Origin of the sequence: Rhodococcus sp. KRD197 (assembly GCF_017168235.1) — a bacterium.
Classification (GTDB): domain Bacteria; phylum Actinomycetota; class Actinomycetes; order Mycobacteriales; family Mycobacteriaceae; genus Rhodococcoides.
In genome coordinates this window covers 1,090,818-1,137,777 of the sequence record NZ_JABFAO010000004.1, presented here as the reverse complement: position 1 = coordinate 1,137,777, position 46,960 = coordinate 1,090,818, and the positions used below count along the sequence as shown (strand labels likewise).

The window sequence follows — 46,960 nt, the reverse complement described above, 5'->3', positions numbered from 1 at the left end:
CGGGCACGGTTGCGCCGGGCTTTGCGGGTGGCTTTCTGCGAGCGGTCGGTGACCTCGCGCATCTGCTCGATCATCGAAAACAGTGCGCTCTCATCGACGTTCGACCGACCTTGTTCGCGGAGACGGGCGATAGCAGCTCTGTGCTCCCACAGTGTCACCGCGGGATGTGACATCGTCCGGTACGGCACCTCGACATAGCCGGCACCGTCTGGTTCGAGGACCCAGATTCTGCTCAGATCGCGTGGGTCACGTCTTATCACGAACCGCCCCAGATCCTCTCGCCGCGCAACCCACGGTTTGAGCGCGTTCGAGAAGTAGTGCACGTGATCGAGAACGAAGCCCGTGCGCGTCAGACGTCGCCGGATGACGGGAAGAAAGTCCACCAGGAACGCGGTTTCGCCGAGCACCACACGAGGGGCATGACCAGCTGCGGCGACCCCGCCGGCCCACACTGCGGCCGGAGTGTTCCCGATCCCTGTGTGAACGCTCGCGTGGTACGAGGCTATGGCCAGGACCAGCCAGCGCTCCAACTCACGCAATGTCAATGCCGCATGCTTGTCCGAGTCGTAACTTCCTCGGTCCGCTGGGTTCGAGAAGGTGGTCCCAGGCAGCTCGTGCACCGCCGTCATCGCCGTTCCGATGATGCGTTCGACGATCCCGCCGTAGTGCGGTCGGCCCGGAGGACGGTATTCGAGTGTGATGGCGTGCTGGGCGCATCCACGGCGCAGCGCTTCGCTTTTGAACTCGGAGGCGTTGTCGAGATACAACTGTTTCGGTTTACCTGCCATCGGCCACTGCACCTGCTCCGCGAGCTCGCATGCCTCCAGCCATGTCTGCTTCTCGCAGCACACGCGGCCCAGGCACAACCCGACCGATATCGACGACGGCGGCTCCAGAGTGACGACGAACCCGAGTACGGAACGGCTGAGGACATCGATGGCGATCGTCAGGTAGGGGCGACCGATCGGTTGCCGCTCGTACTCGTCGACGACCATCACATCGACGACGGTGTGGTCGATCTGGACCTGATCCAGAACCCCCGCAACTGTCGGTGGATCGTCGCCGGCGGACTGACGCGGGCGGGCGGCATCGGGTCCTCCGCGTGACCTGGCCACCGATGCCGGATGGAGCGCGGCGATACGCGCGGTGACGGTATTTCTGGCCGGCACAGGCAGACCCGCGCGATGACACGCCAACGCGATACGTCGATGCAGCACAGCGACACTGAGCTTCTGGCGGTGAAGAAAATAGCGGGTGAGATGATCGCCGATCACGTCTTCGACGTCAGCGGATATACGGCTGCGGCCACGCCCACCCGGCGAGACCTTCGTCAGAAGGTCGGTGACCGTACCCGTTTCGTCCCTGAGTTTGCCAAGCAACGCATAGACCCGCCGCCGCGACAATCCCAGTCGTTCGGCCGCATCATCGACCGCTTCTGAACGCACCGGATGCATCTCCAGCAAGGGAGCCAGGACAGCGAAACGGGTCTCGGCCTGGGACCACCGCTCCCCCGACGCTGTCAGCACACCGGTCTCCACGACGTGGAGATTGTCGGGGTCCATCACAGGCCTCCCTGTCACCGAGAGCCGAACATGCGACCGTGCACCGCACTTCTGACATCAGAATGTCAGAAGACACGTGCACTCACCCTCGAAACGCCTGCAAAGAGTGCAGCCGTCTTCTGAAACTGACAACGTGACTCGGCCCTGGAAGGCCGTTCTCGATCGTCCGTTATGACGATGGTCAAAACGCACACCCAAACCCGCAGGAAGCTGCTGAGCCGGGTTTCGGTCACAGCGAGCCCGACGCCTTTTCAGATCGGTCACTCGGGGGTGATTGGTGAGCGCAACCGAAACTCTGCCTCTACGAAGGACGGGTCCTGCGGAAGTGGTTTTGCTCGCTCGATGAATGAGTTGGCGATGATGTTATTGATCGATGCGCCGGCGTATCCGCGGTCGGCAAACTCATCGGCGTCCGCGCGGTGATCACAGCGGCGCGGGGGCTCGTTGCTGTGTCACCGTGTCGCCTCCGCATACTCGGGAGTCGCAGTATCGGAACTTGGGCTGGAAACTAAAGGATCAACCGCCGCGTCGCGTTTGAGGCGATCCTGGTTGCGGTCCGTCGAGTTTCGAGCTTCGGCTTCCGCTGCTTTCGCTGCGGTCACCGCATTCATCAGCGTCGCCCACTTGTCGTAGCGCTTTGACACGGCCGTAGCCGTTACGCCTAAGTGCCTACTGACGGCGGCGAAGTTGCCTTGAGTGTCTGGATGGTTCTGATACATGTGGGCGGTTAGCCAGACAGCGTCATCAAGGCCACCACGCTCGTCGAAGAGAGTGATGAGCTGGGCTGTCGCTTCGTTGGTCTGCGCGCTCTCGGCCTTAGGCGGCACCTCGACATCGGGGGCGGTGGTGTTGGGTGGGCCCGAGGCGCGGAGCCGAGGCGCGCTGATGACGATGGAGATCATCTCGCTCATCGTCATCACCATGAGGGGAGCAAGCGCTCCGATCGCCCCTGCAACCGAGGCATCGAGATCTGTCACCGTTAACACTGCGTGGTACGCGTTTCCCGCCATGCTGGCCAGGCCGGTAAGGGCAAAGACCGCGATAATGAATCTTCGACCAAGGATGGTTCGCCGGTCGGAGTGCTGAGACAGCGCGATTCGGAAGATGCCGGCCGCGAGGATCGGGCCGTCCAGCACTACGGGGATCACCCACGCCAAGTCGCGCGCGCCTGCCATAGCTGCCAGGTCATAAAGCGTCACGAAGCTGAGAGCGAAGCTTGATGCTGTGACCGCGAAAGCGACTATAAGCCCGATTACGAGCGCCCACACGATGACAGCGGGGTGTATTTCGACCGAAGGTGCCTCAGAGGGGCTCCCAGGGTCTTCGATGGCGGCTTGCGAGTTACGGTGGTTCATAGGTCACAGCTCCTTGGTTGTCTGTGGCCGATGGCCCCGGTGGTGTGTCAGCACTGCCGGGGCCCTGCAGGTGGTAGACAGGCCTGGGCGTTTCAGCTCGCCGTCTTACCGCTGCTTCGACGACTTTTGCTTGAAGTGGCCTGGGTAGGTCTCTAGGAGAGCGTGCTCGATGATTTCGCGGATGGTGTCGCCGGTTTCATCCATGACCGAGTCGATGGCTTCTCGGTAGCTCATACCCAAACGCGTCGAGAATTGAATGACTGGTTCGGCCCTCTGACGGCGGGGTCGCCCCACCGGTCGGGGCGGGATCTTCGTTGCCCGTGCGACCTCAGCGGAGTCAACGGCTTCATCGGCGGCGGGACGGGGCCCTCTGCGTGGGATGCTCAGGTCGGGTTCGCTACTCACTGTCGCTACCTTTCACGAATGCGTGAACGCATGCATTAATTAATGATTTTTGAAAATACCTGCTGGTAAGCGGCAAGTACAGGGGAACCCTTGTCGAACTTGCCGTACCACTCCCCTGTCATTCGCGACTGGTCAACTATCGTCCGGTTCGGGATGATGGGGCTGAGCTGAAGTCCTGTTTCATGTAGAAGCTCAAGCGCCTTGGTAGACACCTTCGTCATCACCGTGTCCTTCACAGCTCCGACGACAATCCCTGCTTCATGGAGATTGACCGCCGCCCCGATCTTCTCGCGGCTTGCTCGGAACTTTTGGACACTCTCTCGCGCCCCCTCGACCCCGTCGAGTCCGTCTTGATTGGCCGTGGCCGCGTAGACAACAAGCGTGGAAGCAGCCAGCGCGTTCTGGGTCAGAAGACCGCCCTGCCGGTTTGGGCAGTCGATGACTACGACATTCGAGGAGTGTCCCTCTAATGCCACGGCGAGGCGTAGCTCTGCATGGTCTTCGTAGTCCTTTTCGCGATTCGAGAGGGACCGCGCTGAAGGAAGAATTCGCAGACGTTCGGACCACTCGGTGGGAATTGCCAGGTCATCAGCCCACCCCTCCGGATTCGAGTCCGCGAGGATCGCTCCCACATGCTTCCAGGATTCGTCTGGATAACTGCCGACCCACTTGGTGGCAGCACCTCTGGGGTCCAGATCTATCAAGGTGGTGGAATTTCCAGCCGCCGCCGAAACCATCGCCAGCGATACAGCTGTGGTGGTCTTCGTGACGCCCCCGGCCTCGCTATACACCATGATTACCTTCATGAACTCATACTAGCACTAACTAACTCACTCACTCACTCACTCACTCACTCACTCACTCACGCGTTCGTTCACTCACTAGTTACGTAACTCACGCGTTCAGTCACTCACTCGATAACTAACTATCTAACGCATGCCTGCGTGAGTGAGTGCGTGAGTGCAAGATCTAAAGACAGAACGCATTAGTTCATGCAAGCATTATTTAATTAATGCTTGCATGAACTAATGCAGCCACATCGCAACCATGAAGTTGCTGGTCATTGGGTCCGGGACGCCCGAACCAACTAGAACAACAACCGGGGGCATGACACGCGACCCCACCTTCGCACTTCGGCATAACCGGATCCTCGTGCCCCCGCTCTTCCGCCACTACGGCCAACCGCATTGAGCTCCGCGACGCGTTTGAATGGGTCATTCACACGCCAACCTCACCGTCAGAGTTCTCGTTGCTTGCTGCGAGGCCGGCGATCATGTCCGCGGCCTCTGCTTCTGATGGCCAGTCTTCGGGGCCGGCGACAACCGGGAACAGATCTTCGAGGCGGGAATTGAACAAACTCGTTTTGAGCAACTCGACAGCCCGATTGATCACGGTTTCTTCGATGTGGTCGACGTGCACTGCCAGCCAGCCTCGTATCCCATCCGGGCCATTAGTCGCGGGGCCGAAGAGGCGTGTGAGCGCTTCGGGTCTGTACCCGTTCTCACTGACCAGTTGCACGGCTGTTAGCCAATCGTCGCTCGGCTCAGACACCCACACTTTGTGGTCGTATCGCATGTCCGCCTCGCTTGTTCGGCGGAAGCGCTCGTCTATGGGCAGATCCTTGGCGTCGTCAGGAGTGCGCAAGCTCCAGCTCGTAGCTTCTCCGCGTGCGATTTCTTCTTCCGTAGCGTCTCGGTAATAGCCCATAGGCAGATGGTATCGGGAGGCTCGCTATCTCGAATCTCGTTGTATGCGCCCTGGTGAGACGCCTCAAATGCGTCGGATCTACCTCCGACGTACGGCGTTCACCCTGGCACGATCACGGCACCTAGTTGGTCGCTAACAAGCTCGATCGCTTCCAGTTCCGGGTCTCTTCTGGGTGGGCCCGCTGACATCCTGGCTGCCCAGAGCTCCTCGGCGTCGTCGCCGAGTGGGGGAGCGGGATACATCGCTGGCAACCAGCTGCTTTTTGCGCCCACGTTGGCAGTGAGCCCCGTTTGCGGCTCGAAACGTCGCTCAAGCCAGACCTGCCACAGAAGCCTTTCAGCTCGGTGACGAACGATACGGTCGGCCGCGATGGTTCCGAGTCCGTGAGCGGCCGCTACGTCGTCCAGCGTGCGGCGTCCTAGGGTCAGCTTTGCGCTATCCCGTTCGATGAGCCCAGCGGTCATCAGATCCGCGAGGATTGCGTATCCGTTGGAAGGCCTGAGCTTGGCGGCAGCGAATGCGTCGTCGACGTCGGTGGCGAGCCCGGCCTCGACCAGCTCGTACAGTGCTCGGCCGCGAAGGCCCAACACACTCCAGGCCGGGTGTATCGGTTCAACCCGTGCTCGGTCGATATGCGACCGTCTAGGCCCGTTCGTCGTCGCTGCTGTGGTCAAGGCGTAGCGATCCGCCTCTCGACCTGCACCGCGTGCAACCAGCAGCAGGGGAGAGCCTGGGGTCTCTCGGAGCAATCTCAGCGCACTCCACACGGTCGATTCCGACATCAGTCCCGCTGCGTGCGAGAGGCTTCGACCGCCAACTGCGACTACCGGGACTCCCTCGACCAATTCGCCGGCCAAAGCGGACGTGTATGCGAGGGCCTGGACTACTGCGAGTAAGACCGGTCGTTGGCGGGTACCGAGAAATTCTGCGTCGATCCACAGCTTCGCCTGCGCAAGCCACTGTCTACGAACTCGATCTTTCAGGAAAGAACCATCCCCCCCTGTGTATCTGTTCTTGTGCGTGAGTTCGTGGAATGGCCGCACGATCGTCGCCGCCCAGCTCAGGGCCTTGTCCACGTCTCGTTGCAGCGCTGCGGCCGAATGGGTTCCGTACTTGTCGATGTAGGCGCGACGTAGACCGGACCACTTCGTGGTGGCGATCGCTTTCTCGATGTCCGCAGCGCTGGCACCACGAAGGACTGCGTGGCTGATGACGGACTGGCGTGCTTCCGACGGGGATTCCCAGAGGGCTTTGTGGGCTCTGGTGAACTTGCCGGTGGCCGCGTACGTCTCGACGGCCTCTGGCACGGGGGTGTTGCGGTGGTAACGCGGGTCCAGGCGTCGATCGCGTCCGATACCGACGACGCGCTCGTCCTGGGTCAGGGAGGCGGCGACAGCCGCAGTGGGAGTTCGATGCCGAGGAGTGGTTGCACCGCCCAGCAGAGCGATCAGGCGCGCGACGACGCCGCGATCGGACCGGACGGTGAAGGCGTCGATCGCGTCGTCGAGAGTGCCGTCGAGGAGTCGGTAGCCACCCTCTCGGCAGGGTGAGCCAGGGGGAGTGATGCATCCCCACTCCGCGTTGAGCATCGGAGTGGCGTCCAGGGTGACCAGGCGGGCAGTGAGCAGCTGCATCACAATTTTAATGTCGTCGACGCGCAGAGGGATGTCGGTGGCCATGGGCACCAGGACGTGGCGGCCACCGCTCGTAGAGCGGTCGGTGACGGTGCGCGCGCCGCATTCGTGGAGCCATCCCAAGGCACGTTCGACATCAACGTCGACTTGCTCTGGCGTGTGGTGTTTTGCGTCGAAGTCCAGCGCTAGCAGGCTCGTGCGGCCGCGCGCATAGATCGGCAGCGCGGCCGGCACGGACGGTAGGTGCTTCGTCAGACTCCGCGAGGTATCGAACTTGCCGCTAGCGGCACTCCACACCCGCATGGACCGACGCGCGGTCATTAATGGAGACAGTCGTCTCCAAATGTGGTCGGGCGTCGACATCGTCGACCCGACACGAGCATCAGTTCTTGAACCTTCATCAGGGCGCGAGGTACCCTGAGACAAGACCAGCAATAGTCTGTCCCTTCCAGGGGAATGCAGTACCGGAACGAAGATTGGCTCTCCGTTTCACCTCGGGCCCTCGACCTGCCAGTCGGGGGCTCGATTTTTTCGGTCTGCACTTGATGTGCAAATGGGGGCAGAGGCTAACCGTCCTCAAACCCGCCTCATTTTGTCCTTGCTATGCGGTTAGTGGCATCACCTCTTGATTCAGTTCGCGTACCAGGTCGGGGCGTCCGTGAACCACTGCGAGCAGATCCGCAAGGTACTGCGACGTAGACGTGCAGCCCGCCTCAAGTGCTCGCCGTTCGATCAGGTCACCAACCTCCACAGGGATGCGAGTTGCGTACATACGCCTCGACCCCTTGCTCTGCATGGCCATCGCTGACACCTTTCCCGGACGCCAATCCATCCCCGGATTCTGTAACAGATTGCGCCCAGCGGCGGTTTGACACGCCGTGAAGCTGTAACAAGATTCGGGCATCGGCTTGCAAGAGCAATTCACGTGCGCCCCAGTGGCCCGATGGAAGAGCGCTAGCCGTAGCACTCCGGCTCAACTCCTGGGCCGATCCGCCTAAGCGAACAAGCAAACAGATGAGGCAGACTCTTAGACCGCGTGGTAGCCACGCGGGGGAATGGCTCACACACTCCGAAAGGAACATCGGCTCGATGACATCTGACTCGACCCAAGCAGGGGCGGCTCCATACAGCAGCAATCTGTTCTTGAATGTGTACGACCTCTGGGTCATGCGACTATCGAACAGCTACGCCTGGCGCTGCAACCGACAGAATTTCCTTGACCTGTATAACGGACGCATCGGGCAGCGACACCTTGAGGTCGGCCCCGGCTCAGGCTGGCTACTCGCCAACGCGCAGCTACCCCAGGACGTTGATCTCACACTCACTGATCTCAGTCCGAATTCACTCCAGCACACATCATCTCGACTTCATATCCCCACAACGTCGATCGAGCACGATGTGCTCGAACCGTTCGACGACACCATCGGAAAGTTCGACTCAATTTCGATCAACTATGTGTTGCACTGCCTACCAGGCGATTGGTCGACCAAAGATGCGGCGTTCGATAACCTCGCTGCCCTGCTGAAGCCTCAGGGAGTGCTGTTCGGATCGACCGTGATCGGAGTTGACCAGCGGTACACCCTATTCGGCAAGGCACTGATGACGGCGTACAACAAGATCGGTGCGTTCGGAAATTGGCACGACGATCTGCCGGGCTTGGAAAAAGCGCTCGACATCCGATTCAAGCAGGTAGAGGTCAACATGGTGGGGAACGTAGCGCTCTTTGTCGCCAGGGATCCACGCGGCCTGGAGCGCTAAAACCGAGGCGAATGAGGCGAGCTGGTTCAAGCACTAGAGACGCCCGTTAGGGCCGTACTGTCTGCTGTTGGCGTAGTTTGCGCCAAGCCCTTGCCACGTGGACCAGTTCATCGCTCGTCGCGGTGAGGTCGTAGGCCCCCGATCGCTGCGCCAGCAACATCAAAAGGTCGTAGCGTTCGGGGGGTGTTTGCCCCGACGCCTTGGCGACATAAGCCTTTTCGAGCTCGGCGGCGATCCTCTCGGCCTTGAGTTCCGTCGAAGGTGTGTCGTTAGATGGGCTTGCGTTCCATTTGCTGAGTCGGCGTGCAGCATCGTGAATCTCAATAATTCTGCGGTGTAGTTTCCTCGCGGCGTCGGGGAGCTCCTCGTCACGGTCCGCTTCATCGAAACTGTCTGTTTCTGGTCTCGCCTCAGGCCGTCTGACCTCCGGAAACAGATCTGTCATGTCGCGCCAAAGAAGCTCAATCTCTTTCAGATTCTTACTGATTCGATCCTGCCCTAGCTTCGCCCGCAGTACTGCCGCAACCGGAACCGCACCCATGATTAACGATCCAGCAACCGCGAGGAAGTAAGTCAGGGCCTTCACATGCATCTCAGGGTCAGCCGACCCAGAACCTGTCAGGACCTCTTGGAGCGTGAGAATCGGGGTGCTTACACCAACGACCGCGAGCCCGAGCGCAATCACTATCGCCAAGCTGTAGAGGGCCTTCTCCCGCACTGCGGTATCGGGGTGCCGGGCTTCTCGGAGAAAGATCCGCATGACAGCGACAGCGACATACAGGATGGGGGCGTAGAAGGCGGTCCACAAGACAACCGCTGGCCACCCCAAGTACTGATCGACCAGCTCACCGGCCTTCCGTGATGGTGTGCCGGCTACCAAGATGACAGCGCTGAGCGCCAGACCGATCGCGTCGTAGACCCGTTGCCGCTTCCATACAGTGAAAGGGTCAGCCCCGATCCACAATCGGGACATGCCGTAGATAGCCATCACGATCATGACAATGCAACAGAAGGTCAGCTGCTGGAATAGTGCGACGTCGCCGAGCGGTTTGGGCAGGTGCCTGATCGCATCCTGAACCGCTCGTTCTCGAAGAACCAAGCCGAACCATCCGATGATCAGCGAGCGCGTAGTGAGCCGATCGATGAACGACGAGTTCAGCCAAGCGACGCGCACTACCAAAGTCAGTGCCATTAGTACGATGATTGGCCACGAGATCCAGGCCGGGACGGGGGACGTCATTTCGCTCTGAAGAATGTTGATCGCAGGGGCGACTGGCGGCGATTCCGGTTGACCATTGCCTCAACCATGATGCGGTCTGCGAAGGACTCGGCAGCGACCTCCTGGTCGTCCTCGAAGCTGTCGCGGCCCAGCGCAATTTCGATCGTCCGCTCCGGTATGTGCGGCAACAACACCCTGAGCATCGCCTTGCTGTGCTGCGATTCAGGCAGTCCAGTATGAGATAGCACCATATGCCCGACCTCATGACTGATCACCTGATCCGCTTGATACTCAGCCACGTCCGACCCGTACACGATGAAGTCGTCTTGCTTGCGTGCAACCCATAAGCCGCAAAGCGTCCCGGTCAGGCCTACACGGCTCAGGAGTGCCGACTCAACTGGCCATAGAACAATCGGCCGGTTGCGCTCTTCCGCGACAAGGTCGATAAATCTACGACGCGACCACGGCTCGTCTGACGGCATGTTCTCTGCAATACGCCGTACAGCCGAACGAATTTGACTCTCCTGGCTCACGGGTCCCGACTCCCTCCGACCTTTGTTACTTGAAAACAACGAACGCCGCTACACGTTACTCCTGGTACCGCCTGCATCAGTTTCTCTGCGTTCTTGCTGCTCAGGGAGCTGTTGAAGGATGTTCATGAGGTCGTCGGCGCTCATTTCGCCTCCGTCACGCATCGCGAGCAGCTGGACCCCAGATTCACGGAGATGGATCAGTACCGACAGCTCGCGGTCGTAGCTCTCCGCAACCGCGTCCCACTTGTTCGCGAGAAAGGATGTCGGAGCCTCGAAGTAGGCGGCGAGAGCTTGGACGAGGTCGCTGTCGACGAATCGCAGACCGGACTCGGCACGTAACGCCGCAATTTCCGTGTCGCGAACCAGCCGTTCCAGGGAGCTAGAAACCGCTTCGGCGACCGCGGCATTGCTGAGTTCCGGGTCGTCTGCCGTGTGAGTTGCCTCGAACAGTTTGTTGATTCTCAGGTGGAGAGGTGGGGTCGTCTTCGACATATCCATTTCCGTTCTTTGTCAGCGGGTTCGACTGTCTTTCAGCCGGCGTGAAAATCGCTTGGCTGTTGGTTGGTCTATGTCTATGGCATTGCCGTAAAGCCAACGCCGATACAGTTTTTCCTCGCGCTCCGGATCGTCCTCACTGACAGGAAGCTCCAGTAGCGCCGCAATGGCGGAATCGATTGCCTTGTTGTGCTGCCCGTGGTTGCGTTCCAGCGTCTCGGTGACGAAGGACCCGGCGATGGCCGAAACTGCAACATCGAGCTGGCCAAGGGCCGTCCTCAAGTCATCCAGACTTGATGTGCGGTTTTCCAGGCCGGCGACTTTCCCGTGAATGTCCCTCTGAGCAGCGAGCAGTTTAGTTAGAGGGTCGAGCCCGACGGCAATATTGCCCGTGCCGGATTTGTACGGTGCTCGGCCTAGAACAACTGGCTGGGCGCGTTCCCAATAGACATTCGCCGCGCTTCCCGGTTTCCAACTCAGTCCTGTATCGAACTTTCGCAAGGTACTCGGCCGCGGGTTACTAAGCTCTCCGCGCTCTGCCATCAACACGACGGGTTTTGTTGGGCCGCCGGCATCGCGCAACCCAACGATCGTGAGGTTCCGCTGCCTTCTGCGAGAGCTGACGCAGGTGGCAAACCAGAGAGGGTGTCCCGTTTGCGTCACTGAACCATCCTAGGGTCGAGGTCAATATGTGGTCAATAATCGACTGGGGGTAAAGAAACGCAGTTGGCCTAAATTGGCAGGTCAGCGCGGTGTGACTTATTCGAAATTGACTTCTACTTGCCCATCGCTCAGGGGGGCCATAGTGTTCCACGCGTGATGACGAAAGGTGACGCGCTCCGATCGGGCGTCGTGTTTCGTGGATCGACAAGACTCCAGCTGCGGAACGTCTCGCAGCCGGAAGGTGGCCGGCTCGTTACAGACGAGGTCGATCCCGTTCAGCTGCCACTGGACTGCACTGCATGCGACATGAAGGCCAGCTATCGAAGGCGATCGTCAGGGCAAGACGTCCGGCGGTCGATTCCTAACTCGATCAAAGGAGGCCACCACGCGCGACACCTCGAAACCAAGAGCACTCGCGATTTTCTGAGCCATCGCATCGGACAGCTTTACATGTCCGCGTTCGAGTGCGCCGATGTGCTGGGGGCTTACCTTGACTCGTCCAGCGAGGTCGCCCTGGGTGAGGCCTCGAGCTACTCGCAAGTCTCCGAGGTGTTCCTCGCTCGGATCGACGATCACCACGTCAGTCACAGCAGTATTCAGCACTGCGAGGCAGCGCGACAGCGCAGCAATGCCCGGATCGGCTTTCCCTTGCTCCCACTGGGAGTAGGTCGATGCACCGATGCCGCTTCGCCTGGCAACCTCCGCGCCACTGAGTCGCGCCCTGGCTCGGGCGTCCCGCAGGCGGCTCGGATCGAAGCCGCGGAGGCGGCGCTTCATCGCTGGTACTCCACGGTGACTCACAATGTCACCCGCCTATTCCTGGTAGCACATGATGCAGTGATTAAACAGATTGGTTACCACGGGTTGTTTAAACCGGACGCTCCAAGTAAGGTTTAGCACACGACCCGACCAAAGAAGAACCCCCGTGGTGCGCGTAGCTGATTGGCGTCCGCAAAGCGCATCCACGAGGGCCGACCCAGCAGACAGGGGTGCGACTTAGTCGCGTCCACATGGGCATTTACAGCCTATCGGACGTCGCCTAGGAGAGCGCCCCGGAAACGGAGCGCAACTGTGCTGTCGAGCAACTCAACCATCCTCGAAACACCCGTGGTGTCCGTGCGTAAGCAGCAGAGCCGGTGCGGCGCAGTGAACGACCGGGTTCTCGGTCTCGCCGTGTGCTCTCTTGGCTCCGCACCGCATTCCACTCACGCTCTTCTGTGCGAAGAGACTGGCGATCTCATGGGCGAGTGGACCGACGGTGATCCGACGTTCCGTGTACCCGTGGACGGTTCGACGACCATGTTCCGCGCCTGCCCTCTCAACTTCGGCGATGCGGCCTGATCTGGCCCTCAATCTCGACTGGGGTCATCTCTGACACCCAGTCGTGAGCTACAGGAGCTCCCCGACGCCCTGTAGCTCGACCGATGGACCGGCGCGAGGGTCGCGCAGTAAGCGCATTTCATCATGTTCGGTGCTGCGCGGCCCCGCCGGGACATCACCAGAATCCCGTAACCCCCTCTCAGAGAAAGGATTAGACAGGTGCCGTTCTTCCTTCAGTGGATTCTCTTCCTGAACTCCCTCTCATCGCAGTTCGCCTCCTGATGCCGAAAGCGAGTGGTGGTGTGGGTGATCGGACCCGCAAACCTTCGGCATCACCTGCACCCCACCCGTCTTTCGATGGAGCATCATCCACTGATAGCTGAATGACATTGCTATTCAACATGATTGGTTGACAACCAATCGACACCACGCCCGGATGGTCCGGACTACCACCCAGGATCGACCCGCTGTAAACCCAACGCTCGTGTTCGTCAATGAAAGGTGAAGAAATGTTCAGATCGACTGGCAGTGGAGGTCGGCATCGGCGTACCTCGACGCGGATCGCCGCTGCATGCGCCATCCCCATTGCATTGTGCATCGCGTGCGCCGGTGTCGCTCAGGCTGCACCGGGTCAGCCGGGTGTGTCCGTTGCGCCGGGCCAGCAGCCTGGTGTGACCCAGCCGGCTCCGGCACCCGCCCCGCCCGCTCCCGAGGACTCGTACATCGCCGGCTACAGCCCGATCTACGACTACTCCGAGACGCGCACCGTCGACGACTACAACGCAGGTCGACAGCGGCCCTCCTACGACACCACCTACTACTCCGAACCGGTCGTCTACGAGAGCAGCCCGGCACCGATCCAGGGCCCCGGCATCAGCGATAGCCCCGAGACCGTCGCTCCCGCACCGGTACCGGCACCAGCGCCGGTGCCGGTGCCGACGGTCAAGCGGCCGACGATCGTGCCGATCGAGGTCGATGACGACTCCGTCCTGATCGGCGCGACCCCGTATCGAATCCCCGACGGCGTCGACCGTGTCTTCGCCCGCCAGGTCTCGAACACCTTCCAGGCCATCCAGGCAGACGGCGGAAACCTCCTCGTAGACAACGGCCTTGCGACCGCCCCGCGAGCTGACCGTATCGCCGCCGGTACCGCTGCCGGTGCCGTGACGGGTGGCCTGGTCGGACTCGGTGTCGGACTTGTCCCCGGCGCAGCGATCACCGCCGGCGGCGCGGCCGTCGGTGCCGGACTCGGCGTGGCCGCAACCCCCGTCCTGACTCCGGCGATCGTCTGGGCCGGCCCGGTCGGCTACGTCTTCGTCCCCGGCGCAGCGGCACTCGCTGGAGCCGGTGTCGGAGCGGCGGTGTCGGCACCGATCGTCGCGGCGACCACCGCGGTCGGCGCTGCAGCCGGTGCTCTGATCGGCGGCGCGGCCGCCGGCGGCGAAGCAGCGACGATCGAGGAGCCTGCACCCGCTCCTGCCCCCGCAGTCGATGCGGCACCCGCAGCGCCGGCTACCAGCCCGGTTCCGGTGACCCCGGCACCACTGGCGACGGAGGCGGGACCGGAGCTGGTCGCTCAGGCGAGCACCGCCCTTCAGAATGCTGCCCCGGTCGTCGAAAAGGCCGTCAGCGACGCAGGCACGTGGGTTGCACCAGCCGCTACCGCGGTAGAGGGCTTCGCCTCGACCGTGGTCGAACAGCCCGCCGTCGCGGAGGCAGTCGCCGCTGCAGGACCGGCCCTCGAGCAGGCCAATGCGGCGTGGCAGGCCCTGACCACAAGCCAGCCCGTCTAGAGGAGCAGGCGTGCTCGGTGTACCAGCATTTCGTCGACCAGAAGGAGTGAGCAGCAGCCATGGCATCGCTGTCTGATCGCAGTCCCGGCACCTCCCGTCCAGGAAGCAAACCGTGGGAGCGAGCCACACTGACCGACACACCGAGCACGCCTCACCCGCGTACCCCTGCCGCCGCTGCTCGGCCGGCGACCGCGGCCCCACCGGCACACACCAGCCGAGAGGCTGCGGTCGCAGGTCTCTCACCGAAGCCGGTGCCGAAACCGGTACCGCGGCCGATCCCACAGAACAAGCGCGGACGGCGTTCTCGACTGGCGATCTGGGGCTCCCTCGCAGCGGCCAGCCTGGTGGCAGGGGCGGCCATCGGTGCCGTGACATTGGCTCTGTCCGATGACTCCGCGAACGATGCGTCGTTCGCGGCCGGGATGTCGTCGATGCTCACAACACCGGCAGCACCAGCGCCAACCACCGCAGCTCCCTCGTCCACCACCACCCCGGCACTGGCCTCGCCGCCACCCTGTGTCGAGTCCAGGACCGGTGGCGTCGTCACCGGTGCCGGACCGGGCGGATTCGGTTCGGGCCCGGACGCGATCCTCGGCTTCGACTACGCCTACTACGTCAAGCGCAGCGGAGCCGCAGCGCGTGCGTTCACCACCCCCGACGCCGCAGTCGGCAGCCCAGAACTGTTGCAGAGCGCCGGAATCGACACCTTCCCGTCCGAGACCACGCACTGCCTGCGCATCACCCCGAGAGGCCCCGACGAATACACCGTCTACCTCACCCATGCCGTCCCGGGCGCTGAACCGGTGACGTGGACCCAGATCGTACGAACACGAACCGACGGTGATCGGACCCTCATCACCTCGATCGTCGACATCACCGAAACGGAGAACTGATGAAGGCCAACCGATTCACCTACGCCGCCATGGCCGTACTGGGGTCCGCCGCGATCACGGTCAGCGCCGGCACCCAAGCTGCAGCGCAACCGACCACTACACCTCCCGACACCACCTCCGCCGCAGCTGATTCCAGCACTGCCCCGTGCGCGCTGCTGCACGTCGTCGTCTTTCAGGGCACCACCGAGTCCACCGAAGGGTCCATGCCGAAGCAGGACTCGGGCACGCTGTCGGCGGCGATCCTTCCGGTCCTGGCCGAGTTCGGGGGAACCACCTCGGACAAGTTCGACCGCACCTACGTGCCGTACCCGGCCGACTACGGCTTCACCGGAACCCCCTACAAGGACTCGGCCGCGCGAGGAGTCGAGAACGCCTCGAAGATCATCGCCGACGAAGCCGCCCGCTGCCCGAACACCAAATTCGGGCTGCTGGGGTACTCGCAGGGAGCGGGAGCTGCCTCGGAGGTACTGCGGCTGATCGGCGCAGGCCAAGGCCCGATCCCGCCCGCACGGGTCGCGATGGGAATGCTCTACTCCGATCCCACCCGCAAGCAGGGCGACGGCATCTTCCCCGGCGCGCCCTCCCAGGAACACCCCGCACCCGCTCCCGGCACTCGCGGCGCAGAAGTGATCAAGCTCGAAACGCTGCCCACACCGCCATCCGACGGCGGCGGAATCGCACCTCTCGCCGCACAGACCCCTGCCTCCTTCGGGTCCCTGACCGGCCGAGTCGCATCGGCATGCGCGAGCGGCGACATCGCCTGCGACACACCCGCCGACGCCCCGCTGGCCCGTCTGGTGACCAACGTCAGCGGCCAGATGAACCTCAACACCCAAGACCCCATCGGGGTCCTGTGGTCGGCCGCGCAGGTCATGGGCACCACCGCGCTCAAGATGGGCGTCGACGTCGTCAACAACGACATCACCAGCAGCGACGGCACCACCCGCGGCCTGGACTACCGGCCGGGAGATTCCCTGAGCAACCGCGCCGCCGATGCCTCCAACCCGACACACCAGGTCGATGCTTTCGCCGCGATCGACAAAGTCCTCGGAATCGGAATCAACACCGCGGTCACGTTCGCCAAGAAGGTCCTCACCATGGACAACATCGCGCAGCTGGCCACTGTCGGCCTGACCAATCCGCCGGCAGCACTGGCTCTGCTCGGGGCCAAGGCGACGGAGGCTGCCCTGCAGCTGGTTCCGGCGAACATCACCGACAAGACCACCACGGCCGTGTCGAAGATCGTGCAGAACGAACTGACCGACAACAAGGGCCTGATCAAGATGGCCACCGACGTCAAGTACTGGGCGGTGCGCGCCAATCACGAGTCCTACCAACGTGATGCGGTCACACCGTCGGGCGGAACCTGGCTGAGCTTCGCATCGGACTGGATCACCGCGCTGGTCAAGGACCTCGAGACCGGATCGACCGCCCCCGCAGCGGACACGGACGCCTTCGCCCGCACCGTTCCCGTCGACGGGCAGGGCTCCTACCAAGGCCTTCCCGGTCTGCAGTTCCAGGTCGGCGCACAGCCGTCGACGACCGCCACCGCCTTCGACCCCTGGGCCGAGTCCTCGTCGACGCTGGCGACTCCGACCTATACCCCGCAGCCGGCTACCGACGCCGGGGGCACGGGCACTGCGACCACCTCGGCGGCCCCGGCAGGCGATGCGTTCCCGATGCAGGCCCCCGCTGCCGCTCCCGACGACTCCTCGTGGCTGACCCCGTCCAACTGATGTCCAACCCGGTAAGGACCACCCGATGAGCACCGACTGGAAAGACGGCCTGATGGCCGATCGGACGAGTCCCGACATCGACGACGTCGACACGACGTCCACACCGGTCGGCCCACGACCGGCGTTCGGGCAAATCGATCTGGACCGCAACACCACCGCGGTGGTGATGTTGGGGCGCGGCGACAGAACGCAGCCGCCGCGCCCCCCGACGGCGTCCGCGTTGGAGATCGACGGTGTCCGAGCCGCTCCTGCATCGGGATGGCGACGCGCCCTCTACGCGTTGTCTCTGCGCACGATCAACGCCGGTGAATCACCCGCGGACAAGCGCGCACGCGCGCTCGACGCGCAGATCGCCGCCCCGGTACGCACCGACCACAAGATCACCGTGGCAGGACTCAAGGGCGGGGTCGGAAAGTCGACCGTCTCGGTCGTGCTCGGCCACGCCTTCGCGGACGTGCGCACCGATCGGGTGTTGGCCATAGACGCCAACCCCGATGCCGGTGTCCTCGCCGAACGCATCGCAGCGATCGCGCCCCGCACCGAGCATCCACCGACGATCTACGACCTGCTCGCCGCCCCACGTACCGATCGCTACGCGGACGTACGCGAACACACCCTCGAAGCCGAGACCGGTCTGCAAGTTCTCGCCTCACACGACGATCCGGAGCGTTCGGAAGCGCTGAGCGAGAACGACTACCGGCGCGTGATCGAGATCCTCCAGGACCACTTCCAGGTGCTGCTATCCGATTGCGGCACCGGCATCACCCACCCCGCGATGGCGGGAGTACTCGATCTGACCGACTCGCTGATCGCGCCCACCAAGCTCGACGTCTCGGCGGTCACCAGAACCAACGCGCTGCTCGATTGGTTGGACGCCCATCACTACTCGCACCTGGTGCAGCGGTGCGTGATCGTCGTCTCCCGGATGTCGAGCAGCTCGAAGACACCGTTGACCGACCACCAGCTACAGGAATACTTCGGCGACCGCGTCCGCGCAGTGGTGACCATCCCGTTCGATCCGCATCTGGACGAGGGCGCGGAAATTCACTGGGATCGACTGCTCCCGGCGACACGCTCGGCGTATCGCGATCTCGCGCAACTGGTGGCCACCGACTTCGCCGCCGGATGGCAGAACCGAAACCAAGCACAGGGGCCGACACTGTGAACGCCACAGCGTGGGCATCCGCAGACGACCCCCGCGAGCCGGGACGACCACACGGATTGATCACCCCGCCGCCGCCACACCGCCGCATCGACATCTGGCCCGAGCCGGTCTACGCACCCACCGACCGGGCTGTGCCCTCGTGGTGGCTCGTCGGCGGCCACGGAGGAGCCGGGGTCTCGATGCTGACCGCATCATGGTCGATCGCCGGCGACGCGATGGGCGCGTTCCCGGCCGGCTTCGAGCAGGAATCACCCTTCGTCGTGGTGGTCGCCCGTGAATCCGCATGGGGAATCACCCGAGCTCACGACCTGCTCACCCAACATCTGTCCGGTTACGGCGGCGCAACCACTCTGGTCGGGCTCGTCACCGTCGCAGCATCACCGAGCCGACTCAAAAGCGAGCTGCGCCAACGCCTCGAAGTGGTTGCCGGGCTCGTCGACGACCACCACTGGCGCATCCCCTGGATCGACACCTGGAACGAACTGACACCCGACGAGCTGCCGTTCTGGACACCCGGAGATCCCGTCGCCACCGGCCGCAGACGAGAACCGCCCGACCAAGCCGTACCGCGCGAGGTCGCCGATGTCGCCGACGCCATCCGCACCACCATCATCTCGATCCTCCACACCAACCCATAAGAGAGCGAAACACCATGCTGATCAACACAATCGACGCACTCCACACCACCATCCTCGCCGTCCCGCAACCGGATGCCGTCGTGCCACCGGGCGGGGACCGAATCTGGCGCATGGTCGGCGTCGTCCTCTGGATCCTCACCGGCGGCGCTGTCCTGGGAGTCATCGTCGGCGGCGGCGTGATGTGGTTCGACCACGCGGCCGGCAACGGGGCGATGGCCGGTAAAGGCATCAAAATCGTCATCGGCGCTCTGATCGGCGCGTTGATCATGTCGCTCGCAGCGTCGTGGATCACCTGGGTGATGACATGAGAGCAACGGTGCTCTCTCAACCGGCACCGCCCTCGCAACCACTACCACCCGAAGTCACCGAACCGCTCGACCAGCTCCTCGGCTACGGGATGTGGATCGTCGGAGCCGTGCTGGTGACATCACTGATCGTCGCGGGCGGCGTGTTGTGGTGGCACTTCGCCACCTCGACACCCCTCACCCGGACCGTGCGCAAAATCCTGTGGATCTGTGCCGCCGCGATCGCCGCCAGCTCGGCGGGCGCACTCGCGGGCTTCGCTCTCTCATAACGCAATCCGAATCGGAGACCCTTCATATGAAACGCCACCTCATCGCCGTCGCAACTGCATCCGTGGTCCTGGCCTTGTCCGGATGCGGATCCGCCGAACCCACATCCGACACCACGACAACCTCGACGAGCGCAGCCGCCGTCGATACCTCGGCCGCGCCTGCCGACGTGCAGTGGCAGAGCTGGCGGGGTGCCTCCCTGCCGACCTCGAGCACGGACGGTCCGCGTGAGGTGGCCGGCGACATCGCAACCGGCTACACCCCGACGCCTCAGGGCGCGGTATTGGCTGCAGCACAAGGAATCACCAGACTGCGACTGGCACCGGACAACTCCTGGCCCGACGTGGTCAATGCGGTCGCAGCACCCGGCGTCGGCCGCGACACCTACGCCGTCAACCGCGCACAGGTCTCCATCACCGATCCGGCACCGGAGGGAACCGAAGCACACCTCGAGGGCTTCGAGATCACCGACTTCACCGACACCCGGGCTGTGGTTCGACTGGCGGTCGAGCGCCCCGACGGTGCGCTCATGGCCACCACCCACACCCTGGTCTGGTCGGGAGAGGACTGGAAGCTATTGCTGCCTGCACCCGACGACATCCCCGAGCCCGAAACACTCACCGACACCGCCGGTTTCACCGAGCTCGCGGCGGCATCATGAGTACCGGAACCCCCGGAGCCGACAAGCCCACCAAAGAGCGCAACCCCGTACTGACCGGCGCAGCGATGCTCGTCGTGGCGATCATCGTGATCTGCGCCGTCGTCGCGGTCGTCCTTCGATTCAGCGGCGACTCCGACGACGAGTCGCCAGCTGCCCAGACGCCTCTACCGACGGTCACCGCGCCTCCCACCACCGGACCCACGGCCGTCCCGAACACCGACGGCGCGATGCAGGGGCTGGCAACCCCGACCGTCGACCGTCTCGGCCGCCGGGTCGACGTCCCGAAATGGCCCGGCGGGTGGGCACTGCCGCAGTCACCGGTCGACTACGGCCCCTACAACCCGGCCGTACCGGTGCCCGCTCCCGCGGGAGTGAGCTGGCAGAAGGTCAACGACGGAGCGATCGTCCCGTTCTCCACCTCGGACGGCCCGTCCACCGTGAAAGGCCTAACCGCCACCGGATTCGCCCACACTCCACAAGGGGCCGCCCTGGCGGCCGTGCAGATCGCACTGCGCCTGGGGTCGGCGAACAACGAGACCGCACGCGGGATCTACAACAACCAGACCATCATGACCGCGGCACAACGCAGCGAGCTGTACGCGCAGCTCGACGCCGAAGGCCCGTTCCATCGCGGTGCCACCGACGCTGCCCTGAGCTACCAGACCAAGTCCGACGCGTTCCGGATCCTCGACTACGCCCCCGATCTCGCCGTCATCGAAACCGCCAGTCCCGCACAGAAAGCGGACAACGGCACCGCCCAGTGGTTGACCACCAGATTGACGGCCACCTGGGTCGACGGCGACTGGAAGCTGACCTTCCCCGAGCAACTCGGTGACCTCTCCGGCACCGCGACCTCTCTGAGCGGGTGGACCCCATGGTGACGATGCGGCTACGCGCCGGACGAATCGTCCACGCTGTCCTCGCCGCGCTGGTCGTACTCATCGCCGCCGCGTCCCTGATAGGCGCGTTGGCTCAACCGGCATCCGCGCAGGAGACCACCAGCCCTGCGATTCCGGCCGCACCGCAGGGCTACGAACTCGTCGGCGCGGACGATCTGAAGGCGAACAACCTTCCCGCAGGATCGATCACCCTCGGCGGTCTCGGAGGTACGACACCCAAGCCGTTGCCCGCCGGGTACACGATGGTCCAACGCGAGCTGACCTGCATCACGGTTCCACTGGGCGGCGGACAATCGACGCAGACGTGCCCCACGGTGACCTACGCCGTCCCCGAAGGTGGCCCCACCGAAGCACCCCAGGCACCCGCATTGCCCGAAATCGGCAACGGCGCACCAGGAGAAGGAACGTTCGGGTTCGACCAACAATGCGAATCGATGACGCAGGACACCGGATCGTGGGCCAGCGTCTCGGGCGCACTGCGCAAGATCTTCGCCAACCCGTCGGAACAGGTCTGCAAGCTCGCCAACGTCGTCTCTCATCCCGGCGATGCGCTGCAGAAGATGTGGGACTCCGCGTTCGGTAAGAACGTCAAATCTCTCATCGCCGGCGTCGCCGACGGCTGGGGCACGATGATCAACTGGTGGTTCACCACACCCTCACCGGCATTGTCGGACGCGAACTACCTCACGGTCCTCCAGACGTACATGCTCCCCATTCAGGGTGCGGTACTGGTCATTTCGATCTTCGTCGCCTGCATCCGCGTCGCCCTGGCACAGTCCGGAAACGAGAACGCCGCGGCAATGGATCTCGTGCGTACCTTCGTCCGGACGATCACCTCGATGTCGCTGTTCGGTGTGGCCATCGGCCTGGCCATCCAGGTCTCGGACGGCATCAGCTTGTGGTTGCTCAGCGAATCGGGCGGCAACGACCTCGGCACCAAAGTCCAAGCGATGATGATCGACGACACCTCGACCTGGGGACCGGGCTGGGTTCTGCTGATCGCCCTGTTCGGAATGCTCGGCGCACTGGTCCAGGTCGTGCTGCTGGTGGTCCGCATGGCGTTCCTGATGGTCATCGTCGGTGTCCTGCCCGTCGCCGCCGCAGCATCGGGAACAGAGATGGGTTCGCAGTCCTACGAAAAGATGCGCAACTGGGCAATCGCGTTCATCCTCTTCAAGCCCGCGTCGGCCGCGATCATGGCCACCGCGTTCTGGGCCGCAGACCCCAGCTCCGACGTCACCAAGCTTCAAGGCCTGATTCTGCTCACCGTTGCGGCAGTGGCACTTCCGGCCCTGCTGCGGGTGCTGAACGTCTCGAGCGCCTCCTCCGGTAGCCCGATGGCATTGGCCGGCATGGCCGCAGGTGGAGCAGCCCTGGGCATGGCCGCCATGAGCGGCGGAACCAGCGCCGCCGTCATGGGCGCGGCCCGCGCAGCCAAATCGGCCGGGGGCGTGGTCACCCGCAGCCAGGGCGGCTACGGCGGCAAAGGGTCGGGGCGGTGCCCGGGTCGGGGTGTTGTTGCTTTGGAACGCGAGCGCAGGTAGTTGACGGCGATCGGGAGTATCGACAGGACGACGACCCCGATGAGAATGATCTCGATGTGGTTGCGCACGAACGGGATTCCGCCGAGTAGGTAGCCGAGCGTCGGTACGCCGGCACCCCAGACGATCCCTCCGATGATGTTGTAGACGAGGAACGTTCGGTATCTCATGCCCGACGCGCCGGCCATGACGGGTGCGAGTGTCCGGACGACGGGCACGAACCTTGCGAGTACGACAGTGCGGGCACCGTAGGTGTCGAAGAACGACTGCGCGCGGGCGAGCTGTGTGGGGCCGAGCCGTTTGGCACCGGGTCGATCGAAGACAGCAGGGCCGGCGGCGCGGCCGATCATGTAGCCACATTGATCGCCGAGTACGGCTGCAATCGGCGCGGACACCAGGATCACCCACAATGGAACGAACGGATCGACCTGCGCCACGAGCACTCCTGCGGTGAAGAGCAGAGAGTCGCCGGGGAGAAAGAACCCGATCAGCAGACCCGTCTCGACGAACAACGCGACGAGCAGCCCGATCAACCCGAATGTCGCGACGAGGGTGCTCGGGTCCAGGACGCCGCCGGTCAATCCCGACGTCACAGCGAGATCCTGTTCATCAGCAGGCGAGGTGGCGTCGCATCGGTGGCGCCGCCGCCGGTGTCGAGCCGGTGCAGTGCGTAGCCGCCGAGGGTGACTGCGCAGGCTGCGAGGAGCGCTCCGGCGAGAACGTCGGTGAGCCAGTGGACGCCGAGATACATCCGTGTGCACGCAACGGCAACGACGATCGCGACGGCGATTCCGAGGAACAGTGTCCGTACCGCCCTCGATCGCCGCGTGCCTGCGAGGAGGGCGAGCATCAGTGACAGGGCAGCGGTCCCGGTGACGTGACCCGACGGGAAGGAGAAATCGGTTTCGAGCATCAGCTGGATCGACTGCGGCGGCCGCTCGCGTCCGACGATCAGTTTCACGATGGTGCACAGCATCGATGCCGAGCCGACGGTCGCCAGCATCACCAGTGCCGGGCCGTAGCGTGTGGTTCTCCACACCAGAAGCACCGCGACCACGAGGCCCAACGCGGCGGTCTCGGCGGGGCCACCCGCTGTCGTGACGGCAAGGGCAAGATCATCGAGCGCGGGCGTTCGGTGATCGACGAACCAGGCCGCGACAGGCGCGTCGGCCTTGGTCAGCCATCCGTTGCTGTGCACTGCGACGGCGAGCACCACCACTGCGAACGCGAAACCGAGCGCGCCGAATATCGTCGCTCCGGCCCGGTCGGAGCGGATGCGGAGCATCGCCCCGGCAGCGAGGAGGCCAACTGCGATCACCAACCCGGCGATCTCGACGTCGGCGGTGGCGGCTTCGGTGAGCACTTCGGTGGCCGTTGCGTGAACGGCGGACATCGATGAGGAGAGGAGCACGAGCGTCAGTGTGCCGAGCAGCTCCTGAAGAACCGCTGAGAGCGGCTCGTCCGTGTCGGCGTGGGTCTGTTGTACTTGCCCGACATACACGGACGGAGCTGTCGATGCGGGTTCTGGTGGTCGAGGACGAAGTGCGCCTGGCGGAGATGGTCCGGCGTGGTCTGGTGGCCGACGGGTTCACCGTCGAGGTCGAGCACGACGGGGACAACGGGTTCCACAGTGCCGCGACGGGGGAGTTCGACGTTCTCGTTCTCGACATCATGCTGCCGGGCAGACATGGGTACGACATCGTGCGCGATCTCCGCGCGCAGGGTGTGTGGACGCCGATCCTGATGCTCTCGGCCAAGGACGGTGAATACGATCTGGCCGACGCGTTCGATCTCGGCGCGGACGACTATCTGGTCAAACCGTTTTCCTTCGTGGTCTTGGTTGCTCGCTTGCGCGCGCTGGTGAGACGGGGCGCTCCCGAACGCCCTTCCGTGCTCGCAGTCGACGATCTCGAGTTGGATCCCGCGCGTCACCGTGTCACCCGGGGCGGTACGGAACTGGCGCTGACCCCGCGTGAGTACAGCGTGCTCGAGTTCCTGATGCGGCGCAGCGGCGTCGTGGTCACCAAGTCCGAGATCGTCCGGTCGGTGTGGGACGTGAACTACGACGGGGACGAGAACATCGTCGAGGTCTACATCGGGTATCTCCGGAAGAAGGTCGATCAGCCCTTCGGGCGCAAGAGCATCGAGACGATCCGCGGGGTCGGGTATCGCCTGGCCGCCGGAGCGACCGACTGAGCACCTCGCCCTGCGGCACGTGAGTGGAACCTATCGTCACGTGCGACACCTACCGTCCCTCAACAGCTTTCGACGTAGGGCAGCCGATGGTGGGCGTCACTTCGCGTCCGAGATGCTCGCGGCGGTGAATGTGCTCGGCCCCGATGTCGTGGTGTCTGCTGCGGCCCACTGCTGAGTGGGCGTCGGTGTCGACAGCGTGAGATAGAAGAAATCGCGTTGATCCGGTGCCAGGTATCGGTCGGGACGGTTCTGGATGGTCGGCAAAATGGTTGTGGGCGTCAAGGTTCCAGTGCGGTCCGCTGCCCAGGAATTGAACTCGGTCAGGCCGCCGTGAATGTCGAGTTCCATCCCGGTCACCGCGCCGGCGGCCACGAGAGCCTGCGCCAGCGTAGCCAGATCGACCTTCGACGCAGCGACGTAGACGAGGTCGCCGTTCGCGGTGGTCCCCAGTGCGGAGCGTTCGGTGTACTGCAGCTGATTCTTCGCGCTACCCCACCTGCTGTCGTCGTTCGACTGCACCCCTGCCGCGATCGAACCGTGGTCGACGATCAACGGCAAATTCTGCCGCACGGACACGATGTGTGGGTCCACTACTGCGCCGCCCGTCCAGTCGAGGACGCTCAGATGGCCCGTATCGTCCACCACTGCCGAGGCTTCACCGTTCTTCAAGGCCTTGTCCGCCACGCCGTTCGAGAAATACCCGCCGGCAAGATCGTTCATCTTCCATCCGGAATTGAATGCAGCCACCAGATTCGGCACCTCGGCGGCGGGGACCGATGCGGCGGCGTTGTCGTCGCCGCGGGGTTGGCTCGTACCGTCGACGAGGTGCGCGATCGTGGCGGTACCGGAGACGATCGCCACCCCGGCCACGGCGCTGCGGTGGGCAGGGTCGGGCTGAAAGTGCGAAATGTAGGCAACAGGAGCTCCATCTGCTCCCACGCGCCCAGGTGTCCATGTCGGAGTCGGCGATCCGGCAACTGTCGGCAGGACGGGAAGGGCCGCCGAGGATGTCACTGTACCGCCGGGAATGGCTGTAGCCGAGGCGAATTGAGATGGATCGGGTGAGGTTTCCGGCGGCGGGCTCGCATAGCGCCAGTTCTCGTACGCGTTCAATGCAGGGCCGCCGCCGTGGTCGCGGATCCACGACGAGGTCTTGTCGTTCCAGCTCGCATATCCCGGGGTGAAATCAGTCGATCGGAGCTGTGCTCGGGCGGCGTCGGAAGGGTCGGTGCGAGCATGGGGTAGCTCCTGCCAGAAGTGATCCGAAGACCACTCGATCATGCGCGGACGACACTGAAGAAACGCTGAAACCTACTTGTGTGCAGCAGGGTTGAGATTCAGAGAGGGCAGCGCCCGTCGCTTGGAGCAGACGGGCGCTGCGGTGACGCGGCGGATCTACTGCCCCGGGGCGTCGGCGATATCACCGGGCTCGGGTAGGTCCACCGAACCGGGGGCATCGGGGGTATCTCCCGCTTCCGGCTTGTCGACGGAGCCCGGTGCGTCCGGGGTGTCTCCTGCTTCAGGAACGTCCACTGCGCCCGGTGCGTTTGGGGTGTCACCTGCCTCGGGTACATCGCCCGCACCGGGTGCATCCGGTGTGTCGCCCGCTTCGGGAGTGTCGACGACGCTGTCGTGCGAGGCCGCGGAGTGTCCGAGGGTGTGGGCTGCGGCGATGCCGCCGCCGATGGATGCTCCGGCCAGCACGACGGCGGAGACCGCAACGATCTTGTTCTTGACGTTCACGAGGTTCCTTCGGTTGTCGGATGCACGTGCCACTTGCGTGCGCTACAGCCCCGAATATGCTCGCCTGCTCCTGAAGAATCCCTGTGGAGAGCTGAGAGAGTTCGGCGCAGCGGCCCGAACGTCGGCTCCTACACCCCCGGGAATCGGTTCCGCAGGGAATCGAGCTGGCGATGGAGATCGTAGAGAATCCGGCGCTGTGTGCGCGCATCGTCGGCATACCAACGGCGCGACGAGGTTCGGCCGACCTCCCAAGCCGTCCGAGACATGTGCTCGGCGCGTTCGATCCGCGCCGAAATAAGATCGATCTCGGCCTGCAACATGGTGACGAACGCGCGCGCCTGCTCGTCGTCGGCGTTGCCGGTCACCGTCCACCGCAGCTGCGGTGGCCGCCAGGGTCAGGTTCGGTCATCTGCGGCGGCACACGTGGATCCTCGTCGCGGGTGTGGTCATGGTCGTGGATTCTGACAGAGCGTTCCTGAAGCGATGCTGAAGACGGCAACGACCTTCAGGCCGCCGGGTAGCAGACTCAGAGGCATGAGTGCCTTCGTCGATTTTCTGCGGCCACGATCGTGGACGGTGCGCGTGCGATCCGCCGTGGCCTCCACACTGGTGCTGGCCGTGTGCCTGATCGCGGCCGGTGGTGCATTGTTGGGTGTCCTGTACAGCTCCCTCGAGTCCTCTGCTCGCACCGCCGCCACCGCTCGAGCGGTGCAGGTCAGCGAACAACTGGAAACCGATCTACCGGGACAGATCGACGAGTCGCTGCTGGCCACGGACGGACAGATCGGAATCCTCCAGGTCATCGACGCGGCCGGGGCGGTGCAGGCATCCTCGATTGCAGACGGCGGCCCGCCGTTGTCCACTGTCGCGGTTGCGCCCACGGCCACACAGGACCTCGGGCGCATCGAACGGGACGAGACCGGCGACTTCTGGGTCACGGGTGTCGGTGCTGCGACGGCCGACGGGCCGGTGACAGTGCTGGTCGGTGCCGACCGCGAGCCGGTGGAAAAGGTGGTCACCACCGTCGCGGTCCTGCTCGCGATCGTCGGGCCGGTGGTGGTCGCGCTGGTCGCCTTGGCAACCTATCGACTCGTGGGGGCAGCGCTGAGCCCCGTCGAGCGGATCCGCACCCGCGTGGCCTCGATCTCGAACAGTGATCTGGGAGAACGCATCCCGGTCCCGGAGACCCGGGACGAGATCGCCCGCTTGGCGGTGACCATGAACGCGATGTTGGCTCGATTGAACGCCGGGCAACGAGCGCAGCAACGATTCGTCAGCGACGCCTCACACGAACTTCGAAGTCCGCTGTCGACGATCACTGCCGCTCTCGAACTCGCAGCGGCCAGGCCCGAGCTCATTGATGCGTCCCTGATCGATGAGTCGTTGCTGCCCGAAGCGCGTCGAATGCGACGGCTGATCGAAGATCTTCTCCTGCTCGCACGCTCGGACGAGATGCAGAGTCCGCACGGCGCGGTCGATGTCGATCTCGACGACGTGTTGTACGAGGAAGGAAAACGGATCGAAGCCGTGACAGACCTCGATGTCGGGACGTCGATCGTCCCCGTTCGAGTGACCGGTGACCAACCGGCGTTGGCGCGAATGGTGCGCAATGTCGTCGACAACGCCACTCGGCACGCACGAACCCGGGTGGAACTGTCCTGCAGCGAGTCGGCAGGGTCTGCGGTGATCGTCATCGACGACGACGGGCCGGGGATTTCCGAGGCCGAACGTGAGCGGGTGTTCGACCGGTTCGTCCGACTCGACGCCTCCCGCACCCGCGACGAGGGCGGTGCCGGATTGGGATTGGCGATCGTTGCCGGTACCGTCGCCGCACACGGTGGTTCGGTGACCGTCGATCGGTCCCCGCTCGGGGGAGCGCGCTTCCAGATCACCATCCCGATGACCTCACTCGACGCTTCCGACGATCTACATCCCTGATCGAGAACATAGGCCGCGTGCGGTCTCGAACCACGTGACGGCGCACACGGACACTGCCGACGACCGTGTTCTCGGTATGAACTGGGCGGGGCCAGATCACGCCCTGTGGTTGACGGTCACGTGAACGCCGCCATGACCGCCCTCCGCTGAGACACGATCGACGAGACACGATCGCCGCGACATACGTGCTGGGTCACGCCACATACTTGACCGGTGAGTTCTTCCTTGGCCGAGCCTGGTCTGCCGCTCGTGGTTCTCTGCTGCGTGATGGTGGCGCTCGCTGCGATCGTCTATCGGGTCTCGTCGATCGGGCGAATGATCACCGCTCCCGCTGCTGCTCTGCGCGGGTTCGTTCAATTGGCGGCGATTTCACTGATTCTCGCTGCGGCGCTGGCGCATCTGTGGTCGTCACTGCTGGTACTGGTGGTGATGTTCGGGGCTGCGGCGTTCACGTCGATTCGGCGGTCGGAGTCCGGTAGGTCCGGTATCTGGCTCGTGGTTCCCCTGGCGGCGGGCATCGGGATCGTGGTGCCGTTGTGCTTGCTCACCGGTGTCGTTCCAGCGCAGGGCATCTCGATTGTGCCGGTCGGCGGAATCATCCTGGGCGGGACGATGACCGCAACATCGCTGTCCGCGCGGCGTGCACTGGCGGCGTTGACCGACAGGCACGGCGAAGTGGAGGCGGCACTGAGTCTGGGAATGACCGAACGGGACGCGCGCGTGGAGGTGGTGCGGCCCACCGCGAACGACGCGCTGCTGCCGGGCCTGGATCAGACACGGACGGTGGGGCTGGTGACACTGCCGGGTGCGTTCGTGGGCGTCCTGTTGGCCAGTGGTTCGGCCCTGCAGGCGGGGGCCGTACAGATTCTGGTGCTCGCCGGGCTGCTGCTCGCGCAGACCGTCGCCGTCGCGCTGACCGTGGAACTCGTCGCGCGGGGATCGGTTCACCGGAGGCCGTGAACGGGTGGTTCGGCGAGGTCGGCGTACGCGGTGGGTGATCCTCAGCGGACCTTCAGCATCACGTGGGTACGGTCCCGGTTCATGAGCGATGTCACCGATTCCGAGCACCTGACGGTCCACCGCCGGGCGCTGAGCAAGGTCCCCGAAATCACGGTCTGGTTCTGGGTCGTGAAGATCCTGTGCACCACAGTGGGGGAGAGTGTCGCGGACTGGGTGAACATGACCCTCGGTGTCGGATTGACCGCGACGGCGGGATTGTTCACCGCGATTCTCGTTGTGGTGCTTGCGGTTCAGATCTGGCTGTCGAGGTACATACCGGCCGTGTACTGGCTGACGGTGGTGGTGCTCAGTGTCACGGGAACGCTGTACACCGACATCCTCACCGACAGTCGTGGTGTTCCGTTGGCGGTGAGTATGTCGGTGTTCGCCGCGTTGTTGGCGGTGGTGTTCGGGGTGTGGTTCGTACGGGAGCGGACTCTGTCGATCCACAGCATCGTCACCGTGCCCCGAGAGCTGTTCTACTGGCTGGCGATTCTCGTGACGTTCGCACTCGGTACCGCGGCGGGTGACTGGACGCTGAGCATCACCGGGTGGGGCCCGGGCACGTCGGTACTTCTGCCCGCCGGTCTGATCGTGGCGGTCGTCGCCGGTTGGCGGCTCGGCGCGAACGCGGTGTTGGCGTTCTGGTTGGCCTACATCCTCACCCGTCCGTTGGGCGCGAACTTAGGAGACTGGTTCGCCCAACCGAGAACCGAACACGGCCTCGGTCTCGGCACATTCGTCACCAGCGTCGTGTTCCTGGTCGCGATCCTGGCCACGGTGCTGTACCTGACGAAAACGAAACGAGACGTGATCGGGAATCACCGTGTCGAGCCCGAACCGGTCGCCACAGACTCACGCCGTGAGCGCACGATGCTGGTCTACTTCGCGGCAGTCGCGGTAGCGACTGCGGGACTCCTGTCGTGGGCGGCCGCGCAGCCACACACAGCGCCGGCCAGCGAGGCGGAGGGTTCCGGGGCTGCAATCGCCGATCTCGCACCTGGAGAGGCGATCGCACAGTTCCCGCCGCAGCAGGTCACCGAGCTCCGCTCGATCGTCGACGACACTGCCGGGGCCGTTCGGTCCGGTCATCAGGACGAGGCGAACACTGCTGCGAAGAATCTCGAAACCACCTGGGACGACGATCAACCCGTGTTGCAGCCGCTCGACGCTGCGGGGTGGACCGCTCTCGACTCGCGTATCGACATCGTGCTCACCGCGATCCGCTCCAACACCCCCGACTCCGCCGCGGAGACCGCTGCGCTGACGGACCTCGCAGCCGCCCTGCAGTGACGCAGCCACGCGTTGCGGTGCACCCGAGTGCTGTGCCGGCCGGCGATCGTGAGCTGGACCGACCACAGCGCTGGGCAGCCGCGGCCAGCTCAGCCGTACGGGCCACGCCGCGGCGCATGAACGAGGCGGTGGCGTTCGTACGTGAGACCGTGCTGTGTGCGCCGGCGACTGCAGTGTTCGTGGCCGGGATGTGGGTGGCAGGGGTTTCCACCGGGAGTGTGGGGCACGGTCCTGGGCGGTCGGTGCTGACTCAGGTCGGTGTCGGGAGCGAGTCCTTGCAGCAGGGCCGGGTGTGGACCCTGCTCTCGGCTGGTCTCTGGGCACCGAGCCTGACCGGGTATCTACTCGCGACGGTCTTGGCGCTGTGTGTGGCTGTGCCCCTCGAGAGACGGCTGGGCACACGCAGCTGGGTCGCGGCCGCAGTGCTGACACAGCTGGGCGGCACCGCATCTGGAGTGCTGTTCACCTCGGTGACCGAACATATCGGTCTGCGGTGGGCATCTGCTCTGCACAGCGGTGCCGCGGTGGGCCCGACCACCTGGATCGTGGGGGTCGTCATGGCGTCCACGGTCTCGATGAGCACCTTGTGGCGATGGCGGGTGCGGGTGGTGATGGTGACCTTGTTGATCACCCTGGTTCTGTTCGGTGGACACCTGCAGGACGTCATCCGGCTCATGGCCGCGTCGACCGGGTTGCTTCTGGGACCTCTTCTGCTCGGCCGGGCTCCGCGGCGGCAACCGGTGGCAGGTACCCAACGCGAGGGCCGGTTGCTGGTTGCACTCGTGGTGGCGGCCAGTGCGATCGGTCCCATCCTCGCGGCACTGTCTCCCAATGCAATCGGCCCGTTCGCCGGCTTGAAAGATGTGTTCGGTGGATCCGAGGCCACGGTCGGTGACGTCCGGGCACTGTGCTCGGCGGGAGGGGATCCGCGGGAATGCCGGGAAGGTCTCGCTGCGATCCGGCTTTCCGGGTTCGGTCCCACAATGCTGGCGATCATGCCGACCGTATTCGTGTTGGCGGTGGCGGACGGTCTGCGGCGTGGTCGGCGCGGAGCCTGGTGGACGGCAGTGACCGCCCAAGGCATCCTGATCGGTTTCGCCGTTCTGAACATGGTGTTGCGCTACATCGACAGTGTCACACCGGGTTCGGTGTTCTACGGCCTGGACGAGACTTCGCAGATCGCTAGGTCTGCCATACCGGTAGCGACCCCGATCCTGATCTTGGCACTGCTGCTGTGGTCTCGAGAGTTGTTCGACGCGGCGGCGCCGCCTGGAACGTATCGGCGGTTCGGCTACGCGGCCGCGACAACTGTGGGGACACTGTTCGCGGTCTTCGTCGTCGGTGGTCTGCTCGCAGGAGCGGGGTTCGATCCGGTGGCTACACCGACCGCGCTCATCGCCGAATTTCCCAACCGGCTGATCCCGCCGGTGGACCTGACCTGGCTCGACCCGCGTCTGCTGCCCACGAACGCGTCGGCAACGCTGCTGTTCGAGTGGACAGGTGTGGTGTTCTGGACGGTTCTGACCGTGGCCATGTTCAGAACGTTCCTCAAACCTGCCTCCACGGTCGGAACCGGTGATGTCGTGCGCGCCCGCGACGTTCTGCGGTCCTGCGGCGGCGAATCGTTGTCGTGGATGACCACATGGCAGGGAAATCAGTACTGGTTCGACGAGGCAGGAACAGCCTTCATCGCCTACCGAGTGATCGGCCGCGTCGCGATCACCACCGGAAGCCCGGTGTGCCCGCCCGGCACCGTGCACGAGACGGTCGTGCGATTCGCAGATTTCTGTGTCGACAACGGATGGACACCCTGCCTGTATTCGGTCTCGGCCGAGGTTCGGTCGGTCACCGACTCGCTGGGGTGGTCGAGTGTGCAGGTCGCCCAGGAAGCGGTGCTGACCCTGTCGAACCTGGCGTTCACCGGGAAGAAGTTCCAGGATGTGCGTACTGCGATCAATCGGGCGGGCAAGGCCGGTGTGCACGCAGAATGGCTCTCTTACCCTGACGCGCCCTTCGTGATCACCGATCAGATCGCTGCCATCTCCGAAGAATGGGTATCCGACAAGGGCATGCCCGAGATGGGGTTCACCCTCGGTGGACTCGACGAGCTCGACGACCGAGACGTTCGATGCCTCATCGCTGTGGACGAGCACCGGACCGTGCACGCGATCACCTCGTGGATGCCTGTGTACCGGGACGGATCGGTGGTGGGGTGGACGATGGACTTCATGCGCCGACGACCAGACGGGTTTCGGCCGGCCATCGAATTCTTGATCGCCTCCGCAGCGGTGATGGCCAAAGAGGAGGGTGCGCAGTTCCTCAGCCTGTCCGGTGCCCCGTTGGCCAAAGCTTCGACGCCCACTGCAGTTTCAACACCGACTGCGGCCGAACGATCGACCGATGGAGTCATGGACCGAGGGCTCGACCTGCTCGGTCGAACTCTCGAACCGGTGTACGGATTTCGATCGCTGCTCGCGTTCAAATCGAAGTTCCAACCCGAATACAGGCCCATGTACATGGCGTACCCCGATCCCGCGGCCTTGCCCAGCATCGGCACCGCGATCACCAAAGCGTATCTACCGGACCTGTCCCCAAGGCAAAGCCTGCGACTGATCACCACGTTGGTACAACGCTCCTGAACCGAATCGGCAAACGCACCTGCACGACTCGGACTGCGCAAACGGGGGCGCGCCTGTTCTGCCGGCCCAGAGTGGTGCGCCCAGAAGGTCACACACCCAATCGCGCCCACAGGCTGCGGGATACCCATTTTGGCTGAACAGCGAAACCGCTTCGTGATCGCACAGCGTCCGGAGACAACGGTCGTCGACACGCCGAACTTGCAACGATGCTGCAGCGGTTCGTTCACGACCGAGGTCGCTCACGTTGTGCCACAGCGAGGGGAGCCGCCGCGATCAGCACGGCCAGAACCGCATAGCCCACGGTGAGAGTGGCCACGGCGGCTGCACCGGCCACCAGCAGTGGTCCGCCGGCGTCGCCGAGTTCACGGCCCAGTTCGGCCGCGCCCATCGTCTGCCCCAGCCGCTCCTCGGGCGTCGAGGCCGCCAACGCAGCGAACGCCAGCGGGGTGATCAGTCCCGTGCCGATTCCGACCGCAACGGCAGCAAGCAACACTCCCACCAGTCCCGGCAACATCGCACATCCAAGTCCCGCCGCAGTGATCAGCAGCCCAGCGCGGATCCCCGTACGAGTGTGCAGCCGCCCCGCATCCAACGCCCGACCTGCACGCGGTTGAGTCAGCGCCGCGCAGGCGGCGAGCAGTGACACCGCAGCACCGGTGACGACCGGTCCGAGACCGGCAGCAGCCCCGGACACAGGTAGAAATCCCACACCCACCGACAAGGCGGCGGTAGCGGCGGCTAGCGCAGCGGTCGGACGAAGAAACGCACCGTCCGAGAGACGACGCGCCAGGTCGACCACGGTCTGCCTTGCACGCGGAAGCGGCGGAATCGATGGGACCGCCAATGCTCCCCACACCGCCACCGAGACCGCGAGGACCGCCATGACCGCGAACAGCAGCGACAGTCCTCCGAACCATACGATGGCCCCTCCCAGTAGCGGACCCAGGGTGTAGCCGATGCTTTTGTAGAACCCGTACGTGCCGAATGCTCTGCCCTGCTTGCTCTTCGGATTCATCCGGGCGACCAGGGAGCTCGCGGCCGGTGAGAACGCCGACGCACCTGCACCTTGGCCCAGGCGTGCGAGCCACAGCCAGCTCGGGTCGTCGACAACCACGAACACTGCGGACGCTGCCGCGAAAGCGATCAGTCCGCCGATCAAAACCGGACGGGCCCCAATCCGGTCCGCAAGAGAACCGAACACGGGCTTCAACACCACCTCGGCACCGTCGTACAGTGCCAACAGAAGACCGAGATACAGCAGCGAAGCAGGCAGATTCCCAGTCTCCGAGAACAGGTTTGCGGCGATACCGTGGGCACCGAACGCAGTTGTGAAGCCTGCCGCGTAGAGCGGCCACATCTGTGCCCGAGGCGGTACTCCCGTAGCCGGCGTGGTCATCACAGGACGTCCCCGACTGATCCGTCAGGGACGTGCAGCGCAGAGAAAACCCGTTCGGTGTAGTCAGCGAACCGCGCGGTGCAGCGCTGTAGCCGCCGCTCGGCCTCGGGGGCGCTCGGTGACCCGAACACATCCCGGGCCGTGATGTCTCGGTGCCAACGCCTGAGTCGGTCGAGGCTTTGTTCTTCCTCCTCAAGCTCGGCCAAGGTGAACTTGGCGTTGCTGATTTCCTTGTCCAGCTCGAGCTCGTACTTGCCACTGTCGGCGACGAATTCCGTCCACTCGTCCTCCCGTGCGGAAGTGAACATTGCCTGGAACCGATACGAATCAGCGGCGGTGACACCAGAGGCATGGAGTGAAACCACCTCGCCGCCAGCCCGGTCTGACAGTTCCAACGCCCGTGCGATTCCAGCAGCGAACACCGGTACGTCCGGTGCAGCCCACACACCCTGGCCTACCGACAACGCGCCCGCCTTGCTCAACTCCCGCCAGACAGCCACTCGATGCCGTGACGGATCCGACGGCAGTTTTATCAACAACACGACCCACCGTGTCGGTGGTGCTTCATCAGTCACAGTGAAGAATGTAACAGGCGTTACATCGCATACCTGTCGCTCGGATATAGTGACGATCAGCTCGGAAGTTGGCCCATCCAGTCGATTTCTGGTGCTAAGTGTTGACGACCGCGCGAGCTACCTCTTGCGCGTCAGGGTTGGAACCACACGCTCAACAGAAGCACCTCCATCTCGGAACGTCCGAAAAGGCGATGTGCAGTCCACTTCTGAACAAGTGCAGTCGTCTTCTGAAACTGACAGAATGACGTCGCGCTTCGACCGGCTGAGAAGTCCATTAGAAGGTCCATTGGATTATTCCGGCTTAACGTAGTCTCTACTGGACAGATCGAGTCCAGCAGGGCAGGAGGGGCATGAAAATCGGATACGCGCGGTGCAGTACCGCCCGGCAGGACACCGCGGTCCAGATCGGGTTGCTCGGCAAGATCGGCGTCGACCGCGATCATGTCTACGTCGACAACGGAGTCAGCGGCCGACAAAGCAAACGACCCGGGCTCGAGAATGCCATCAACGCCAGCCGCGAGGGAGACGAATTCTGTGTCACCAAACTCGATCGGCTCTCCCGATCGGCTGGCGACCTGCACGAAACTGTCGGTCGGCTGGCTGCACGCGGGGTGGCACTGTCGATCGACGGGAAGATCTACGACCCGGCAGACCCGATGGGCAAGATGTTCATCGGAATGCTCGGTCTCATGGCCGAATTCGAATCCGATCTCATCCGAGCACGCACCCGCGACGCCATCGCAGCGGCTGCAGCCGCCGGCAAGATGAAAGGCCGCCCGCACACCCTCACACCAGAGGAACGAGCCTACCTACTTCAGGTCTACGAAACGCGGCAGTTCAAACTCGAAACGCTGTGCAAGAACACAGGTTTGAAACGGTCCGCACTGTATAGCAACCTCGCTCTAGCCCGTGCCGAACGTGAGGCAACCGCCTAGGCGTATCGTCCGAGAAATCGCTGCTGGCCGGCCTCTAGCCCCGATTGTCGAGCGATGGGTAATCGACGTGCCACGTCTGATCTCGTAGACGCAGCGGCAACAGCCACCGGTGCTTGTGGTCTCGGACGACGATCTCACCGAGTTCCCCGAGAATGTATTCAGCCGAGAACAGCGCACCGAACGGAACGAGCTCGACAAGCAATATTCCGTGTCCGTCACGCGCCCAACCCATTCCGTCCACGACGGACGTTGTGTACGAAGACAGCGGCGGTGCGCTGTAGTCGTGAGGACGGCGGCGCGCAGCGTCGGCGAAGAAGGTATCATGACTACCCGCGTCATTGCCGAGCCCCCGCCAGAGCAGGATATGACTGCCACGCAGCGGAAGTTGCGCAAGTTCGTGGTGCATGTACGCCGGTAGTGCGCAGGCGAGCGCATGTGCGACGCGCCGGTCGAGAAGGCCGCCTTCGATCGTGTGCTGGTTGTAGGCACTGCTCGGGTCGACCGCGCGGTGCAGTAGCCGAGGCCAGGTGTTTTTCGTATTGCCGTCCCATTCGAGGGACAAGCGACAGATGCGTGGTCCGACAACATCTCCGAAGATGTTCCGGCACAATGATGCGTTGGGCCAGCGATCGGTTCGTGAGATTACGGCCGAGTCGGACGAGGTGAGGCTGAACAACTCCGGATCGACGATGTCGAGCTGGTAGCGGAGACCGATCAGCCGTGCCTCGAAGCTCGTATGGTCAAGATATTTCCGGAACACCGATGCGTTGCGGGAAGCGTGAGGGGCAATCCTGAGCCAAGCGGAAAGGTAGCGGAGCTTCTGTCGCGCGGTCAGGTACGGCGTCGAGATAATCGCCGCGCGAACATCTTTGAACTCCGGTGCTGCTGGTCGGACGAAACTCCGATTCGATCGCCTCGAATATGAGGGCGGCAACGGATCAGCTCACCAGGGCATCGGCAGCGCCGTGAACGATCCCCACGTACGCCTCCACCTGCGCGATTGCTTCGTCAAGCTGCTCAACCCACCCCGCATTGTCACCGGCCACAATGCGGGGGCCGCGAACAGCACTCCTCGTGATCTCGTACGGAAGCGTCCCGCCGCCCCGCGAGTACCACACATGAAACTCGCCACCAGCTTCCCAGCCGCCATCGGCATCCAAGATCACCGCGCGGTCGTTCAGTGCATTGACCCACTCCACAGGCCCAATACCCCGAGAGTCATACCCCCGAATCGGGCTAACCCGACGGTCGCCGCCGAGCCCAAAGTGATACCGCTCCTCCTCTGTCACCCCAGAGGGAAACGGGTCCAACCAGTAATCATCGCGCGTCGGAAGCTGATAGTGGCGAACCCAACCATCGGACAAAGGTATCGATGTCAACTCGCAAACTCCTGCTGATCGATTTCACGCACGGGGCACTTTTGTGATCACCGTAGTCCACCTACACGCACCGCGCAATATCAAAGGAGCTCCAAATCGGTTGCGCCAGAATGATAATAGAGCAGAGAATGCAATAGACGCTCACGCTTCACAGCCTCCGCGACGGCCGGGCAGCGGACAGTGCCGATTGGTCTCAAGGACTAACCGTCGTGCTACCGCGACACCGAGCGCGGCCGATCTCCGTCGCTCCCGCACAATCACCTCACGAGCTCCACGAGCGGGAGGTGGCCCCTTCACCGGCGTCGACCAGCGGTCTAGCATTCCCGCCTGCCGGCGGGGCCGGCCACCCTGCGGGCGTCCACCGAATCGAACTCCGCTGCGCTCCGCACCGTGAAAAGACATCGAATTTCTTTCTCGTACATCTGGCTCCCGGCGATACTGCATCACCCGTGCCCGCCGCCTCAACCCCTCGCTCCGCTGCGCTACGGCCGAAGGCTCCGAACACTTTTCGTCCCGCACTCGCTGCGCTCCCACGAAAACTGCCCGGCCGCGGCGTTGCCCCGTCGTGCCCGTGCGCTGCTGTCTCTCCTCACGCCAGATGACGGCGAAAAGAAATTGGCAGAGCAAGGCCGGGGGACCGGTCGAGACGTCGAGGAGCCGGACATGCACCAACCCACGATCACCGCCGCAGACAAAACTGCCGCCGAGCACACAGCCCGTACACCTGGGATCGTCACCCATACAACGGCATTCATCTCAGGTCCACAGACCGCGAAAATCAGCGTTCACGCCGCAGGCACCGACGAAGCGCAGATGGTCGTCGCCTTCGGCCACGTCATGATGACCTTCCGCACCGCAGCCGCCGTATCCGGAGTCATCACCGCCTTTGCCCACGTCCGCGCCGTCCTCACCGGCGTCGACGCCCGCACCGCACTACCGACACAATCCGGCGACGACTTCGCCCTACCCGCTCTGTCGATCGTCTGGCTCGCCAAGCCCGAAGCAACCACCATCGCCCGAAACGCCTACTCGGCCGAACAGCGCCGCACCCTGCACTGGGTCGACCTCCGTATGGGCCCGATCACCTGGCGCATCACCGACCGCATCGGCTACGACACCCTCATGAGCGAACTGCGCACCGTCCACCGCGCCGCCGTCGGCGTTTTCCGTGACGGAGGAAAGTTCCGCCGTGACCCCACCGTCGTCCCCGATGCCTTCGAGCAGACCTGACCCGCAGCACCAGCAGATCCCCGACCCCGCCCGGGGCCGGGGATCTTGTTCGTCCACAGGCCTTCGGTGATCCACAGGCAGCGACGAAACGGCGACGTCGCGCCCCTCGCCAGGGCTCGGTGCGCGACGCTGTCAGCCAGCAGCCACTCACCTTCACGCCGACACAAGGACGACCGCACATGATCACCTGGACCGTCACCACCCGACCCGACAACCACCCCGAGATCATCACCGCATCCGGAGCCGAACCGAGCCGAGATGCCGCCAAACGCGCCGCAGCCGACGCCATCCGCACTGCCCTGCTCGACGCCGCCACCCTCGTCTCCGACAACGGAACCCCACCGTCCTACCTCGCCACCATCGACGGCGACAACGTTCTCATCGCCACACTCGGAGACTGCCGCCCCGCCAACTACGAAGGCATCCTCGACGCACTCGAACAGTTCGACGGAACAGCACCACCGAACCTGCTCCACCTCTGATACGAGCGTGGTTGTGTTGCGCCGCAACTGAATCTGTCGGTACCCGGTGGCACGATCATCCGTATGCGAATCCGAACCATCGACGGCCCACCACTGGATGCCGAAATCGCCGAGATGACCGCCCGCGCACTCGCTCTGACACAGGTACACCACCGCACCGGACGATCCACCAGCGGAAACAACGCCGCAACAGACCGTCCGGATGCACTCACCAGCGCAGCCGAGTAAGACGGGACGCCTCCCCGATCCGCATTTCGGGACGCCAGGCTGATGGCCGACAGATGATGAGAGCACGAGCAGCCAGCTCACATATTGGCTGGTCAGACGGCTCGATCCTTGAGTCACGTAGAGCAGCGCAATCCGCTACGGTCACATCGTGAGCAGCTCCGAGTCGGTCCCCGCCCCAAGCGACGACTTCGACCCAGCCGTCGCCGCCGCCACGCCCGCGAACCCAACCGCCGCGTCGATCCGTCGACGGGCCGAATTGTAGATAGAGCGGCACAAGATATCCCTCGGGGGCTGCTTCGCTATCGGTTTCGCCGGCGGTTTCGCTGGACCGACCGCTTGGGACTGGTACCTACGCCAAGACATCACACCCGGCCACGGAACCATCATCGGCGGCTTCTTCGTCGTCACCGCCGCTGCCATCGCCTACACCGGAACACACCTCACCCGAACCAGCACCGAGCGCATCGCAGACCAAAAGAACACTCTCGATACCCTCCACGCCGCACGGACCCACGACCTCGCGGACGTTCAAGAGCTACGACGTCGATTCGTCAGTACAACAGCCCAATTCGCCGACCCGTCACCCGAAGTCAGGCTCGCCGGCGTCTACGCCCTCGAAGCCCTCACCGACGACTGGATCGACCGAGGCAAACACGCCGACGCCCAAACATGCATCAACTACCTCTGTGGCTACCTCACCCGCCCCTACACACCACCCACCGAACACCCCCACCTGCGCCAAACCGTGGTCACCCCCGACGCAGCCACCACCATCGAACGCACCTACCACCACCCCCACGACGACCTCACCGTCCGACGAGCCATCACCCGCATCATCGCCACCCACCTCAAACCCGACCACCACCACAACTGGAGCAACTTCAACTACGACCTCACTGGCGCGCACTTTCACAACGCGGACTTCACCGGCGCGCACTTCCGCGGCATCACCGACTTCAGCGGTGCCCACTTCCACGGTGAACGGACGTCGTTCGCCGAGGCGCAGTTCCATGGTGGTTGGACGTCGTTCGCCGACGCGCAGTTTCGCAGTAAGGAGTGGACGGGGTTCCGCGACGCGCAGTTTCGCAGTAAGGAGTGGACGTCGTTCGCTCGGGCGGAGTTCCACGGTGAGCGGACGTCGTTCGACAACGCGCAGTTTCGCAGTAAGGAGTGGACGGGGTTCAACCAGGCGCAGTTCCACGGTGAGCGGACATCGTTCATGGAAGCGCAGTTCCACGGTGGGCGGACGTCGTTCGGCTTTGCGGAGTTCCACGGTGAGCGGACCTCGTTCGCCGAGGCGCAGTTCCGCAGTAAGGAGTGGACGGGGTTCGTCGGGGCGGAGTTCCACAGTGAGGAGTGGACGTTGTTCGCTCGGGCGGAGTTTCACAGCGAGGAGACGTTGTTCGACTCGCCGGGGGCGTGGAACAACGTCTACTTCGACTGGGACCCCGACCCCGAAGACCCAGAGGCTGTCAAAGGCACCAAACCGGACAACGTCACACCACACAACTGGCCACCCACCGTCGTGGAGCCAGTGCCCTAGCGCTACCGCGACCCGCTGGGCGTGGCCGGTCTCCGCCGCTCCCGCACAATCACCTTTACGCGCTCCACGGCCGGGAGGTGGCCACCCCGCCGGCGTCGACGAGCGGTCGTGCATTCCGCCTGACGGCGGTGCCGGCCACCCTGCGGGCGTCCCCCGAATTGAACTCCGCTGCGCTCCGCACTCACAAGAGCGAAGGACGTTTTTTCACTCGGTTCTGGCTACCGGCGAGCATTCATCACCCGTGACCTCCGCATCAACCGCCGGCGTCCGCTGCGCTCCCGGCCCAAGGGCTCCGAAAACTTTTCAAAACGCCTTCGGCTGAAAACTTTTCGGACCGACCCTTGACGCTCCGGCCCCGTGCGCTGACTTCTCTCCTCACGCCAGAAACGGCGAAAAAACGTGGCAGGGCAACAAGGTCCGGCCACCAGTTGAGAAGGGAAGTACGCGACATGCACGACACCATCACAGGACCGAGGACGGTGGGACTGCACACCGCCATCATGGCCGCGATCGGTCAGGTACCGGGACAGGTCAAGACTCACGCACTCGCGCAGGTCACCGCCTACACCGAGCAGGTCAACCGGGCCGCTGCGGACGCGAACTCGACCACCGTCGACGCGCACCTCGAGCGGGCCGCGTTCTGGGCGTGCACCGCACGCGAACGCGGAGCCAGCGAGGCCGAGATCCACGCCGCACGGCTCGCAGGCCACCACCACGTGGCCACCGCCCAGCAGTAAACCCCCAGGGCCACACCGGCCCCGGAAACGAAGAAACACCGGACAGTTCCTACCTGCCCGGTGTCTCCAACCGAAGAATCTACCAGGGAGAGACACCGCCATGACCGCAAGCATCGAAACCACCACCGCCGCAACCGAAGCCCCCACGACTGGCACCACGCCGGTCGTGGGGGCGGGCGAGGAGTACGCCCGCCTGCACCCCACTGCCCTCGAGGTCGGACCGAACGTCCGCGACGAGGTCGACACCGAGTCGGCCAAGTTCCGCGCGGTCGTCGCCTCCATCATCGAGCTCGGTGTCCTGGTGCCGATCCTCGCGCGCCGCGACGGTGACCTGGTCGTCGTCATCGATGGACAGGTTCGTACCCTCGCCGCGATCGAAGCCGGTGTCGAGAGCGTGCCGGTACTGATCCGGACCGCCGCGAGCAAGGCCAAGGATCGAGAAATCGAACGTCTCACCAAGCAGGTGAACACCAACGACTGCCGCATCGCGCTCACCGACGGCCAACGCGCCAAGGCCGTGACCGACATGCTCGATCTCGGTGTCTCTGTCACCAAGATCGCCAAGGCGTTGCACTACGACAATCGGGAGACCGCGAAAACCGCAGGTACAGCGGGCCGCTCGCAGACCGCCCGCGCGGCCCTCGACGCCGGGCAGCTCACCCTCGACCAGGCCGCGATCGTCGCGGAGTTCGACGCCGAAGGCGACGCCGCCGCCGTCGAGAAGCTCCTGGGAGCGCGGTACGACTTCCGGTGGACCGCGCAGCGATTGCTCAACGACCGCGCCGAGCGCAAAGCCCGCGCCGAGGCAGGCATCCCCTACGCCGAACGAGGGTTCACCCTCCTCGAGGAAGAACCGGCCTACGGCGACCCGTACCTGCGCGCAGACGATCTGGTGACCGCCGACGGTGGCCCAGTGACCGACGCCGTGATCGACGGCGCAGCGGGGCACTGGGCGGTGTGGCTGTCGAAGGAAGAGCGATACACCCTCACCGACACAGGCGAAATTATCGAAGAGGACAGCATCGACTGGGACACCGAGGACGACCTGTCAGCAGAGCCCGAGGCCGGACTGCACCACCACAAGGACATCGGAACCGTCGAGGTCTGGGTGCCGGAATACTTCACCGCAGACCCCGACGACGCTGGTGTGAAGCCAGGGCCGATCCTCGCGGCCGCGTTGGCCGCACCCGCCGGTGACGTTGACCCCGCCGACGCCGAGGCAGTCGCCCAGGCGGCCGAGCAGAAGCGACTCGCCGCCGAGGCGGCAGCGAAGGAAGCCGAGAGGGCCGTGCGGCGGCGCACCAAGGCGCTGAACGTCGCGTCACTCGCTGCGACCGTGGTCCGCAAGGAGTTCCTGTCGAGGTTCCTCACCGGCAAGACCCTGCCGAAGGGTGCCGCGAAGTGGATCACCGACACCCTCGTCGAAGAGCCTGGACTGCTTACCCAGAACAAGGCGTCGCAGTACCTCGCGGAGCTGCTCGGAGTCACGGTGGCCGAGCCAACGACCATCGTGTACGGCGATTGGAAAGAGCGGGCCGCGCGTGATGCGCTGGCACAGGTGATCGACAAGGCCAACGACACCCGCGCGCAGGTCATCCTGCTCGCCCAGATCCTCGCCGCCTACGAAGCTCGTATGAGCGGGACCGGCAAGGACTGGTGGAAGCGCAGCGGCTACGGCAACCAGGACAACTACCTGGACCTGCTGGTCGAGCACGGCTACGACCTGAGCCCGGTCGAGCAGGTCGCAGCCGGAACGCTCACCCCAGAGCAGGGCTACGACGCACTGACCGCCCCCAGCGAGGAGAGCATCACCGATTAGGAACCGAAACCGGTGGCGGGTACCTCTACGGTGCCCGCCACCGGCGGCTCGGCGTCCCCGGCCCGGGTCGAGGGGGCTGCCGCCGCCCTCGAGCTCCCCCGCTCGGCGCACCACCACCGGCACCCGCTCACGTCGCCGCAGGCGACTCACCGAAATCAGTGAGCGGCGTTGTACGCCTCTTCCACATCGGCCGGAATCCGGCCACGCTCGCTGATCTCGTAACCCTGGTCGAACGCCCACTGCCGAATCGCCCGCGTCTGCGCCGGATCACGCTTGACCGATCCGCCGGCCGCTGTCGCGGTCGACGCAGCAGTGGGGGAGGGCTTACGCTTACGCCCACCGACCCGCGTCGCGTACCCGACGTAGTAGTCGAGCTTTTTGTGAAACTCGTTCGCGTTCTTTGCTTTCAGGTCGATCGAGTACTCGACGCCGTTGATCGTGAATTCGATCGTTTCGCCGGACTCGTCGTCGATGACCGACCCGTCGATATCGTCCACCAATTGGGTTGTCACTCGTTTGGCCACAGCCGGAAAACCTTTCATCGACACATTCGCTATGCGCAACCGCATTCGTCATCAAGAGAGTAACCAGCGCCGATATCCGCATTCTTCATCGACACGGTAATTCGAGCCGCAATCGAGCCGAATTCCATTTCCGGCAGTCGTTCTCACAGACACTGAGAAAGCAATACAGCTCTCGCATCGCAAGAGGATTGCGGTAGCCGCAGCCGTTGCAGTGCAACAGCATTCGGACGCGTGACCGCGTCCGCACGCCCCCTTCGGGGCCGCCCCATATGGGTCACCATTTTGGTCGTACGAGTCGTCCCAGCCTGACATGCCGGGGGCCCGTCCAATCAACCCACGGTCGCAAGCTCCCTCTTCGGGGTTGACAGTCCACCCTCAGCCTGTCAGTCCAGGACGTCTCATCCGAACCTTTGGAAGGTGTCCAGTCATGTACAACAACAGCGAACTGCTCAACGATCACCAGATCATCACCGATCTCATCGGCACAGCCGCTCAGCTCCCCGCCGAAGATCCGCGCGCGGCCCGGTGGGCCACCGAAGCGCTCGCGCTCGCCAGCGCAGCAGAGCTGCCCATCCTCATCGAGGAGGCCGAAGGAGTGCTCGGACGCATCGAGCACGACACCACCTGCCGGTGGTGCGCCGGGCAGCCGGGCGCAGCCATCCCGGTCGGGTCCTTCTGGTGCACTAACTGAGCTAGGCCCCCCCACAGCCGGGGTCCCGGTCCCATCACGGGGCCGGGACCCCTTTTTGTCTCCCAACCCGTTACGGCAACGTAATGAAATGAAACGTAATGATATGAAATGAAATGGTAGAGTTGAGTCATGACCGCAGCCGAGCCGCCCCGCAAGCCAGGCCGACCCCGCATTCACGCCAGCGCGTCCGACCGGGTGCGGGCACACCGGGCCAGGGCAGCGGAGAAGGCCGGCAAGGTCGGCGCAGTTGCCGGCGTCGACGAGGCCGACACCGCGACCCCCGAGCTGGCCGTCGCATCGCTCGCCGCCGTCCTCCCGGCGCTGGCCACGCAGGCCGAGCAGTTCACGGCCCTGGTCCAGCGAGTCGAATCCGCGATCGGGACCGTCTCGGACCCCAAAGCCCTCGACCAACGACTGGAGCTGATGCGCGCCGAAACCGCACGCACCGTCTCGGCCGCCGAGGAGCGCGCCGCCGCCGCCGAAGCGGCAGCGCACGCCGCGACCGTGCGCGCCGACGCCCTCGACGCCGAGAATGACGAACTACGCCGCGACGCGGCCGAGGCATGGGAGCGGACCGAGGAAGCAGAAGACGCCGCCGAGCTGGCCCGCGCCCAGGTCGAGGATCAGAAGGCGGCGCACCGCGCCGAACTCGACGAGCTCGACGCACGCCAACGCGCCGAGATCGGCGCCCTGCAGGACACCCACGACTCCATAGTGGCATCGCTCAACACCAGCCACCGCGAAGCGATCGACCGCTACGACGAGAAGGACCGCCGTCTCGAGGCCGAGCTAGTCGAGCTACGTGCCGAGGCAAAGACCCTGCGCACCGATCTCGCCGCCGAACGCAGCGCCCACCAGGACGACAACCGCAGCAACGCGGCAACGCTCGCCCAGCAGCGCACCGACGCCACCAAACGCGAAGCCGAGCTGCGCCGCGACTACACCGAACGCATCGACGAGCAGAAGACGATCGCCGCTGACCTGCGCGAGGAGATCTCGCTGCACCGAGCCGAACTCGATCGACTCCGCGGCCTCGAGGAAGACCGCCGACACAACTGAAAAGCCGCGGCTGTCAGGGCGGTGATGCGGGGGAGTAGACGTTCACTGCACTACCTCGACGCCTCCGGCGTCGCCCCATGTGGGTCACCAAGGGGGTCGTACGAGTCGCCCGAGTCTGACATGCCGGGGACCCCGTCCAGTCAAACCACGGTCGCAAGCTCCCAAGACGTGGTTTGACAGTCCACCCTCGTCATGTCCGATCGCTGCGTCTCATCCGAACCTCGAAAGGACCGTCGCCATGTATCCAGATCGCCTCTCCGCCATCGCATCCGCCGCCTACAACCGCGGCGCACGCGCAGCCACCCACAATCTGGGCGGCCTGCACGCGGACATCCACCACGCCACGAAGTTCGGGCAACGCCTCGCTCCCGAGCAGCTCGACACCCGGACCTGGGAATGCCTACTCGGCAAACACCGCACCGACGAACCGATCCAGCCGCTGCAGCTCTAGCCGGACGGCCCCGCCCACACCGGGCGGGGCCACACCCAGCGCTCATCCATGCCCGTCCAGTCGTTCACGCGAATGACTGTTGCCGGAACCAACTCGAGCCCGACGGCGTCCAAGCAGGTATGGACCACCACGAACGAACCGCCATCCGAAACGAGGGTCACGACCCCAACCATCCGGCAGTCGTCGCAGCTCTCGACCAGGTCAAACGCACCCTCAACCTGCACCGGCACCTCGCCTGGACCTTCACCGCGGCCGACCTCGACGGCCACGCCGTTCCTCGCTGACCGCCCTCACCAGCACATTCGACAACTCGAACGGGTGTTCGATACTCTGACGGTGGCTCCTACCGGCACGACGAAAGGTCGATCCACGTGGCCACCGTCGACGCGATCGAAGACCTCACCGGACTCGACAAGAGCGCCCAGCTCGACGTCCTCCGTCGACGCATGGCCACCGTCCCCGGCGGCCGACGCGACCACGCACCCGCCGACCTGCCCACCATCACCGCACCCGATCGGGCTGAACCCCTCGCGCCCGTCGTCGACAGCGATCCG

General features: G+C 64.2%; 48 protein-coding genes (1 of these 48 running past the window's edge). 28 read left to right on the top strand and 20 right to left on the bottom strand.

Going from position 1 to position 46,960, the window contains the following annotated elements; all coding sequences use genetic code 11:
• The 5 genes from J1M86_RS11670 to J1M86_RS11650 form a co-directional block, all read right to left on the bottom strand.
• Positions 1-1,562, bottom strand: a 1,562-nt coding sequence (locus tag J1M86_RS11670) for a Mu transposase C-terminal domain-containing protein (RefSeq protein WP_206510060.1), incomplete at its 3' end; no start/stop codon positions are given.
• Between the two features lie 452 nt (positions 1,563-2,014).
• Positions 2,015-2,917, bottom strand: coding sequence for a DUF2637 domain-containing protein (locus tag J1M86_RS11665; protein ID WP_075839081.1), 903 nt, complete (start codon positions 2,915-2,917; stop codon positions 2,015-2,017).
• A 440-nt stretch (positions 2,918-3,357) separates the two neighbouring features.
• The gene (locus tag J1M86_RS11660; RefSeq protein WP_075839080.1) at positions 3,358-4,128 is read right to left on the bottom strand and encodes a ParA family protein; all 771 of its coding nucleotides are present in this window, start codon (positions 4,126-4,128) and stop codon (positions 3,358-3,360) included.
• A 412-nt stretch (positions 4,129-4,540) separates the two neighbouring features.
• On the bottom strand, positions 4,541-4,897 hold the full coding sequence (locus J1M86_RS11655; RefSeq protein ID WP_206509925.1) for a hypothetical protein: 357 nt from the start codon (positions 4,895-4,897) through the stop codon (positions 4,541-4,543).
• A gap of 230 nt (positions 4,898-5,127) precedes the next feature.
• Entirely contained in the window at positions 5,128-6,984 is a 1,857-nt protein-coding gene (locus tag J1M86_RS11650) for a hypothetical protein (RefSeq protein ID WP_206509924.1), read from the bottom strand.
• A 768-nt stretch (positions 6,985-7,752) separates the two neighbouring features.
• On the opposite strand from J1M86_RS11650, the gene J1M86_RS11645 reads away from it, so the two are divergent.
• Entirely contained in the window at positions 7,753-8,421 is a 669-nt protein-coding gene (locus tag J1M86_RS11645; protein WP_075839076.1) for a class I SAM-dependent methyltransferase, read from the top strand.
• Positions 8,422-8,467: 46 nt separating this feature from the next.
• Here the strand turns inward: J1M86_RS11645 and J1M86_RS11640 are convergent, their stop codons facing one another.
• The 5 genes from J1M86_RS11640 to J1M86_RS11620 all read right to left on the bottom strand — a co-directional run bounded on the left by J1M86_RS11640 (position 8,468) and on the right by J1M86_RS11620 (position 12,108).
• A complete protein-coding gene (locus tag J1M86_RS11640; protein WP_075839075.1) occupies positions 8,468-9,661 on the bottom strand; it encodes an MAB_1171c family putative transporter in 1,194 nt (397 codons plus the stop codon).
• Complete coding sequence (locus tag J1M86_RS11635; protein WP_072692217.1) at positions 9,658-10,173, bottom strand: hypothetical protein; 516 nt, start codon at positions 10,171-10,173, stop codon at positions 9,658-9,660. The genes J1M86_RS11640 and J1M86_RS11635 overlap by 4 nt, the downstream gene beginning before the upstream one ends.
• 48 nt (positions 10,174-10,221) lie before the next feature.
• Positions 10,222-10,665 carry a hypothetical protein gene (locus tag J1M86_RS11630; protein ID WP_032406424.1) on the bottom strand — a complete coding sequence of 148 codons (444 nt, stop codon included), beginning with the start codon at positions 10,663-10,665 and terminating at the stop codon, positions 10,222-10,224.
• 18 nt (positions 10,666-10,683) lie between these two features.
• The gene (locus J1M86_RS11625; RefSeq protein WP_206509922.1) at positions 10,684-11,250 is read right to left on the bottom strand and encodes a hypothetical protein; all 567 of its coding nucleotides are present in this window, start codon (positions 11,248-11,250) and stop codon (positions 10,684-10,686) included.
• Positions 11,251-11,664: 414 nt separating this feature from the next.
• Entirely contained in the window at positions 11,665-12,108 is a 444-nt protein-coding gene (locus tag J1M86_RS11620; RefSeq protein WP_032406423.1) for a helix-turn-helix transcriptional regulator, read from the bottom strand.
• A 1,052-nt stretch (positions 12,109-13,160) separates the two neighbouring features.
• Here J1M86_RS11620 and J1M86_RS11615 point away from each other — a divergent pair.
• From J1M86_RS11615 to J1M86_RS11570, 10 genes are read left to right on the top strand one after another with little or no spacing between them, the layout of a single operon-like run.
• On the top strand, positions 13,161-14,444 hold the full coding sequence (locus J1M86_RS11615; RefSeq protein ID WP_206509921.1) for a hypothetical protein: 1,284 nt from the start codon (positions 13,161-13,163) through the stop codon (positions 14,442-14,444).
• Between the two features lie 59 nt (positions 14,445-14,503).
• On the top strand, positions 14,504-15,337 hold the full coding sequence (locus J1M86_RS11610) for a hypothetical protein (RefSeq protein ID WP_206509920.1): 834 nt from the start codon (positions 14,504-14,506) through the stop codon (positions 15,335-15,337).
• A complete protein-coding gene (locus J1M86_RS11605; RefSeq protein ID WP_206509919.1) occupies positions 15,337-17,073 on the top strand; it encodes a cutinase family protein in 1,737 nt (578 codons plus the stop codon). Before J1M86_RS11610 ends, J1M86_RS11605 begins: the two co-directional genes overlap by 1 nt.
• Before the next feature lie 25 nt (positions 17,074-17,098).
• On the top strand, positions 17,099-18,238 hold the full coding sequence (locus tag J1M86_RS11600; RefSeq protein ID WP_206509918.1) for a MinD/ParA family protein: 1,140 nt from the start codon (positions 17,099-17,101) through the stop codon (positions 18,236-18,238).
• Entirely contained in the window at positions 18,235-18,876 is a 642-nt protein-coding gene (locus J1M86_RS11595) for a hypothetical protein (protein WP_206509917.1), read from the top strand. The genes J1M86_RS11600 and J1M86_RS11595 overlap by 4 nt, the downstream gene beginning before the upstream one ends.
• Before the next feature lie 14 nt (positions 18,877-18,890).
• The gene (locus tag J1M86_RS11590; RefSeq protein WP_241259766.1) at positions 18,891-19,184 is read left to right on the top strand and encodes a hypothetical protein; all 294 of its coding nucleotides are present in this window, start codon (positions 18,891-18,893) and stop codon (positions 19,182-19,184) included.
• Complete coding sequence (locus J1M86_RS11585; protein ID WP_206509916.1) at positions 19,181-19,450, top strand: hypothetical protein; 270 nt, start codon at positions 19,181-19,183, stop codon at positions 19,448-19,450. The genes J1M86_RS11590 and J1M86_RS11585 overlap by 4 nt, the downstream gene beginning before the upstream one ends.
• Positions 19,451-19,476: 26 nt before the next feature.
• The gene (locus J1M86_RS11580; RefSeq protein ID WP_206509915.1) at positions 19,477-20,109 is read left to right on the top strand and encodes a hypothetical protein; all 633 of its coding nucleotides are present in this window, start codon (positions 19,477-19,479) and stop codon (positions 20,107-20,109) included.
• Positions 20,106-20,990, top strand: a complete 885-nt coding sequence (locus J1M86_RS11575) for a hypothetical protein (RefSeq protein ID WP_075839053.1) — start codon at positions 20,106-20,108, stop codon at positions 20,988-20,990. Before J1M86_RS11580 ends, J1M86_RS11575 begins: the two co-directional genes overlap by 4 nt.
• Positions 20,984-22,552, top strand: a complete 1,569-nt coding sequence (locus J1M86_RS11570) for a hypothetical protein (protein WP_206509914.1) — start codon at positions 20,984-20,986, stop codon at positions 22,550-22,552. The genes J1M86_RS11575 and J1M86_RS11570 overlap by 7 nt, the downstream gene beginning before the upstream one ends.
• Here the strand turns inward: J1M86_RS11570 and J1M86_RS11565 are convergent.
• Together J1M86_RS11565 and J1M86_RS26845 are read right to left on the bottom strand one after the other, a co-directional pair.
• A complete protein-coding gene (locus tag J1M86_RS11565; protein WP_307786612.1) occupies positions 22,483-23,142 on the bottom strand; it encodes a DedA family protein in 660 nt (219 codons plus the stop codon). The genes J1M86_RS11570 and J1M86_RS11565 overlap by 70 nt on opposite strands.
• Positions 23,139-24,050 (bottom strand): phosphatase PAP2 family protein, encoded by a 912-nt coding sequence (locus J1M86_RS26845; protein ID WP_206509913.1) that lies wholly within the window; start codon positions 24,048-24,050, stop codon positions 23,139-23,141. Before J1M86_RS26845 ends, J1M86_RS11565 begins: the two co-directional genes overlap by 4 nt.
• A gap of 14 nt (positions 24,051-24,064) precedes the next feature.
• On the opposite strand from J1M86_RS26845, the gene J1M86_RS11555 reads away from it, so the two are divergent.
• Positions 24,065-24,745 carry a response regulator transcription factor gene (locus J1M86_RS11555; protein ID WP_206509912.1) on the top strand — a complete coding sequence of 227 codons (681 nt, stop codon included), beginning with the start codon at positions 24,065-24,067 and terminating at the stop codon, positions 24,743-24,745.
• 96 nt (positions 24,746-24,841) lie between these two features.
• On the opposite strand, the gene J1M86_RS11550 is transcribed toward J1M86_RS11555, so the two are convergent.
• The 3 genes from J1M86_RS11550 to J1M86_RS11540 form a co-directional block, all read right to left on the bottom strand.
• The gene (locus J1M86_RS11550; RefSeq protein WP_206509911.1) at positions 24,842-26,026 is read right to left on the bottom strand and encodes a phosphodiester glycosidase family protein; all 1,185 of its coding nucleotides are present in this window, start codon (positions 26,024-26,026) and stop codon (positions 24,842-24,844) included.
• A gap of 114 nt (positions 26,027-26,140) precedes the next feature.
• Positions 26,141-26,488 carry a hypothetical protein gene (locus tag J1M86_RS11545; protein WP_206509910.1) on the bottom strand — a complete coding sequence of 116 codons (348 nt, stop codon included), beginning with the start codon at positions 26,486-26,488 and terminating at the stop codon, positions 26,141-26,143.
• A 128-nt stretch (positions 26,489-26,616) separates the two neighbouring features.
• On the bottom strand, positions 26,617-26,853 hold the full coding sequence (locus tag J1M86_RS11540) for a hypothetical protein (RefSeq protein ID WP_032371172.1): 237 nt from the start codon (positions 26,851-26,853) through the stop codon (positions 26,617-26,619).
• Between the two features lie 169 nt (positions 26,854-27,022).
• On the opposite strand from J1M86_RS11540, the gene J1M86_RS11535 reads away from it, so the two are divergent.
• From J1M86_RS11535 to J1M86_RS11520, 4 genes are all read left to right on the top strand, one after another.
• A complete protein-coding gene (locus J1M86_RS11535; protein ID WP_206509909.1) occupies positions 27,023-28,426 on the top strand; it encodes a cell wall metabolism sensor histidine kinase WalK in 1,404 nt (467 codons plus the stop codon).
• A gap of 213 nt (positions 28,427-28,639) precedes the next feature.
• Positions 28,640-29,386: an ABC transporter permease gene (locus tag J1M86_RS11530; RefSeq protein WP_206509908.1), complete on the top strand. Its 747-nt coding sequence runs from the start codon at positions 28,640-28,642 to the stop codon at positions 29,384-29,386.
• A gap of 81 nt (positions 29,387-29,467) precedes the next feature.
• Positions 29,468-30,718 (top strand): hypothetical protein, encoded by a 1,251-nt coding sequence (locus tag J1M86_RS11525; protein WP_206509907.1) that lies wholly within the window; start codon positions 29,468-29,470, stop codon positions 30,716-30,718.
• Entirely contained in the window at positions 30,715-33,357 is a 2,643-nt protein-coding gene (locus J1M86_RS11520) for a DUF2156 domain-containing protein (protein ID WP_307786609.1), read from the top strand. The genes J1M86_RS11525 and J1M86_RS11520 overlap by 4 nt, the downstream gene beginning before the upstream one ends.
• A gap of 223 nt (positions 33,358-33,580) precedes the next feature.
• Here the strand turns inward: J1M86_RS11520 and J1M86_RS11515 are convergent, their stop codons facing one another.
• On the bottom strand, positions 33,581-34,753 hold the full coding sequence (locus J1M86_RS11515) for an MFS transporter (protein WP_241259765.1): 1,173 nt from the start codon (positions 34,751-34,753) through the stop codon (positions 33,581-33,583).
• A complete protein-coding gene (locus J1M86_RS11510) occupies positions 34,753-35,328 on the bottom strand; it encodes a Chromate resistance protein ChrB (RefSeq protein ID WP_307786608.1) in 576 nt (191 codons plus the stop codon). Before J1M86_RS11510 ends, J1M86_RS11515 begins: the two co-directional genes overlap by 1 nt.
• A 350-nt stretch (positions 35,329-35,678) precedes the next feature.
• On the opposite strand from J1M86_RS11510, the gene J1M86_RS11505 reads away from it, so the two are divergent.
• Positions 35,679-36,263, top strand: a complete 585-nt coding sequence (locus J1M86_RS11505) for a recombinase family protein (protein WP_206509906.1) — start codon at positions 35,679-35,681, stop codon at positions 36,261-36,263.
• 34 nt (positions 36,264-36,297) lie between these two features.
• On the opposite strand, the gene J1M86_RS11500 is transcribed toward J1M86_RS11505, so the two are convergent.
• Complete coding sequence (locus J1M86_RS11500) at positions 36,298-37,023, bottom strand: hypothetical protein (RefSeq protein ID WP_206509905.1); 726 nt, start codon at positions 37,021-37,023, stop codon at positions 36,298-36,300.
• A 178-nt stretch (positions 37,024-37,201) separates the two neighbouring features.
• A complete protein-coding gene (locus J1M86_RS26340; RefSeq protein WP_241259764.1) occupies positions 37,202-37,462 on the bottom strand; it encodes a hypothetical protein in 261 nt (86 codons plus the stop codon).
• An 843-nt stretch (positions 37,463-38,305) separates the two neighbouring features.
• On the opposite strand from J1M86_RS26340, the gene J1M86_RS11490 reads away from it, so the two are divergent.
• The 6 genes from J1M86_RS11490 to J1M86_RS11465 all read left to right on the top strand — a co-directional run bounded on the left by J1M86_RS11490 (position 38,306) and on the right by J1M86_RS11465 (position 43,681).
• Positions 38,306-38,872: a hypothetical protein gene (locus J1M86_RS11490; RefSeq protein ID WP_206509903.1), complete on the top strand. Its 567-nt coding sequence runs from the start codon at positions 38,306-38,308 to the stop codon at positions 38,870-38,872.
• Positions 38,873-39,051: 179 nt separating this feature from the next.
• Complete coding sequence (locus tag J1M86_RS11485; RefSeq protein ID WP_206509902.1) at positions 39,052-39,354, top strand: hypothetical protein; 303 nt, start codon at positions 39,052-39,054, stop codon at positions 39,352-39,354.
• Positions 39,355-39,417: 63 nt separating this feature from the next.
• On the top strand, positions 39,418-39,582 hold the full coding sequence (locus J1M86_RS11480; RefSeq protein WP_206509901.1) for a hypothetical protein: 165 nt from the start codon (positions 39,418-39,420) through the stop codon (positions 39,580-39,582).
• Positions 39,583-40,327: 745 nt separating this feature from the next.
• Positions 40,328-41,125, top strand: a complete 798-nt coding sequence (locus tag J1M86_RS11475; protein ID WP_206509900.1) for a pentapeptide repeat-containing protein — start codon at positions 40,328-40,330, stop codon at positions 41,123-41,125.
• Positions 41,126-41,574: 449 nt separating this feature from the next.
• Positions 41,575-41,862 (top strand): hypothetical protein, encoded by a 288-nt coding sequence (locus J1M86_RS11470; RefSeq protein WP_094679486.1) that lies wholly within the window; start codon positions 41,575-41,577, stop codon positions 41,860-41,862.
• 100 nt (positions 41,863-41,962) lie between these two features.
• A complete protein-coding gene (locus J1M86_RS11465; protein ID WP_206509899.1) occupies positions 41,963-43,681 on the top strand; it encodes a ParB/RepB/Spo0J family partition protein in 1,719 nt (572 codons plus the stop codon).
• 155 nt (positions 43,682-43,836) lie between these two features.
• Here the strand turns inward: J1M86_RS11465 and J1M86_RS11460 are convergent, their stop codons facing one another.
• Positions 43,837-44,205, bottom strand: coding sequence for an Lsr2 family protein (locus J1M86_RS11460; protein WP_094679494.1), 369 nt, complete (start codon positions 44,203-44,205; stop codon positions 43,837-43,839).
• 427 nt (positions 44,206-44,632) lie between these two features.
• Here J1M86_RS11460 and J1M86_RS11455 point away from each other — a divergent pair, with 427 nt between their 5' ends.
• The 5 genes from J1M86_RS11455 to J1M86_RS11435 all read left to right on the top strand — a co-directional run.
• On the top strand, positions 44,633-44,896 hold the full coding sequence (locus J1M86_RS11455; protein WP_206509898.1) for a hypothetical protein: 264 nt from the start codon (positions 44,633-44,635) through the stop codon (positions 44,894-44,896).
• Positions 44,897-45,025: 129 nt separating this feature from the next.
• A complete protein-coding gene (locus tag J1M86_RS11450) occupies positions 45,026-45,955 on the top strand; it encodes a hypothetical protein (protein ID WP_206509897.1) in 930 nt (309 codons plus the stop codon).
• Positions 45,956-46,193: 238 nt separating this feature from the next.
• Entirely contained in the window at positions 46,194-46,406 is a 213-nt protein-coding gene (locus J1M86_RS11445; protein WP_206509896.1) for a hypothetical protein, read from the top strand.
• A gap of 119 nt (positions 46,407-46,525) precedes the next feature.
• Positions 46,526-46,690 carry a hypothetical protein gene (locus J1M86_RS11440; protein ID WP_206509895.1) on the top strand — a complete coding sequence of 55 codons (165 nt, stop codon included), beginning with the start codon at positions 46,526-46,528 and terminating at the stop codon, positions 46,688-46,690.
• An 87-nt stretch (positions 46,691-46,777) separates the two neighbouring features.
• Positions 46,778-46,960, top strand: partial view of a hypothetical protein gene (locus tag J1M86_RS11435; protein ID WP_206509894.1) — the 5' portion only. Its footprint extends 657 nt past the window's final position; 183 of the gene's 840 nt are visible here — the first part of the coding sequence; its start codon is at positions 46,778-46,780; the stop codon falls past the right edge of the window.

Excerpts from the sequence above, each read along its gene's own strand:
- J1M86_RS11665 (WP_075839081.1), bottom strand. The coding sequence starts at position 2,917 with ATGAACCACCGTAACTCGCAAGCCGCCATCGAAGACCCTGGGAGCCCC.
- J1M86_RS11660 (WP_075839080.1), bottom strand. The coding sequence starts at position 4,128 with ATGAAGGTAATCATGGTGTATAGCGAGGCCGGGGGCGTCACGAAGACC.
- J1M86_RS11655 (WP_206509925.1), bottom strand. The coding sequence starts at position 4,897 with ATGCGATACGACCACAAAGTGTGGGTGTCTGAGCCGAGCGACGATTGG.
- J1M86_RS11650 (WP_206509924.1), bottom strand. The coding sequence starts at position 6,984 with ATGACCGCGCGTCGGTCCATGCGGGTGTGGAGTGCCGCTAGCGGCAAG.
- J1M86_RS11645 (WP_075839076.1), top strand. The coding sequence starts at position 7,753 with ATGACATCTGACTCGACCCAAGCAGGGGCGGCTCCATACAGCAGCAAT.
- J1M86_RS11640 (WP_075839075.1), bottom strand. The coding sequence starts at position 9,661 with ATGACGTCCCCCGTCCCGGCCTGGATCTCGTGGCCAATCATCGTACTA.
- J1M86_RS11630 (WP_032406424.1), bottom strand. The coding sequence starts at position 10,665 with ATGTCGAAGACGACCCCACCTCTCCACCTGAGAATCAACAAACTGTTC.
- J1M86_RS11620 (WP_032406423.1), bottom strand. The coding sequence starts at position 12,108 with ATGAAGCGCCGCCTCCGCGGCTTCGATCCGAGCCGCCTGCGGGACGCC.
- J1M86_RS11615 (WP_206509921.1), top strand. The coding sequence starts at position 13,161 with ATGTTCAGATCGACTGGCAGTGGAGGTCGGCATCGGCGTACCTCGACG.
- J1M86_RS11610 (WP_206509920.1), top strand. The coding sequence starts at position 14,504 with ATGGCATCGCTGTCTGATCGCAGTCCCGGCACCTCCCGTCCAGGAAGC.
- J1M86_RS11605 (WP_206509919.1), top strand. The coding sequence starts at position 15,337 with ATGAAGGCCAACCGATTCACCTACGCCGCCATGGCCGTACTGGGGTCC.
- J1M86_RS11600 (WP_206509918.1), top strand. The coding sequence starts at position 17,099 with ATGAGCACCGACTGGAAAGACGGCCTGATGGCCGATCGGACGAGTCCC.
- J1M86_RS11590 (WP_241259766.1), top strand. The coding sequence starts at position 18,891 with ATGCTGATCAACACAATCGACGCACTCCACACCACCATCCTCGCCGTC.
- J1M86_RS11585 (WP_206509916.1), top strand. The coding sequence starts at position 19,181 with ATGAGAGCAACGGTGCTCTCTCAACCGGCACCGCCCTCGCAACCACTA.
- J1M86_RS11580 (WP_206509915.1), top strand. The coding sequence starts at position 19,477 with ATGAAACGCCACCTCATCGCCGTCGCAACTGCATCCGTGGTCCTGGCC.
- J1M86_RS11575 (WP_075839053.1), top strand. The coding sequence starts at position 20,106 with ATGAGTACCGGAACCCCCGGAGCCGACAAGCCCACCAAAGAGCGCAAC.
- J1M86_RS11570 (WP_206509914.1), top strand. The coding sequence starts at position 20,984 with ATGGTGACGATGCGGCTACGCGCCGGACGAATCGTCCACGCTGTCCTC.
- J1M86_RS11555 (WP_206509912.1), top strand. The coding sequence starts at position 24,065 with ATGCGGGTTCTGGTGGTCGAGGACGAAGTGCGCCTGGCGGAGATGGTC.
- J1M86_RS11550 (WP_206509911.1), bottom strand. The coding sequence starts at position 26,026 with ATGATCGAGTGGTCTTCGGATCACTTCTGGCAGGAGCTACCCCATGCT.
- J1M86_RS11535 (WP_206509909.1), top strand. The coding sequence starts at position 27,023 with ATGAGTGCCTTCGTCGATTTTCTGCGGCCACGATCGTGGACGGTGCGC.
- J1M86_RS11525 (WP_206509907.1), top strand. The coding sequence starts at position 29,468 with ATGAGCGATGTCACCGATTCCGAGCACCTGACGGTCCACCGCCGGGCG.
- J1M86_RS11515 (WP_241259765.1), bottom strand. The coding sequence starts at position 34,753 with ATGACCACGCCGGCTACGGGAGTACCGCCTCGGGCACAGATGTGGCCG.
- J1M86_RS11505 (WP_206509906.1), top strand. The coding sequence starts at position 35,679 with ATGAAAATCGGATACGCGCGGTGCAGTACCGCCCGGCAGGACACCGCG.
- J1M86_RS11490 (WP_206509903.1), top strand. The coding sequence starts at position 38,306 with ATGCACCAACCCACGATCACCGCCGCAGACAAAACTGCCGCCGAGCAC.
- J1M86_RS11485 (WP_206509902.1), top strand. The coding sequence starts at position 39,052 with ATGATCACCTGGACCGTCACCACCCGACCCGACAACCACCCCGAGATC.
- J1M86_RS11480 (WP_206509901.1), top strand. The coding sequence starts at position 39,418 with ATGCGAATCCGAACCATCGACGGCCCACCACTGGATGCCGAAATCGCC.
- J1M86_RS11470 (WP_094679486.1), top strand. The coding sequence starts at position 41,575 with ATGCACGACACCATCACAGGACCGAGGACGGTGGGACTGCACACCGCC.
- J1M86_RS11465 (WP_206509899.1), top strand. The coding sequence starts at position 41,963 with ATGACCGCAAGCATCGAAACCACCACCGCCGCAACCGAAGCCCCCACG.
- J1M86_RS11455 (WP_206509898.1), top strand. The coding sequence starts at position 44,633 with ATGTACAACAACAGCGAACTGCTCAACGATCACCAGATCATCACCGAT.
- J1M86_RS11450 (WP_206509897.1), top strand. The coding sequence starts at position 45,026 with ATGACCGCAGCCGAGCCGCCCCGCAAGCCAGGCCGACCCCGCATTCAC.
- J1M86_RS11445 (WP_206509896.1), top strand. The coding sequence starts at position 46,194 with ATGTATCCAGATCGCCTCTCCGCCATCGCATCCGCCGCCTACAACCGC.
- J1M86_RS11440 (WP_206509895.1), top strand. The coding sequence starts at position 46,526 with ATGGACCACCACGAACGAACCGCCATCCGAAACGAGGGTCACGACCCC.